We start from the raw sequence: 57,671 nt of genomic DNA, 5'->3' as shown, positions 1-57,671 counted from the left end.
AAGCCCGAAAGTAAAAACCTACGATGAGCAGCCGCAGATGAGCGCGCCCGCGGTGTGCGATGCGGTGATCCGCGGCATCGAAGCGGGGATCGATTTCATCGTCGTAAATTTCGCAAACGGCGATATGGTCGGCCACACGGGCAATTACGATGCCGCGGTAAAGGCGGTCGAAGCGGTGGATGAGTGCATCGGTAAAATTTTAAGCGCGGCGAGGGCGCACGATTACGCCTATGTGCAGATTAGCGACCACGGCAACTGCGAGGCGATGCGAGACGCTGACGGCGAAATTTTAACCAACCACACGACCTTTGACGTATTTTGCTTCGTGCTGGGGCGCGGCGCGCGCGAGCTAAAAAGCGGACTTGGGCTTAGTAACGTCGCAGCTACCGTGCTAAAGCTAATGGGGCTACCGAAGCCCGCGGAGATGGACGAGGCGCTGTTTTGAAATTTAAACGGCACGGGTTGCAGCTAAATTTAAACGGCTAAAATTTAGGTAAATTTGGATAAATTTATGCTAGGCATTAAAATTTTAATAAAAGGACAAGTATGAAATTTAGTGGAAAAAACGTTTTAATCACGGGCGCGAGCCGCGGTATCGGCGCGCAGATCGCAAGGACTTTAGCCGGCTACGGGCTTAAGGTGTGGATCAATTATCGCTCTGCACCAGAGCCTGCTGACGCGCTGCTAGAGGAGATCCGCGCAAACGGCGGAGAGGGCGCCGTGATAAAATTTGATGCGACGAACGAAGCGGAATTTAGCGAGGCGATTGCCCTGATCGCGCAAAGCGACGGCGAGCTAAGCTATCTCGTAAATAACGCGGGCGTTACGAACGACAAGCTCGCGCTTAGGATGAAGCTGGAAGACTTCATGGGCGTGATCGAAGCAAATTTAAGCAGCGCCTTCATCGGCTGCCGCGAAGCTTTAAAGCTAATGAGCAAAAAGCGCTTCGGTGCGGTCGTAAACATCGCCTCGATCGTCGGCGAAATGGGAAACGCCGGGCAGGTCAATTACAGCGCGAGCAAGGGCGGAATGATCGCGATGAGTAAGAGCTTTGCAAAAGAGGGCGCAGCGCGTGGAATTCGCTTCAATTGCATAACTCCAGGCTTCATCGCTACGGATATGACGGACGCGCTAAGTGACGACGTAAAAGCAAGCTACGAAGCGAGCATCCCGCTTAAGCGTCTTGGAAGCACGAGCGACGTCGCCGAAGGAGTTGCGTTTTTGCTCAGCGACGGTGCGGGCTACATTACCGGAGAGTCGCTTAAAATCAACGGCGGGCTCTATATGTAGCGTTAAATAGCGGAATTTAAGGTTAAATATTATAGAATTACGCGGTATTTTTTTAAAGGAGTGCTAAAATGGCAGTATTTGAAGATGTAAGAGACGTAGTTGTAGAACAACTAAGCGTTAGCCCGGATCAGGTTAAACTTGACTCTAAAATTATCGAAGATTTGGGCGCGGACTCTCTTGACGTAGTTGAGCTAGTAATGGCTTTAGAGGAGAAATTCGGTATCGAGATCCCAGATAGCGAGTCCGAAAAATTAGTAAGCATTAAAGACGTAGTAGATTATATAGAAAATTTGCCTAAGAAATAAAATTTTAAGGAAGCGGTTTTGAAACGAGTCGTAGTAACGGGCATCGGGATGATAACCTCTCTCGGGCTTGACAAACAGAGCAGTTTTGAAAATATCTGTAACGGAAAAACCGGGGTTGATAAAATTTCGCTCTTTGACGCTAGCGAATTTCCGGTTCAAATTGCAGCTGAAGTAAAAGGTTTCGATCCTTCGAGCATAATCGAGGATGGAAAAGAGATAAAAAAGATGGATAGATTTATCCAACTCGGGCTTAAAGCTGTGGGCGAAGCCATAGATGACGCTAAATTTAGCGGTTTCGATAGCGACGAATTCGGCGTTAGCTCGGCTAGCGGTATCGGCGGTTTGCCGAATATCGAGATAAATGCCAATACCTGCTTGCAGCGCGGTCCTAGGCGGATTTCGCCGTTTTTTATCCCTTCTGCGTTAGTAAATATGCTCGGCGGCTTTGTTTCTATATATTATAAATTAAAAGGTCCGAATTTATCCAGCGTTACGGCTTGTGCGGCTTCTGCGCATGCGATTATGGACGCTGCGAGAGTTATCATGATTGGCGAAGCGAAAAAGATGCTCGCAGTGGGTGCCGAGGCTGCGGTTTGTCCCGTAGGTATCGGCGGATTTGCCGCGATGAAGGCGCTTTGCGCTAGAAACGACGATCCTGCGCACGCTTCACGTCCGTTTGATGCGGAGCGAAATGGCTTTGTTATGGGCGAAGGCGCGGCGGCTTTGGTTTTAGAAGAGCTAGAAGACGCAAAAGCGCGCGGTGCTAAAATTTACGGCGAGCTCGTAGGATTCGGCGCTAGCGGCGATGCCTATCATATCACTTCGCCTAGCCTAGACGGACCGATCCGCGCTATGAAAAAGGCCTACGAGATGGCGGGACGCCCGAAGATTGATTATATCAACGCCCACGGAACGTCCACCGTAATAAACGATAAAAACGAAACCGCGGCGTTAAAAGAGCTTTTCGGCGAGGGCAAGGTGCCTGCGGTCAGCTCCACCAAGGGTCAGCTAGGACATTGCCTAGGCGCTGCCGGAGCGGTAGAGGCTGCGATCAGCCTTTTAGCGATGCAAAACGGCATCATACCGCCTACGATAAATCAAATTTCAAAAGATCCAGATTGCGATTTGGACTATGTGCCAAACGTCGCTAGAAAAGCCAAACTCGATTGTGTTATGAGCAATAATTTCGGCTTTGGCGGCACGAACGCGTCGCTTATTTTCAAAAGAGTAGATTAATGGCGAGCTATCTGGACTTCGAAAAGTCTATAAAGCAGATCGACGAGGACATTACCGCTGCAAAAATTCGCGGCGATGAGGATGCAGTCGAAATTTTAAATAAGAACCTCGAAAAAGAAATTTCTAAAGTTTATAAGAATTTAAACGAATACCAAAGGCTTCAGCTTGCGCGCCATCCGGATCGCCCTTACGCGATCGATTATATTCGCGCGCTTTTGCAGGACGCCAGGGAGCTTCACGGCGACCGCGCCTTTAGGGACGATCCTTCGATCGTGTGCTATTTGGGCATTATGGGTAACCGCAAAATCGCCGTGATCGCCGAGCAGAAGGGTCGCGGCACCAAAAACAAGCTGAAGCGAAATTTCGGTATGCCGCATCCGGAGGGCTATCGCAAGGCGCTGCGCGTAGCAAAACTTGCCGAGAAATTTAACCTTCCTATTTTGTTTTTAATCGACACTCCGGGCGCATATCCGGGACTTGGTGCCGAGGAGCGCGGTCAAAGCGAAGCAATCGCGCGAAATCTATATGAGCTTAGCGATCTTAAGACCCCTACGATCGCCGTTGTTATAGGCGAGGGCGGTAGTGGTGGAGCTTTGGCTATTGGCGTGGCTGATCGGCTGGCGATGCTTCAAAACTCAATTTTCTCGGTCATCTCTCCCGAGGGCTGTGCTGCGATTTTGTGGAACGATCCAAGTAAGAGCGAGGCCGCTACGAAAGCGTTAAAGATCACCGCCGAGGAGCTAAAAGAGCTGGGCTTGATCGACGACGTCATCAAAGAGCCTAAAACGGGCGCCCACAGAGATAAAGACGGCGCGATAAAAGCGCTTGGAAACTACGTCTTAACCGAGCTGCACAAGCTAGACGATCTTAGCATAGACGAGCTCATCAGCAGAAGACAACAAAAAATTTTAAGGTTCGGTGCTTATAAAGAAAACTAAATTTTAAATTTCGCGACTTTTTTAAAACCAAATTTAATAACTTCACACTCTAAGAGGACAAATGGAAAATACAAATCAAAATTCCGCTCAGACCGCCGTTTCAAATTCTAATCAAAACGGTAGAAAAACTTACGCCAAAACGCACGTTCCCGTCGAGGGCTACCAGATCGAGGAGCTTCGCTCGATGGATCTTGAAAATCTCATCGCTATAGCAGACGAGCTAGGCGTAGAGAACCCGCGCGAATTCCGTCGCCAAGCGCTCGTTTTTGAAATTTTACGCATGCAGACGAAGCAGGGCGGCTTCATACTTTTTACGGGGATTTTGGAGGTTACCGCCGAGGGTTACGGCTTTTTGCGCGGCATAGATTCAAATTTAAGCGACAGCGCCAACGACGCATACGTGAGTCTAAGTCAGATCCGCAAATTCGCCCTTCGCGTCGGCGACATCGTCACGGGCCAGGTGCGCGAGCCGAAGGATCAGGAGAAGTACTACGCGCTCTTAAAGATCGAGGCGATCAATTACAAATCGATCCAAGAGGCTAGAGAGCGCCCGCTATTTGACAATCTCACGCCGCTTTTCCCGACCGAAAAGTTAAAGCTCGAATATGACCCGATGCGCCTTACCGGTCGCGTGCTCGATCTTTTCACGCCGATCGGCAAGGGTCAGCGCGGGCTCATCACGGCGCCTCCGCGTAGCGGTAAAACGGAGCTGATGAAAGAGCTTGCCAACGGCATTACGCGCAACCACCCCGAGGTCGAGCTTTTGGTGCTGCTAGTCGACGAGCGTCCCGAGGAGGTGACCGACATGGAGCGTAGCGTGCGCGGCGAGGTGTTTAGCTCGACCTTTGATCAGCCTGCATTCAACCACGTCCGCGTCGCCGAGCTCGTCATCGAAAAGGCAAAACGCGCCGTCGAAAACGGCAAGGACGTCGTCATCCTGCTTGATAGCATCACCCGCCTTGCGCGCGCTTACAACACCGTTACGCCTAGCAGCGGCAAAGTCTTAAGCGGCGGCGTGGACGCGAACGCTCTGCACAAGCCGAAGCGCTTCTTTGGTGCGGCGCGAAATATTGAAAACGGCGGCTCGCTCACCATCGTCGCTACCGCGCTCATCGAGACCGGCTCTCGTATGGATGACGTGATCTTCGAGGAGTTCAAAGGCACGGGCAACAGCGAGATCATCCTAGATCGCAATATCTCGGATCGCAGAATTTACCCGGCGATCAATATCACCAAGTCCGGCACGCGCAAAGAGGAGCTTTTGCAAGGCAGCGAAAATCTGCAAAAGATCTGGGCGCTGCGCTCGGCGATCTCGACGATGGACGACGTCGAGGCGCTGAAATTTTTATACGCCAAGATGCTAAAAACCAAAGACAACACCGAGCTGCTATCGATAATGAACGGCTAAATTTCTTAAATTTAGCCTTATTTAAAAATTTAGCGGCATGACTTGCACCGCTTGCCGCAAATATCGCCACGTAGCTTCGTTCGCGCTTTCAAAGTGGTGCGTCTTTTTTCAAACTTCACTATTATAAGTTTAAATTTATCGCGATATTTGCTAAATGTTTTGCGCTCGCATCACAAGATGCGATACCGCCAGACAGAATTTTGCTTTTGTAAAAATCCATTCGCAAGATGTAAAGCATAAAATTTTATGAGGAATTTTACGCCTTGCTATGCACGGAGCTAGGATGTTTTATTATTTCTAAATTCTCGGTTAAGATAAAAACATCGTTTTTATTAAACTATATATCAGATAAAAATTCCCGTAATACCTGTTTCCGTGGTTATCTATATAAAATTCGCACGAGTGTATAAAGTTTGTATTACTATACGGCACACATTCTTTAACGCCTTGCAAATATTGGTTTATGCGGTTATGAACCATATCAAATTCGTAATCTGGATTTTTTGTCTTTTCAGATGGTTGAAACTTATAGCTCATATACTTAATCCCCTCATAATATATGCAATATCTATTCTTTCCTAGCGCTCTTTCAAAAAAGGTAATATTTTTGCATTCTTTTATGCTAAAGCTATCGGAACCATACATACCACCTTTGCAAGTAAATATAAGGGTTTGATTGAGATCATAGTTTATCTTTTTATTACCTTCAAATGGCGTATATGAGTAGTTGCCATTTATATCAACATTTCTATCTGTATGATGATGGACAAAATCGACAAAATTCCAAGGAGCGGTTTTATTTGATATTATTTTATTCGTAATTTTATTTAAACCAATAGTTGAGTTTAAATCATCAAATAGGCTAAAAGTCTTAGTATCCATATGCTTTTTAAATATTTTGTCTAATGTATAAATAAGTTCATTGAAGCTTAAATTTTTATCAGGAGCATAAAATGTATCATAATGGTAATATACGCAATCATTAAATTCTTCCTGTACGAAATTTTGTACCATCTCATCTTTACTAAGCCATTTTAGATCGCTGAAGATAAACCCGCTGTAATTAAGCGCGCCGACGATTACACAAACGCCGAGCGCGGCGATTAGGGCTTTGGATAGAAATTTAAGCGCTTTCAAAATTTACTCCTTTAGCAAAACGCTAGTTAAAATACGAGCCTAACGGGCTGCGATGTTAACGTTTAAATTTAGCTCGCCCAAAGAGGGTTAAATTTAAACCCATGCCGCTTTAAATTTAACCGAATCGCTTCCTACTTCCCGCCGAAAAACAGTAGATTTGCCATTATGATCACGATCGCGACGGGCGCCACGAAGCGCAGCGAAAAGTGCCAAATTTTAAATCCAAGCTCGCCCATATCGGCGCCAAAAAGCCCGCGCAGGCGCTGCGCATCCATCACAAAGCCCACGAATATCGCCGAGGTTAGCGCGCCGAGGGGCAGCATGACGTTTGAGCTTACGAAGTCCAAGCAGTCAAAAAAGCTCGCGCCGAAAAGCTTAAACCTGCTCGCATAATCCGCGTGCATCGATAGCAGCGAGCATGCGCCTAGCGCCGCTATGACAAGCCCAGAGATGCAGACTGCGCGCAGGCGAGAAATTTTAAACCTGCCGATGAGATAGAAGACGAAGGGCTCGATCATCGAAACCGCGCTCGTGATTCCCGCGAAAAAAAGCGAGACGAAAAACGCGACTTCAAGCACCTGTCCCGCTAGCCCCATTTTTGCAAACATCGTAGTGAGCGAGACGAACACGAGCCCCGCACCCTGCGCGGGATCGGCGCGGAATTCGAATATGAAGGTAAAGACGATGAGCCCCATCATCAGTCCGATCGCGATGTTGATAAATACGATGTTTACCGAGCTGCGCACCAGCCGCACACCCTCGCTAAGCGACGCCGCGTATGCCGCGATACAGCCGACGCCCACGCACAGGGTAAAGAGCGCGAGCCCGAGCGCGGATAGGACGGAGCTAACGGTGATTTTGCCGAAATCGGGGTAGAAAAGAAATTTCACCGCCGCGCCGAAGCCCTGCATCGTGCACGCATACGCGAGCATCGCAAGCAGCAGCACGAAGAGAAGCGGCATCATCACGACGTTTAGCCGCTCGATACCGCTTTTGATGCCGCGCGCGACGACGGATAGCGTCAGCACGAGCGCAAGTGCGTAAAAGCCTAGGCTCGTGGCTAGCGAATGCGAGATGAGATCATCAAATACGGCGCCCGCTTCCTCGGCGGTTGCGGGCAGCGGAGAAAAGCCCAAAAAGATATAGCGGATCACCCAGCCGAGGATGACGAGGTAAAAGGACAGCACCAGCATGCCGCCCGCGATGAAAATGCCTCCTGCGCGCCATTTTCGTCCGCCGCGCGGCGCCAGCGTCTCGTATGCGCTCGGCAGATCCCTCCCGCTCAGCCTGCCTAGCGCCATCTCGGCTAAAAATATGCTAAAGCCCACGCCTAGCGTGAGCGCGAGGTATAAAAGCACGAAGGCGCTGCCGCCGTTTTGACCCACGAGGGTGGGGAATTTCCACGCGTTGCCAAGCCCCACTGCGCCGCCTGCGACGGCAAGTATGAAGCCGATTTTGCTAAATTTATCGTTCATTTTCGCTCCGATGATTTTTAAATTTTAAAGCTACGGAATTTTAAAATTCCGCAGCGTGATCAGACGCGACTGCGCTACGGCGTCTTTGCCGCGCGCACCTATCGCCATGCGGGTTGCCGCGGTCGCGCCGAAAGCTGATTACCGTCGCATACTTTGATCTTCCTCTATCTAAACATAAAATTTTAAACTATCGCTGCAAAGATAACGGATCGCCGCGAGGCTCGCTATGAAATTTGGCGCGTCGTTTTTAGGCTGCTTCAGCGCAAAATTTTAACTTCCATGCTATCCATCCGCTTTGCAAATTTTAAAAATTTAAAATTTTTAGCTGATTGAGCGCGATCACCACGATCGCGACTGGCGCCACGAAGCGCAATAGCACGAAATACCACAGCTTAAAGCCCATTCGTCCCATATATGGGCGCAGTAGAATTTCGACGGCTCGTTTTTTGATCACGAATCCTACGAAAATCGCCACGATTATGCCGCTAAGAGGCATTAAGATATTCGAGGTCAGGTAATCAAGCACGTCAAAAAAGCTCTTGCCACCTAGGCTAAAATACTCGCTCGTGCCCCCGTAATAACCCAAAATGCAGCATATCCCTAAAACATACGTCACGGCAAAAACTAAAAGCGAAGCGCGCTTGCGGCTTAGCTTGCGGGAGTTTACGAGATAATAAATCGCAGGCTCCAGCATCGAAATTGCAGAAGTAATCGCCGCAAATAATAGCGAGGTGAAAAATAAAAAGGCTAGGATGTTTCCGATCGCACCGAGCTTTGAAAAAAGTACCACCAGCGAGACAAACACTAGCCCTGGGCCTTGCGCTTTGGGATCGCCGCCGAATTCAAAGATGAAAGTAAAGACGATAAGTCCCATCATCACGCCGATTAGGACATTAATGCAGACGATATTTATGCTTGAGGTTAGGATGTTGGTGCGCGCAGGCAGGCTCGCGGCATAGGTCATAATCGTAGTAACGCCAAGCGAAAGCGTAAAAAACGCAAGTCCTAGCGCCGAAAGAACACTATCCTTATTAAGCTTGGAAAAATCTGGCACCAGTAGGAATTTCGCGCTACGTCCGAATCCATCGAAACTCGCGGCGTAAATTAGCATTAAAACCAGCAAAATAAATAGTGCGGGCATCATCCAGACATTAAGCCGCTCGATGCCGCTTTTGACACCTTTAGATACGATGAAAAAGCAAAACGCCGACGCTATCGTAAAGCATATCGCCGCGCTTAAAAAATCGCTGCCTAGAAGTGCGTTAAACGCTGCGCCGCTTTCATCTATACTTTTTGGCAGATAAAAAGCGCTTGAGACCACGTATTTTAGGATCCAGCCCATTACGACGCTGTAAAAAGCATAGATCAAAAGCGCACTAATCATAAAAAATCCCGCGTATTTCCATGCGCCTTTGTATGAGGGTGCGAGCTTTTCAAATGCGCGCACCGGATCACTTTCGCTTAGCCTGCCGATGACGATCTCGGCTAAAAAGATCACGAAGCTAACCAAAAGCGTCAGCAAAAGATATAGCAAGATAAAGGCGCTGCCGCCGTTGGTGCCTACTAAAGTGGGGAATTTCCACGCATTACCGAGCCCCACGGCGCTGCCTGCGACTGCGAGGATGAAGCCGATTTTGCTAAATTTATCATTCATATTATGCCTTGTAGCGGAATTTAAAAGGGCAATATTAGCAAAATCTAGCTTAACTCGCCAAGCTGGCCGGGTGGAATTTAGGCAAACCCGCTATAATGCCGCGAATTTTAAAGGAGATAAAATGAAATCGATAAAAGAAGTGATGCTCTCTCGCCACAGCTGCCGTAAATTTTGCAGCTATAAACTAAATAGCGAGCTCGTGCGCGAGATACTTGATCTTGCGCGCTTAAGTCCCAGCTCATGCGGATTGGAACCGTGGAAGATGATGATAGTCTCGGATCCTTGCGAGCTAAAAGAGCTTTCTGCAGCCTGCAACAGCCAGCCGCAAGTCGCTGAGTGCTCGCACGCCGTGATTTTAATCGCGCGTAACGATCTGCGCGTGGGCGAGGAGTATTCAGAACGAACCGTTCGCCGTCGTGCAAACGCTCCGCAAAAATATGAAGCTGCGATGAATTATTTCCGCGCGAAATTTGCGGGCTTAGATGACGAAGCGCTGATGAACTACGCGACCAAGCAGCTTTATATCTTAGCGGCAAATATCGCTAATATCGCCGAGGGCTTTGACGTGCGCTCGTGTATAATGACCGGCTTTGACGCCGAGGCTTTGGAAAAATTCTGCGCTTTAGAGGCGAAATTTCGTCCTGCAATCGTCGTGGCTTTGGGGCGTGGTGAGCCTAGCAAATACCCGCACACGCGCTACGAGCTGGATGAAATTTTAATCTCTCGCGGCGGCAGCAAAAAAAGATAAAATGAAGCATTTCTTCTCGCAAAGCTTAGGCGCGAGCTTTGTTTATTAAAAGCGTCGTTTTGCGAAATTTTATCGGTTTAAAAGTGCGATAGCGTTAAAATGCGCTTAAAATTTCAAAGGATAATCATGCAAGTCAAACTTCTAAATTTCACTCCGCTTTGGGTCTGCTCAAATGCGATCCGCACCTGCTGGCAGAGCTTTGAGCGCGGCGATTGCGGCGGCGCCAAAGACCTAGCGCTCATTGACCGCGTCGGCAACCAGCTCAAGCACTCAAGCACGCTCGAACACCTCTACTACAACTTCTACATCAGCGGTATTTCTCGCGCGCTGCTTCAGGAGCTGGCGCGCCACCGCCTAGCAAGCCTTAGCGTAAAATCCACGCGCTACACTCTCAAAGAATTGCGCGGCGAGGGCAGCTTTGCGCAAGGGGATTTCGAAAACGCCGCGCGATACATCGTGCTTACGGGCAACGAAGCGGTCGATAACGCAAGTATCGCGGCTCTTGAAAACCTGCGCGTAATCTTACAAACTCCGATCAGCCTTGATATCGCCAAATACTGCCTGCCCGAGTGCTACAAGAGCGAGCTTAGCTGGAGTATAAACGCACGCAGCTTGCAAAACTTCCTCGCTCTGCGCTCTAGCAAGGCGGCACTTTGGGAGATCCGCGAGCTTGCGGGTAAAATTTATGGCGCGCTGCCGCAGGAGCATAAATTTATATTCCAAAGCTGCATGGCGAGCGGAGAGAAGACGCAAGGCGAGGAGTAGCGAGCGAAGTAAAATTTTGATATAAGAGAGCTGTGATGATAAAACTTACGCAGATGAGAGCGGCTTTTGAAAAAGAGGAGCCGAACGCGCTTTATCTGAGCTACTTGGGATGGGTAAAAACCCTGATCCCGTTTTGGAAGCAGGGCGTTGCGAGGATCGCGGAGCTAAGCGGCACGGCGGATGAAAAAAGAGATAAGCATCTGCGCTCAATCGACAATTCTTTGCAGCTGATGCAAGCTTGGCGATTTAAAAAGATAAAATACGTGCAAGCAAGAAGAAAAGAAATCGATAGAGCCATAAGTTTTATTCGAAACGGCGCCTTAACGCAGCAGGTATGCAGATACGCCTTTGCGCCGGTCTGTAGAAATTTAGCAAGCATCTTGCGCAGTTTTTTATATGTTTCTACCTTCGGCTATTCGGACGAGCAGCTTCCGACAGTATTCGCTCAAAAAATTTACGGCATTGCGCTGTGCCACACCCTCTTCCCCTTCGATACGGGCGATTTTGTGTATTATCTGCCGCGCGAAAAATCCATCCACACCGAAAACCCCGCCGATTTGGATAACTGGCATTTGATGATGGAGATAGCGGGCGGCGATTTAGGGATTTCTGCGTTGATTGAGCGGCTAAACGAACGCGCGTATGAAATTTGGACGAATTACAAAACGCCGTTTGAATGGAAATACGACGAGGGAATTTGGAATTTGGAATTTGAGAATGTTTCAAAAAGGCTACATTATGCGGGCGTGCGGGCTTTTTCTAATCTAAATAAAGCGGAATAAAAAACGCGCAAAATTTTGCCGCTTTTAAAATTTCGCCCGTAGGCGGTAAAATTCTGCAAGTTTTTAACGCGAGTAAAATTTAAAATTTATTTGAGCGGGTTTTTGGCAGCCTGCGGTATCGAATTTAGCCGCCGCGCATTTTACGACTTGCGGCGCCGAGAATTGCAGCGGCGGCAAACCGAAAGCTCATAGGCGAGCGATAAATTTAAAGGACGGATTATGAAAAATATAGCGCTTGTGATGTTTAGCGGACAGACGCACCTCGATTTTGTGGGATTTTACGATTGTATGCTAAGGCTTAAAGCCGTCCACCCGCAGCTTGAGATGAGGTTTTGCTCGCGAGAGCGGCAGGTTTCGGATAGCGGCGGCCTTACGATTGACGTGGGCGAGATCACGACGGATCTAGGCGGCTTTGATGCGGTTTTTGTGCCGGGCGGTATGGCGACGCGACGCCTTAAAGACGATGCGGGCTTCATCTCGTGGCTCGCAACCGCGCGCGATGCGAAGTATAAGTTTAGCGTTTGCACCGGTTCGCTGCTTTTGGGCGCGGCGGGGTTTTTGCGAGGTAGGCGTGCGACTACACATCCGTTTTGCTACGATCTGCTGGCACTTTACTGCGCGGACGTGGTGCATGAACGGCTCGTGCGCGATAGCCTGCCAGAAGGAGGCGAGATCATCACTGCTGGCGGTGTGAGTAGCTCCATCGAACTTGGACTTTGCGTGACCGAGAAATTCGCGGGCGCCTCTGCGCGAGAGGCTGCCGCTGCGGCGATGGATTATCCGTATTACGGCCTTAGAAGCAAGCCTGTGCGATGAAATTTTAAAGCCGCTAAGATCGGTGGCGCAGTTTATAAATACCGCAGTAAATTTTAAAATAGAGTGGAAGGTAAATCGTAATGCAAACAATAAAAATATTAAAAATATTGTGGAAAGTCATCAAGATCGCCATACTCGCATCATTGATATTATCGTTTGCAGCATTGATATTGTTTGTTTTATTTATAGCCTTTCTATTTTCACCCCTTAATACGGATTTTTCATATATAGAAAATAAAAATTTGGCTAAATTTGAAGCCTTAACAAATACGAAGGGAGAAACTTTGCTCATTTATCGCAAAAAAAGTCCTCCTTTATTGTGTAGTGAAAAAATACAGACTTGTATCTGTTACGCGCATTTTATAAAGGCGGATAAGCCCTTTACTTTGACGCAACAAAAAATGTTGCAAGAGGGCTACGAGTTTGTTTCCGAGTCTGACTGTATAGCTGAAACTACAAATTTGCATGAATTTAAACTATCGTGGGCGATGCCGTCTTATTATTATGCCGGCAGTCGGGAGTATTTGATATATGGTTCAATCAAAAATTTAAATATAACGGCAATAGTGAACGATAAAAGGCGAATATGGCACAAAAAAGAGCACGAATCGGGACAACCGAGCGATTATGATCACGAGGTTATTTTTTATCCGGAACTTAATATAATTCAAATAAATAAAATGGGGTATTAATAGTGTGCGCTAAATTTACTTATGGTCGATTTAATATAACGTTGCGAACTAAATTTAAAAGCTTTTGGGATAAAATTTAAAAATTTAGACTTTGGTTTTGCGGACATTTATCAAAGTAGATAAAATAACGATATAGTGGGTTTTCATAAAATAGGAGATCACAAAGACAGCATGAAGCCGGCTCAAATTTTATCGCTGCTTTCGCACATATCTTTCGTAGCGATGATCATTTATAGGTTAAAATTCAGAGAAAACAACCCGTGGGAGTTCGCAATCGCGCTTTTTGCCTACGCGATTTTGTTTGCTTTTTATCCGCAGAGCTTGCTTAACGATAATAAAAAGACGATCGTCATGCTGCTATTTATGGCGCTTTTGATCGTGATCGTGTAGCGGCGCCTATAAATCGGCGAGAGCGGTTGCGGCGCGAGAGCGCGGGCGATCCGCCTTTGGTTGCAGCGGCGCGTGCGAGCGATACTATTTTTAAAATTTATTGTAAAATTAGAGCGTTAATTTATTAAAATTTAAAGGGTCGGTATGCAGATAAATTTAGACGACGTGAGGATCGAGAGCGGCTGGAAAGAGGCACTTAGGGAGGAATTTTTAAGCGAGTATTTTGCGAAGATCAAAGAAAATCTGCTCGCCGCAAAGGCGCGCGAGATCATCTATCCGCCGGGAAATTTGATCTTTAACGCCTTTAATCTCACTCCGTTTGAGCGGGTGCGCGCGGTGATTTTGGGGCAGGATCCCTACCACGGCGCGCATCAGGCGATGGGGCTTAGCTTTTCGGTACCGCGCGGCGTGCGAATTCCGCCCAGCCTCGTAAACATCTACAAAGAGATTAAGAGCGATCTGGGTATCAGCGAGCCTGCTAGCGGCGATCTGAGCTACTGGGCGAAGCAGGGCGTGCTGCTGCTTAATGCGAGCCTTAGCGTGGGCGCAAACCGCGCGAACTCGCACAGCGGCTTCGGCTGGCAAATTTTCACCGACGCCGTGATTAAAATTTTAAGCGCGAGGCGGCAAAGCTTGGTCTTTATGCTGTGGGGAAATTTTGCCAAAGCAAAATCGGCGCTGATCGATGCGCAGAGGCATCTCATTTTAACCGCCGCGCATCCTAGCCCGCTTGCAGGAGGGGCGTTTTTCGGCTGCAAGCATTTTAGCAGATGCAACGAATATCTGCGCGCGCACGGTCTAGGAGAGATCGATTGGGATCTAAATCACGGCGCAGATTAAATGTATTTTAAATGAAATTTGCGTAAAATGCGCCGCAAAATTTCAAAGTAAAGAAATTTTAAAAAATATCGAAAGGAGAAGTGAGCGAATAATATACGACCGGCTTAAGACGGCTTGCCGAAGCGACGCGAATGCGCGGCTAGGCTAATCATTGTAACTAAAGGAACGATATGAAAAAGATAATTTTGGGAATTTTCTTGCTATTTACAAGTAGTGTAGTGGCAAATACCCTATCTGAGATTAGGCAGTCGGGCACGATTAGAGTGGGCGTTTTCGAGGCGCAACCGCCTTTTAGTAAATTTGAAGACGGCAAATTTCAAGGATTTGAGGTGACCCTAGCCGAGGCGTTATCAAAAGATATATTTGGTGGCAAGGCGGGCAAGGTAGAATTCGTACCCGTAAAGGCTAGTGAGCGTTTAAAAGTGTTGGAAGAAAATAAAGTAGATATGGTGCTTGCGACCTTTACGATCACAAATGAGCGTAAGCAGGTGGTCGATTTTACGACGCCGTATTTCGCAGTAAATATCGGCGTGCTAACCCGCAAGGGAGATAAGATCAAAACGATGTCTGATTTACACGGTAAGCCGATCATTGCAGAAAGCGGTACGACTAGCGAGGCATATTTTAAAAAAGAGGGTTTTGAAATCATAAATTGTGCTACTGCAAATGAATGCTATAAAATTCTAAAAGAGGGCAAGGGTGCGGGCTTTGCACACGATAATTTGTTAGTTCTTGCTTATGCGGTCGTAGATAGCGATACTGAAGTAAATATTAAGAATTTAGGCGTTTCGGATTTCTTGGGCATCGCGGTTTCTAAGGGCAATAAGGATCTGCTCGAGTTCTTAAACGGCGAGTTAATCAAGCTTAGCAAAGACGGCTTTATGAAAAAGACCTATGATGAGGCGATCGAGCCGTATTACAAAGGCACTGCGGAGAAAAAATATTTCTTGCTGGATGATCTTTATAGCTTATTTTAGGTGGGCATAGCGGTACGGCTCGCCTGTGTTTGTTTTCGTAAGCATAGCTGTGTGCTCTCGCTAGGTAAAATTTAAAAGGCTCGCATAGTCTTGCTATTTTGCCCGACTTTGCGAGCTTGGGTTTGGATTGTAAATTTTACTAACGCGCCGTTATGAAATTTATAAAATTCCATAGAATTTCGCAGCGGCGTGCTATTTTTTTTTACGCGGCGCTAATAGACGCACAGAATTTTATAGCGAAGCGCTAAAATTTAATGAAAGCAGGCGGAGCTTGGCGCAAGGCAGCAAAATTTAAAAAGCCTCTATCATTATGCTTAGAAATTTTAGTTGCGAAATTTTATTGCTAAGCCCGTAATTTAGGGAATAATTTCGGTTCAGGTAAAATGAAATTTTAAGAAAATTTACATTACAATTACGAAAAATTTAAAATTCAAGGAGGAAATTATGAAAAAGTCATTTTTTCTTATTCTATTGTCGGCGATCTTTGTTTTTGCGAATTCCTTAAGCGAAATAAAGCAAAGCAAGGTTATCAGAGTGGGCGTTTATGAAAATGAGCCGCCTTTTAGTAAGTCGAGCGAGAAGGGCTTTGAAGGTTTCGAAGTCGAGCTTGCCAATGCGCTAGCCGGTAAAATTTTCGGCAACAGCGGCGGTCGTATCGAGCTTATCCCGGTAACGAACGAAGTGCGCTTTCCGATGCTTCAAAACAATCAGGCAGATATGATAATCGCGGCTGCAAGTATCACTGAAGAGCGTAAAGGCAGCGTGGATTTTTCGATGCCGTATTTTACGGTAAATTTGGGAATTTTAACGAAAAAAGACTCAAATATTCACAAAATAGGCGATCTGATGGGCAAAAAGATCGGTATCATCCGCAAGACTACCGGCGAGGCGTATATCAAAAAGGACGGCGGTTATAATGTTTCCTACTGCAACGATTCGGTCGATTGCTATAGGAGATTAAAAAGTGGCGAGATCGACGGGTATTGCAACAACAACCTTTTTGTAATGGTCTATCCGATCGTAGATCCCGCAGTCGAGGTCAATATAAAAAATTTAGGCGATAATGTATTCTTGGGCGTCGCGGTGCAAAAGGGTAACGCGGAGCTGCTAGAAGCGATCAATAAAGGCTTGATTGCGCTCAGCAAAGAGGGCTTTTTCAAAAAGGCTTACGAGGATACTTTCGAATCCTTCTATAAAGGCACCGTCGATAAAAAATATTTCTTACTCGACGATCTTTACAGCTTTTTTTAATAAAAAAGGAGTTTAAAATGAAAAAATCGCTGTTTTTAATTCTTCTATTTTGCATCTTTGCGCTTGCGAATTCTTTAAGCCAAATAAAGCAGAGTAAAGTCATTCGTATCGCCGTTTATGAAAATGAGCCTCCATTTAGTAGAGTTACGGATAACGGCTTTGAGGGCTTTGACGTAGAGCTTGCTAATGCAATCGGAGGCAAAATTTTAGGCGATACCGGCGGCAGGATCGAGCTCATACCGGTATCGGCGCAAGCGCGCTTTCCGTCCATTCAAAATAATCAGGCAGATATGCTTATTGCGGCTGCAAGCGTTACTGAGGAGAGAAAGAAAAATTATGAGTTTTCGATGCCATATCTTTCCGTAAATTCCGGAGTTTTAACCAGAAAAAGTGACAATATCCAAAAAATGAGCGATCTGCGAGGTAAGAAAGTAGGCGTTATTCGCGGCTCGACGGGCGAAGCGTTTATGCAAAAGGACGGCGGCTACAATCTAGTGTATTGCAAGAATTCCTCCGATTGCTACAAGCGGTTAAAGAGCGGCGAGATCGACGGCGCATGCGACGATAATCTATTTGTGATGGTCTATCCGGTCGCAGATCCTAGCGTCGAGGTTAATATCAAAAGTCTTGGCGAGAACGTATTTTTAGGCATCGCGATGCAAAAAGGCAACGCAGATCTCGCAGAAGCCGTTAATCAAGCGCTCATTTCGCTTAGCAAAGAGGGCTTTTTCAAAAAGGCGTATAACGATACTTTCGAGCCTTTCTACAAAGGCACTGTCGATAAAAAATACTTCCTTTTAGACGACATATACAGCTTCTTTTAGAATTTTAAATTTGATGCGGGTCGGGATTTGAAGCTTTGTGGTTTTAAATCCTAACCCGCGCATAAGCGGTGCGTCATTAAAATTACATCTCAAAATTTTGTCCTAAAATTTCGTTTCAAATTTTATTAGTCCCACTGCCGCGCCGAAGCCCAGCGTGCATATAGCGGTCGCAATCTTTGGTATTTGCGAGTATTTACGGCGCGCAAAATCAGATTGAGCTAAGCTTTAAAATTTTACTCCGAGCTCTTGGGATTTTTTAAATCCTCCATGCGCTCCTGCTGAGCCTGCACGAACGCGTCGTATCTGATAAAAAGATAATCCTTGATCTCAAAAATCATCAACGTAAAAATCGAAGGCAGCGTGAAAAATCTAATCGTCATAAACACCAGATCAAGCGCGTTTAGCTCGTCGCTGCCCGCGCGATACCCTCCCGCGCCCGCGGTTAAAATCCCGTGAAGCGTCTCGTAGTTGTAAAGGATGAAAATCGTCACGAAAAGCGTCGAGAGCTTCGATACGATTTTATTCATGATCTGCGCCACGTCCTCGTCGGCGATCACCGACATCGCAAACCACACGATGGTGAAAAACAGCGGAAAGACGATGTTGAAATTTAGCGAGTTATCAAGCTTCTGTGCGCCCGTAACCGCGATGATCGCAAACACCGCCGCAAATGGGATCACAAATAGCGCGAAGGTCATCGCTGATTTTATCGCCTTAAAAAAGCCATACGCAAGCAGAGGCGAGCCCAAAGCAAGCAAAAAGATCGTCAGTGCGTAGTTGGCTTTGGCAAAATCGTATAGGTTAAACAGCGCAAATACCGATGCTGCGGCAAGTAGCGGCACGCTGAGCTTAAACACCGCCCCATATTTGGCGTAAGCGCGCGATACGACGGCATCGAGCCTGCTAAATTTAACGTTTAAGCTTTGCGCTCTGATGAAAAACAAAATGACGAATTTGACGATTACGTTTGGGCTCAAAATAGTTCCTGAAATTTAGTATATTTCATTTTTTATCCTCTAAATATTTTTTAATTTCAAACGCCATCAATGATATTCCTGATGGGATAGTCATAAATTTAATTATATCGGATACTTGATTTTGATGTAGAATTATAAATAATAGGCTTATTATAGTCGATAGTCTAAATATTGTTTTGTTTACAATATCCGCAGCTGCTCTGTCTTTAAAATTGCAAGATGTTATAGTCCAAATAAAGCTAATACTTAATACGAAATATAGATCTGGAAATTCCTTAATTAATTTTTCTAGCAGTTCAAAATTTTTTGTAGTTACTTTTATATTTTGTGTTCCAAAATAAAGAGTTATTAGGGCAAGCTCAATGCCCATAATAAACATAGATACTCCAAGCGCCAAGTTACATTTTCTATATTCTTTTCCAAATAATATTTTTTTTAACTCATCGAAAGATTCTATTGCAAAGAAGAAAATCACAGGAAGAACAAATCCCATAATTCCTATAGTAATCCAATTTAATAAATTTTTGGTAGATGCAAACGGTAATGCTATAAGGAATATAGCTATAGCTATAGATATAACACCTTTCAGATATTTACTCAATGAGCATAGTATAATTGCGGGTATACAAGTAGATGCCATAACTATGCTTGCAAAGATAGGATGATCTGAAAGAGCCCTTATGGCATCTTGAGTCATAAATGCGAATACTGTAGAATAAATTATTATAAAAATTCCAAACGTTATCGCAGGATATTTTTTATCACGCTGTTGATATGCTATCCACCTGATACTTAATAGAAGAAATGAGATAAAAAGTATATGCAAAGAATATTCTTCCCAAAGCCAATTAAGTATATTATTCATATTCTTCCTTTACATCCAATCTAAAATTTGCGTGATCTCCGTGGCGTGAAAAATTTTAAGCCCCTGCGCGTTTTGTGGCTTCATCGGGACAATCGCGTTTTTAAATTTCTGCATCGCGGCTTCTTTCAGGCGCGCATCAAGGTTGAAGATCTCTCTGATCTCGCCGTTTAGGCTCACCTCGCCGATGAAGACGCTCTCTTTACTGATCGGACGGTTTTTGAAGCTACTTACGATCGCCGCGACGACGGCGAGATCGCACGCCGTTTCGGTGATTTTTACGCCGCCGCTTACGTTTACGAAGACATCGTATCCGCCAAGCCCGATCTCAAGCTTGCGATCAAGTAGCGCCAGAAGCATATCGAGGCGATTTTTATCAAAGCCCGTGGCGCTGCGCTTCGGGTAGCCGCTCTCGCACACGAGCGCTTGGATCTCCACGACGAGCGCGCGCGTGCCCTCCATCGTGATCGTGATCGCTGAGCCGCTTACCGCCTTGCCGCGCGTGAAAAATTTACTCGCGACGTCCTTTGCGCTTACGAGCCCGTGCGGCCCCATCTCGAAAATCCCCACCTCGCTCGTAGCCCCGAAGCGGTTTTTAAAACCGCGCAAAATTCTAAGCTGCTTGCTTGCATCGCCCTCGAAATACAGCACCACGTCCACCATATGCTCTAATATGCGCGGGCCTGCGATCGAACCCTCCTTGGTGATGTGGCCGATGATGAAGATCGAAATCCCGCGCGCTTTGGCAAGTCGCATCAGCTCAAATGTGATCTCGCGCACCTGCGTGATTGAGCCAGGCGCAGAGGAGGCTTTGTCGCTAAAAAGCGTCTGGATGCTGTCGATGACGATAAACTTATAATCCCTGCGCTCCACCTCTTCAAGCACGGCGCTTAGATCTATCTCGGTGAGCAAAAACAGCTGCTCGCTTATCGCGCCCAGCCGCTGCGCACGCATTTTGATCTGGCTGGCGCTCTCTTCGCCGCTTACGTAAAGCACGGCGCGGCCGCCGCTTGCTAAATTTGCCGCGATCTTAAGCAGTAGCGTGGATTTTCCGATGCCTGGGCTGCCGCCGATTAGCACGAGCGAGCCCTCCACGACGCCGCCTCCGAGGACTAAATTTAGCTCGCTATCTTTGGTGTCGATGCGCGAAATTTGCTCGATCTGTATTTCGCTGATCGCTTTGGCACTTGCGGACGAGGCGCGGGCAAGCTCGCCCTCGATCTCTTTTAGCGCTTTGATCTGAGCGGGCTTGAGCTCGACGAAGCTATCAAATGCGCCGCAGTCTGGGCATCTGCCGAGCCATCTGCTTTGCTGATTGCCGCAGTGTTGGCACTCAAAAATCGTAGTTTTAATCTTCGCCATCTTTATCCCTCGTTCATTTTGTCTAAATTTAGCCTTGAATTTCGCGAAATTATACTTAAAATTTTTAAAATTTTAGCCTCCTCGTGCGATGCTTGCGAGATCAAAAATCATGAGACGGAGGACTTGCGGCTAAATTTGAGCTAAATTTAAATATGTTTTAAACATTTATAACTATAATACAAATTTCACTTTATTTAAAGAAGGTTTAAGATGAAGGGCAAGCTTAGTAGAAGCCAGTTTTTAACGATATCGCTTACGCTGTTTGCGATGTTTTTCGGTGCGGGAAATTTTATTTTTCCGCCGGGCTTAGGCAAGGATTCCGGACAGAATTTTTATATTGCGATAATGTTTTTTTGCGCTACGGCGGTGCTTCTGCCGGTGCTCGGCGTTGCGGGTATCGCACGCGCAAAGGGGCTTCAGAGCCTAGTGCGCCGCATAGATCCGGTGTTTGCGATCGTTTTTACCGCGCTTTTGTATCTTACGATAGGACCGCTTTTTGCGATACCGCGCGCGGCAAACATGCCTTTTGACATCGCTATTAAGCCTTTTATCGGGCAAGATAGCCTTCAAATTTGGCTATTTGTTTATTCTGCGGCGTATTTTGCGCTGAACTATTACATCTGCATGAACCCCTCAAAGCTTGTCGATCTGCTCGGAAAATACCTCACGCCGATACTTTTGGCGCTTATTTTGCTACTTTTCGGCGCGGGATTTTTGTTTCCTATCGGAAGTTTCGTAGCTCCTAGCGGAGAGTATGTTGATCATGCCGCAGCAAAGGGCTTCGTAGAGGGCTATCAGACGATGGACGCGCTTGCGTCGCTGGCATTCGGAATCATCGTAATTAACGCTATTAAAGCAACCGGCGTAAGCGACGAGAAGCACCTTGTAACCTCCACGATAAAAGCAGGAATGATGTCGGGCGTCATACTGATGACGATATATTTTATGCTGGGCTATCTGGGCGCGACCTCCGCGGAGCTTTTCAAAGATACGCCGAATATCAACGGAGCGGAGCTTCTGTCGCGAGTAAGCGATCATTATTTCGGAAGAATTGGCGTCGTGATCCTAGGCAGTGCGTTTTTCCTAGCCTGCATCACCACGACGCTGGGTCTTATAAGCTCGGCTAGCGAATACTTCGAGGAGCTTACGAAAGGCAAGATCAAATATAAAACCTGGGCGATCGCTTGGTGCGTGATCGGCTTTGGAGTTGCAAATTTCGGTCTTACGACCATCATCAAGGGCTCCATCCCCGTGCTCGTCGCCATCTATCCGATCTCGATCATGCTGATAATCCTCTCGCTGATTAATCCATGGATCGATTCGAGCAAGTTGATTTACCGCGCCTGCGTCTATGTTTGCGTCGTCGAGGGCGTCATAAACGGACTTGATATTTTGGGGATTTCGGTGCCGCTTGTGACGTCGTTTGTGAAGATGATGCCGTTTTACGACTCGATGCTCGGCTGGATCGTGCCTAGCACCTTGACCTTTGCCGTGACCTACGTGCTGCATCTGATATTTGAAAAAAGAGACGATAGCTTTTAACTTTAAGAGCTATTTTAAAATTTAGCCGGGCTCTACGGGGCTCGGCACACTTTTAAATTTTAATTCGTCGCCGAATTTAATCTCACATATTTTTTACTGGAATTTTGACATATAAAATAAGTCGCCTTCAAAATTTTAACCTAAATTTACGCTAAAATTATCAAAATAAAATCGCAAAAGGAAATAAGATGGATAAACGAGACGAGGCGCTAAATCTGGCGCGAGATTTCGAACGCGACGGCTTTAGTATGCCTGATTTATACGAGCGGTTTTGGCGGCTACAAGGTGATGCGGCGGCGTATTTTACGCTAGCGGACAGCCTGCTGCGCGGGCGGATGGACGGCCGCACGCTGCTAAAGGACGCTCTGGGCTATGTAGGCAAGGAGGATTTTAAAGCTCTGATCGCCACGGCGGTTGAAATTTTGCGCGAGGAGGCAGCAGAGGAGCGCAAAACCCAACAGGACGAAAGCGCGGCACAGATGGGAGAGAATGCGCGCTCGGCGCGGGCTGACGAAAGCGCAAGCAAAAATGCACGGCAACGCGGCAGAGATGAAAAGAGCTCGCGCTGGAAAAACGCCGAAGAGGTCATCATCATGGCAAGTCTCGAGTTCGCGCCGTTTTTGCACCAGTATCTGGGTGAGCTTTTTAAATTGCAGCCGAATGAGAGCGCGTATTACGCGGAGTACCCGTGGCGCGGGCTTAGTTACGAGAGCTCACAAATCTGGCGCGAGAGGCTTGCGGATCCGCAGACGAGCAGGGATGAGCGGCAAAAAATTTTTAGCTGCCTGCTTCAGACCCGCGAGCCGCGAAACGTGAAATTTGCCTGCGAGTCCGCGCTTGCAGAGGACTTCTTCGACCGTCCGTGCGACCTGCTTGAATATATTGGCTATTGGCTGGAGGCTGTCGGATTTACCTTTGAGCGGGTTAAATTTGACGCAGACGAGCCTTGCGCCGATAAATCACAAAAAGCACCGAACGATGAAATAAACTTTGGCGGCGAGAAATTTATGCTCAAAAGATACTGCGGTCAGTGCGTGTATCACATAATCTTTCCGCGCGGCTACTTCGGCGCACCCTACGCGCCGCATCTGGCGAAGCACCATCCGACCTGGCGGTTTGAGGGCGGCGAGGCGGGATATAAGCTAGGCGGGGTTTTGGATGAGGCGAACGGCGATGCGCAAAATCCGCTATTTCATCTCATCACGCTTGATCCGCTACCTTGTGACTTGCCCGTGCGATCGCTGCCGCGCCTAATCCTCGCCGCGCACGTCAGAGAGATAAACGAAGGCGAGATAGTCTTTTACGAGCACGACGCGCAGGGTATGCCACGACGTATCGGCGAAAGGACGCAGGTCGAATACGCCTTTGACGAACCGATAAAAGAGTGCGAAGTAGTACTTGCGCCCACGCCGGCGCGCTGGGCGGCTCAGGACTGGGGGATGTCAAATAGCAGGCAAAACCTCGCGCGCATCGGCGGCGAGCCTTCGTGGATACAGGGCGCTTTGGTGCCGCGCTGTCCGATATGCGGCGAAAAGATGGAGTTTTTGATGCAGCTTGACAGCGAGCTTCCAAGCTGCGAGCAAGGAGGCGAGGTGATGTTCGGCAGCGGCGGGATTTTATATGTGTTTTGGTGCGAGCGGACGCGGGTGAGCGGGTTTTTTATGCAGTGTACGTGAGTAAAATTTAAGAAAAACGCGCAAATGGACGGACGGATGATCACGGCGAAAATAAAAAGAAGGGGCAATGTTTGGTATTTTGACGATTATTTTAAGTCGCTTCGCAAGAATGAAAACGAAATAGCAAAGCCTATCAGGCAGTTCGTCTCGGATCCGAAAAGGTATCTGTTTAATACAAAAGAGACCCTTCACGACGCCGTTTTGACTGAATTTAAATTTGGCATTTTAAAAAACGAAGATAGACTGACGATGAAATTTTTATCGCCCTACCATGATAGAAATTTTAAATTTGTTTTCAAAAACGTCCTAGCCGTCCGCTTCAAAACGGACGATAAGAGCTTTAAAAACAACGATCTGATAGTTCATCAATTTTCGCTAAAGCGGGAAGGCGTTTGCGAGTATGATTTTATCTTTGCGAGCGGACAGAGGATAACCGTGAAATTTAAACAGCTTGAAATCATTGAGGAATTCTTATAAGCGCGCTGCTTTGTTGATGGCGGAGGGATTTTACGTATTTTGGTGCGAGCGGACGCGGGTGAGCGCGTTTTTTATGCGGTGCGTGAGCGAGAATTTTGTAAAATTATAAAACGAAAATCGTAAAATTCTAAGATAATCGAGCGGCAAAATTTGCCGAGCATTTCGGCGCGTAAAATTTGAACTTGTTCGGCGAGAATATGTAAATTTACGCAGAGCCTAGGCGTAAATTCCCTCCACAAGCGTTTCTACGAACTCATCCGAGTTAAATTCCGCCAAATCCTCCATCCGCTCGCCCACGCCGACGAAAAGTATCGGCAGCCGCAGCTCGCGCGCTATGGCGAAAAGTGCGCCGCCTTTGGGCGTGCCGTCGAGCTTCGTGATGATGATGCCGTCGAGCCTTACGATCTCGTTGAACGCTCTGGCTTGCGCGACGCTGTGATTGCCCTGAGTGGCGTCTAGAACGATGATCTTTCGGTGCGGTGCGCCGCTTTTTGCGCGGTCGCAGATGCGCACGATCTTCTCTAACTCCGCGGCTAAATTTTTCTGATTTTGCAGGCGTCCGGCGGTGTCGATCAGGACGCGATCGATGTTTTTGGCACTAGCTGAGCTAACGGTGTCAAACGCCACAGCAGCGGGATCGTGCCCCTGCGCGGTCGCTACGATCGGTAGATTTAGAATTTGCGCCCATTTGCGCAGCTGCTCGACTGCGCCCGCGCGAAAGGTGTCGCATGCGCCTAAAATCACGCTCTGACCGCTATTTTTATATAAATTTGCAAGCTTTGCGGTCGTCGTGGTCTTGCCCGCGCCGTTTACGCCGATGATGAGCTCTACGAACGGCTTCTCATCTGCGGCTTTAGCGATCTCGTAATCGAAATAGTTCTTCAAAACGCCCTTGAGATCATCTTTTGCGACTAGCTTTTTTGCGGGCAGTTTTTCTAAAATTTCCTCCACAAGCTCGTAGCCTACGTCGGCTTCAAGCAGCATCTCTTCTAGGATTTCTTTTGAAATTTTATCCTCGCCCTTTGCACCTCGCATCGCGCCTATGGTCTTGCTAAGCCCTTTTTTAAAAAATTCGAACATCAAAAAATTTTCTCCAATTCGGTTATTAAAATTTCTTCCGGCATCAGCCCGAAATACTGCGCGCTAAACTTGCCCTTTTCGTCGTATATCGCCATATACGGCACTTCGTTTATGCCGCCTAGCGCCTTTGTAAAAAAGTCCGTTCCTTCGCCGTAAGCGATCGCGTAATTTACCTCGTGCGCGCTTGCATAGGTTTTTGCATCGTCTAAATTTGCGTCACCGATCATTACGCCGATGATATCAAGCTTGCCGGAGTAGGCTTGTTTGGCGGCATTTAGCGCGCTTACCTGCACGGCGCAGGCGTCGCACCACGGCGTAAAAAATGCAAATAGCGTCACGGTGGAGTTATTATCGATACGAAAGCCTTGCTTCGTCTTTTGCATATTTAAAATTTTTCCGTTATTAAGCTGAAGTGTAAAAGGAGCGGTATAATCGACTTGGATTACGGCTTCGGTTTCGGACTGCGGCTGCGTGGTGTTGGCCTCGGTCGGGGTATTGCTTGATTTTTTATCCTCATCATTGCCGCAACCTGCAAGAAAGAAAAAAGCCGTAAAAAGCGCTAGAAAAAAACGAAATTTCATAATAAACCTTAAAATTTAATCGCAAGATTATACAAAAACTAGCTAAAATAAGCGTTAATATTTTATTCGAAAGATCAAACGATGCAAAAGAATGAATTCAGAAAAATTTGCAAATCTCGCTTAAAATCTCACACCGCGCGAGCGGCTAGATGCGAGCATTACGCACTTTTATGGCGGCTTGAGCGGCTGATAAAATTTTTAAAAGCGCGTAAAATTTTGATATTTTTGCCGATGAACTACGAGCCGAACGTTTTGATTTTAAGAAAAAAGCTATCAAAAAGCTGCGAATTTTACGTTCCGTTTATGGTGGATATTAGTTTAAAAATGGTAAGATTGCGCCAGCCTTTTAAAATTTCGCGCTTTGGGCTGCGACAGACGCTTCCGCAAAACGGGTATTTTAAAAAGGTCGATCTAGCCGTGGTTCCAGCTATCGGAGTGGATGGCGCAATGGCTAGAATAGGACATGGGAAAGGATTTTACGATATGTTTTTTTCAGGTCTGAAGCTTAAGCCCGCAATCGCGTTCGTGAGTATAAAAGACTGCTTTTGCAGCGAAATTTTATCGCTTGATCACGACGTAAAGGGCGATTTTTACATAACTCCGAGCCAAAATTACCTAAAAAGAGGAAAGTATGATAGAGATTTTAATCGCCTTGTGCGCTCTTGCGGTGGGCGCTGGCATAGGATACTTAGTAGCTAGAAAGATCAATAACGCCAATTACGATTTCTTCGTAGAACAAGCCAAAGCTAAAGCTAAAGCGATAGAATTTGAAGCCGAGGGCATCTTGCGAAATTCTAAAATTTCGGTGCAGGAAGCGGAGTTTGAAGCTAAGAAAAAATACGACGACAAATCAAGCAAACTACAGAAGGAATTTAACGTTAAATTTGACGAGCTCGGCAAAAAGGAGCGCGCGCTTCTAACCGAGCAAGAAATTTTAAAAGACAGCAAAAAAGAGCTCGAAAGCGCCAAAAAAGAGGCGAAATTCCTCTACGAAGAGGGCTCAAATTTAAAGAAAAGCTATGAAGAGAAGCTAGCCGAAGCGCTTAAAGTTTTGGAGCGCGTGGCGGGCTTTACGCAGGATGAAGCGCGCGCGCAGGTGCTTAAAAAGGTCGAGGAGCAAAGCCGCACCGACATCGCTCACATAGTACGAAAGTATGAAGAGGAAGCCAAAAAAGAGGCGCGAAAAAAGGCGAATTATATTTTGGCGCAGGCTACGTCGCGCTTTGCGGGCGAGTTTGCCGCCGAGCGGCTTATCAACGTCGTAAATATCAAAAATGACGAGCTTAAAGGCCGCATCATCGGTAAGGAGGGGCGCAACATAAAGGCGCTTGAGATGACTCTTGGCGTGGACGTCATCATCGACGATACCCCGAATGCGATCATCGTAAGCTCGCACAATCTCTACCGTCGCGCTATCGCCGTTCGCGTCATCGAAACGCTTATCGAAGACGGCAGAATTCAGCCTGCGCGCATCGAGGACATCTACAAAAAAGTAAGTGATGAATTTGAAGCTAGCATCGCCGAAGAGGGCGAAAATATCGTAATGGATCTAGGCCTTAGCAAAATTCACCCTGAAATTTTAAAACTCATCGGCAAGCTTAAATTTCGCGCCAGCTACGGACAGAACGCCCTTGCGCACAGCCTTGAGGTCGCGCATCTTGCAGGCATCATCGCCGCAGAAACGGGCGGGGATCAAAAGCTAGCCAAGCGGGCGGGCCTGCTTCACGATATCGGTAAGGCGCTAACTCACGAGTACGAGGGTTCGCACGTAGATCTTGGCGCCGAGGTTTGCCGCCGCTACAAAGAGCATCCGGTGGTGATAAACGCTATCTACGCCCACCACGGCCACGAGGAGGCTACCAGCGTGGAAAGCGCCGCAGTCTGTGCCGCAGACGCGCTAAGTGCTGCGCGCCCGGGCGCTAGACGAGAGGTGCTAGAGAGCTATCTAAAGCGCGTTAGTGATATCGAAGCGATCGCGATGAGTAAAACGGGCGTCAAACAAGCCTATGCGATCAACGCAGGTCGCGAGATCCGCGTCATCGCAAACGCCAAGCTTATGAACGACGACGAGGCGGTTTTGGTCGCTAAAGAGATCGCCTCTGATATCCAAGACAAGGTTCAATTCCCAGGTGAGATCAAGGTTAACGTCATACGCGAGCTTCGCGCGGTAGAGATAGCCAAATAAGGAGTGTGAAATGAAAAAATTTATAATAGCTTTATTTTTGCTTTTTAGCGGGGCGTTTGCCGAGGATGAGCTCATCATTGATAGCGCGAGTGCCTATTCGTCGGTGATGCGCACAAACGCGCAATACAAATACCTAGCGCAGCAAGCCCGCGCGATAGTGATCTTTCCGAGCGTTAAGAAGCTAGGCTTCATCATAGGCGGCATGTATGGCGAGGGGATCATCATCTACAATAACGACGGCGCGCATAGCGTAAGCGGCGCTGAGATCAGCAGCGCCAGCGTAGGACTTCAGATCGGCTATGAGGATAATTATCTAGTCATTTTCGTAATGCATGACGATGTAATCCAAAAAATGCGAAATTCCCAAATCACGCTCTCAGGCGATGCGACGGCAGTTGCAGGTAATTACAGCGCCGATTCTGGCTCGTTAGACGTGCTAAATCAAGATATGTACGTCTTTACGAATAAAGGCGGGCTGTTTGCGGGAGTGAGCCTGGGTGGTTCGGTGCTGGAGACCAAAAATGACCGCGCTTTTGATCCAAATACTGAGGGCTATGCACTTTTGATGCGAGTAATCGGCGCAGATGAGTAAAATTTAGCTAAAGGTGCTAAGGCGCATAGCTTAGCGAAAAATTTTGCTTTATGGGCGTTTTATTAGCGGCTTGGAATTTTGCTCGCGTAATTTCTGCAGAATAATAGACTTAGGTGCGTAATTTTATTGCGATTCGCGGGGTGGGAGGCATTTGAGGATATCGCGTAAATCCTGCGTAATTCGCGAGTTACTTTGAATTCTAAAGAAGTCGAAATTTTGTCATTAAATTTAGAATTGCAAAATTTTAACGCTAAATTTTGCGGAGATTTTACTTGATGCTAGAAATTTTATTTTAGAATTTCGCTTGATATTTTGCGGCGAAATTTTATATTTCGCGACAGCTGCTCGGAATTTTAATTTAATGTCGCAGCAAAATCAAGTGGCGTCGTGGGACGTTATAGTGAAATTTTCGCGCCGAATTTTAAAGCTGCTTTAGTCAAATTTATAGAATTTTATACGATCTAATGAAAGGATTCGATGGAATCGATGTTTGCAAACCTTCATACGTGGGGGTATCTGATACTGTTTTTGTATTCGCTGGGCGGAGGATTTTTGGCGCTTGCGGCAGCGGGCGTGCTAAGCTCGGCCGGCGAGCTCAATATCGTCTTATGCATCGTAATCGCCTGCATATCGAACTTCATAGGCGATTCGGGGCTGTTTTTAGTAAGCCGCTACAATAAAAAAGAGATCATGCCCTATCTGCGCAAACAGCGCCGCAACCTCGCTCTGGCGCAAATTTTGTTTCGCAAATACGGCGACCGCATAATTTTAATCAAAAAATTTATCTACGGCCTCAAAACCCTCGTACCGATCGCGATCGGCATCACAAAATATTCATTTTTAAAATTTAGCGTCATCAATGCCGTAAGCTCGCTCATTTGGGCGCTTGTGGTGGGGCTACTGAGCTATTACGCGGGTGATTTCGTGCGCGAGCTCTATGTGCATATCAAGGGCGCGCCGTGGATCGCGCCGCTGGCTCTAGGCGCGATAGTAGCGGCGATCGTGCTCTATTTTCGCTTCGCCACGCGCAAAAGAGGCTAGCGGTGGCAAAAAAGCTGATCCCGCTCGCAATTTTCGCAGCACTTCTTTTGGCGCTAAATTTCATCTCCAATTCGCACAGTCCTACGACTAAAGATGAGCGGATTTTTACCTCCAAAACCCTGGATGCTGCGTCGCGTAAAAGCGGCGTGCAAGATCTTAAGCGCGGTTCCGATCGCGAAATTTCAAGCTTCGAAAATCCCGCAAGCGGCGTCGGCGCAAAAGATAAGAGCGGCGTAAGAAGCGCAGATGGCGGGGCGGGGCGCGGAGCAGACATAGGAGATTTAAAATCTCCTCCGCGAGCAAACGAGCGCGGCGCGGCAGATTCTAAAGACGAGGCGGATGTCCACACGCGGCACAGCGCAGATTATGAAGCTTCGAACTCGCAAAATCCAGACGTAAATTCTAAAAATCAGCTCGCGGACGAGCCCTGCATAAGCAGGGAGTGCGTGAGCGCTCATATCCGCCGTACGGGCTCTTTGCCGCAAAATTTTATCACGAAAAAGCAGGCGGGCGATCTTGGCTGGCAGGGCGGCGATCTGTGGCGATATGCGCGCGGCAAGAGTATCGGCGGCGATCGTTTTGGTAATTTTGAGCGCAGACTACCTGATAAAAAGGGGCGGATCTGGCGCGAATGCGACATCGAGTATCGCGGCGGTCCGCGCGGCGCAAAGCGGCTGATATTTTCAAACGACGGGCTGATCTTTTACACCGCCGATCATTACGAAAGCTTCGAGCGTGTGCAATGAGTTTAAATTTTAAAACGTGCCGCGCTGCAAAGATCATCATCGACGGCGCAAAGATCAGACGCAAAGATCAAATTTTCGCGCTGTTTGCCGCAGCGCTAAATTTCAAGCCCGAATACGTCGCAAATTTAGACGCGCTCTACGACGCGCTGGGCGAGCGAGGCGGGCAGGTCTTAGTCGTCATCAAAAGGGGCGGAATTTTAAAGCTAAGGCTGGGTAAATTTTATGATATTTTGCTCGAGGTTTTGCGAAGCGGCAAAGCGAAAATTTTAATCTTATGAACTTGCGCGGCAGCCATTCCGCTTTAAAGCTAAATTTTGCCGAGGCAAAGATAGGTTTGTTTCGGCGCAGTTTCGAGCGTGCTCTTAAAATTTACTGAATTTTAGAGCTTATTAAAAGAGGCGATTTTAGAAATTTCACCCACAAAGCTCACGCGGTCAAATTTAAACTCAAGCCCATACTGCCAATCTTTGCGGCGCAGGTTTGTAAAGTCGTAAAGCTTAACCGTCTCTGTTTCAAATTTAATCTTAAGCGCGAGATACCAGCAGCTCCAGATCCCGCACGGACAGCCCAACAGCACGACATCCCGCTCATCTTGCGCCAAATCAGCCTCAAGCGCCGCGCGTAAAAATAGCTCCTCAAAATCGATCAAGCTTAAGTAGGCGTAGCCTCCTGCGATGCAGCCTTGCCCATTTTTTACCGCAAAGCTTCGCTCGCGCTGCCTAATCAGCTCAAGCAGGGGCTCGCCGTTTATCGCAGCGACGACTTCGGTAAAGCTTTCACCCTCAATTTCGTAATCGTTTAGGTAAAATTTAATGCTATCCATGCGGCAATCTCGCTAAATGATCTGTTTTGCGCCGTATTTGCACCGGCCTGCTAAAATTTCGTCGCAGTTTAGCGAATTTGAAGTGAAATTCGGTTGAAGATCAAGAAATTCGCTGGTAAAGCGCAGATCAAATGGGTATTTTGTAAAATTTAGGGATTTTGGGCTTGCGGAGCTTGCTTTTGGTGAGCGCAAGCTCAAATTTACAAAAAAGCTAAATTTGCATAGATGAAAGAAGCGAAAATAAAAGGTTAAATTTCATCGCAGATCAAAGAGATCGAAACAAGGGTTAAATTTTGCTATGGATAAAGAAGTCGAAATTTAGAAATGAGGGGTTAAATTTAATTCGTTTTTCAGGGCGCTTAAATTTAACCCCGCCGCGGCTACATCATTTCGCCGCTTTTGTGCTCGTGCTCGGTGTAGGTTACCGGAATATCCTTCTTGCCTTTTCCCGGTGTATACACTCCCTCTCCACGTTTGAAAAGAAGCTCGATGCCTTCGTCGTTCGTAAGCATTATGCCGCTTGCGGAAGCCGCGCGTTTGAGATTATGCTTTTTGCCTTTTTCGTCGGTTAACACGCCTGTTGCGAACATATCGTTCGAGCTAAGGCTGATGCGCTTATCTCCGGTCTCTCCTAGCAGAAATACGATCGTGTGCGTTACGGACTCTTGCGTTTGCTGTGGAGCCGTATCGGCCTTAGGTTGGCTGCATCCGCTTAAAATCGCGATTGCCGCTAATGACGAGAATACAATTCGTCTCATTTTTTCTCCTTTAAAAAAAGTTCGCGAATTATATAGCCAAAAAGTAAATCCTAGATTTCGCGACTTTTTATTTAATCAAAGATTAACCCAAATTTAGTAAAATTCCAGCTGAAAACATCCCAAATAAGGAGAACATTATGGCAGTAAAAATCGCAATTAACGGCTTTGGAAGGATCGGTAGGTGCGCGGCTAGAATTGCGCTAAGCAGGGACGATGTAGAGCTTGTGGCGATCAACGATACCGCTAAACGCGAGCTTACGAGATACCTGCTTCAATACGATACCGTTCACGGCGAGTTTCGTAAAAAAGTAGAAATTCTAAGCGACGAATGCATAGCCGTAGACGGCAAAAAAATCCGCGTCTATTCCACCAGAGAGCCTGCGGAGCTTGATTTTGCCGGCGATGGTGCAGAAGCTGTGCTTGAATGTACTGGTGCGTTTTTAACGAGCGAAAAATGCAAGCCGTTCATAGATAACGGTATCGGCGTAGTCGTAATGAGCGCGCCTGCCAAGGATGATACGCCTACTTTCGTAATCGGCGTTAATGAGGGCACTTATGCAGGACAGCGCGTCATCTCAAACGCTAGCTGCACCACTAACGGCCTGGCTCCGATTGCAAAAATTCTAGACGATGAGCTTGGTATCGAAAAGGGTCTGATGACGACCATTCACGCCTATACACATGGACAGAGTCTAGTCGATGTAAAAGCCAAGGATTTTCGCCGTTCACGCGCCGCAGCTCTTAATATCGCTCCGACTACGACGGGCGCGGCAAAAGCGATTAGTAAGGTACTTCCGCAGCTAAGCGGTAAGATGCACGGAAAATCTGTGCGCGTGCCGGTAGCTAACGTTTCGATGGTTGATCTAACGGTGCTAACGCGCAAGCAGACGAGCGCCGAGGAGCTAAACGAAATTTTCCGCCGCTATGCTGCTAAAGAGATGAAAGGAATTTTGCTCGTAGACGACGATAGCCGCGTCAGCAGCGATTTTTGTACTTCAGAATACTCCAGCATCGTAGCTAGCGACTGCACGCAGGTAATTGACAGCAATCTGATAAAAGTGATGAGCTGGTATGACAACGAGTGGGGATATAGTGAGCGCCTCATCGATTTAGCCTTATATGCGGCAAAAAGAAGGAAATAAGATGGGCGAAATTCTTTCGATTAAAGATTTAAAATTTAAAGACGGCGCGCGCGTTTTTATCAGGTGCGATTTTAACGTGCCGATGGATGAGTTTTGCAATATTACGGACGATCGTCGCATCCGTTCGTCTATCCCTACGATTAAATATTGCTTAGACGAGGGCTGCGCGGTAATTTTAGCCAGCCACTTAGGACGCCCGAAAAACGGATACGAAGAAAGACTTAGCCTAAAGCCTGTGGTAAAGAGGCTATCTAGGCTTTTGGAGCGCGAGATAAAATTTGTCTCCGACGTCGCGGGCGAGGAAGCTGGAGCTGCGGTAAATTCGCTTAAAAAGGGCGAAGTGCTTCTGCTGGATAATCTGCGCTTCGAAAAGGGCGAGAGCAAAAACGACGAGGCGCTAGCTAAGAGGCTTGCGAGCTACGCGGAATTTTATATCAACGATGCTTTTGGCGTATGCCACCGCGCGCATGCTTCGGTAGAGGCGATTACAAAATTCTACGATGAGGCACACAAAGCGGCGGGATTTTTGCTGCTAAAAGAGATAAAATTCGCCAAAGACCTTATTAAAGATCCTGCGCGTCCTTTTGTAGCCGTAACAGGCGGCAGCAAAGTAAGCGGCAAGCTTCAGGCGCTTAAAAATTTACTTCCTAAAGTCGATAAGCTCATCATCGGAGGCGGTATGGCGTTTACGTTTTTAAAAGCCGTCGGATATGACATCGGCAAATCTTTACTCGAAGAGGATCTAATCGAGGAAGCAAAAAATATTCTCCGCAATGCTCGCGAGCTTGGGGTCAAAATTTATATCCCCGTCGATGCTGTCGCAGCTCCGCAATGCTCGCAAGATGCCGTTACAAAAAAGGTTACCGTCCAAGAAATTCCAAGCGATTGGATGGGGCTAGATATCGGACCTGCGACCGTAGCGCTTTTTAAAGAAGCCCTAGACGATGCACAAACGATCTGGTGGAACGGACCGATGGGAGTTTTTGAGATCGATAAATTCGCTCGCGGCAGCCTGCATATATCGCATGCGATCGCAGATAGCGACGCCACGACCGTAGTGGGCGGTGGCGATACTGCAGATGTCGTCGAACGCGCGGGTAACGCTGATGATATGACTTTCATTTCTACCGGAGGCGGCGCGAGCTTAGAACTCATCGAGGGCAAGGAACTGCCGGGCGTGCGAGTGCTTACTGCTAAAACGGAGCTGCGATGATACTGGCGGCGAATCTTAAATGTAACCATACCCGCGCTAGCTTTAAGCGGTACGCTAAAGTTTTAGATGAAGGCTTAGCGGGCGGAATTTCGCGCGAGAATGAAATTTTGGTTTTTCCTCCTGCTAGCGCATTTTGCGCAGGGGTGAAAAATTTTACTCAAGGCGCGCAAAATTTCTATCCTGCCGCGCATGGCAGCTTTACGGGCGAGATCGGCGGCGATATGCTGGTGGAATTTGATATCAAAACCGTTCTTATCGGACATAGCGAGCGGCGCGCTATTTTGGGCGAGAGCGCGGAGCTGATAAAAGAAAAATTTAGTTTTGCCGCAGCGCAGGGCTGGCGCATCGTTTTTTGCGTCGGCGAGGATGAGGCGGCATTTGCGCAAAACCGCAGCGAGGAGTTTGTAGCGACACAGCTTGAGGGTATCGATCTGAAATATCCGAGCTTAGTACTAGCCTACGAGCCCGTCTGGGCGATCGGCACGGGCAGAAGCGCGCAGCGCGAGCAGATCGAAAGAATGCTAAATTTCTTGCGCGCTAAAAGCCCCGCGCCGCTACTTTACGGCGGCAGCGTAAATGCCGAAAATATCGCAAAAATTTGCGCGATAAGAGGTTGCGACGGGGTGTTAGTGGGCACAGCAAGCTGGGACGCCTCTGGCTTCTTGGAGCTTATTAGCGCGTCATCTCGCTGACGTCTTTAAATGATTTCGTAAATTTCGCCCTGCGACAGGCTACATGCCTAGTCTTGGGACGAAATTTGCTTCAAAACATTTAAATCCGCCTAGCGATATTTCCGCTTGTCGATTTATGTTTAGAATTTGACATTTTATTAAATTTGGATTGCAAAATTTTAGGTCGCCTAGTCTAGTTTCGCGATACTGCCGCTATCGAATTGCGTTTAAAATTAGGCGTTTCGCGAGATTTTGCGAATTTTAATTTGTAGAATTTTAAGTCAAATTGCGAAGGATTTTTCGCTTAGTCAAGGCAAAATTTAAAAAATAAGCGGAGCGAACATATGGTTCGTGAGCATTATTTTTTAAATTTTAACGCAGAATAAGTAGAAAAAGCCAAGCAAATTTTAAAGGAGAAATAATGATTTTAAAAGGCAAAAAAGGCCTCATCGTCGGCGTCGCTAACGCCAAATCCATCGCTTACGGCATCGCCGAAGCTTGTCACGAGCAGGGTGCGCAGATGGCGTTTACTTACCTAAACGACGCGCTAAAAAAACGCGTAGAGCCGATCGCGGAGGAGTTTGGCAGCAAATTCGTCTATGAGCTTGACGTAAACAACCAAGCTCACCTAGACGGCCTTGCGGATCGTATTAAAGCGGATCTTGGTGAGATAGATTTCGTCGTACATGCGGTAGCCTATGCACCAAAAGAAGCGCTAGAGGGCGAGTTTGTAAACACCACAAAAGAAGCCTTTGATATCGCGATGGACACAAGCGTGTATTCGCTACTAAGCCTCACGCGTGCGGTGCTACCGGTGCTAAAAGAGGGCGGCTCGGTCCTTACTCTCACATATCTTGGCGGACCTAAATTCGTGCCTCACTACAACGTCATGGGCGTCGCAAAAGCCGCGCTTGAAAGCTCTGTGCGCTACCTCGCTCACGATCTTGGCGCGCGCGGTATCCGCGTAAACGCTATCAGCGCAGGCCCGATCAAGACGCTTGCGGCAAGCGGAATCGGCGACTTTAGGATGATTTTACGCTACAACGAAGTAAACAGCCCACTAAAACGTAACGTCACGACGCAAGACGTCGGCAAAAGCGCGATGTATCTACTCAGCGACCTTGCTAGCGGCGTGACGGGCGAGGTGCACTACGTCGACTGCGGCTACAACGTCATGGGCATGGGCGACGTGGCTACCGACGCCGAGGGTAAGACGATCCTCGCATGGGACGCGGCCAAGACCGAGTAAAGCGGCGTGCAAAAAGGGCAAAATTTGACGCGCACGGTCTATTACGAGGCTAGGCACAAAGCCATAGCAGAGGGCGGCATAGAGGGCATCGCCGCCGTTTTGCGAGGTGATGATGAGGCCGAGAAAGCCTCGCTCTTGTTGTGTCTAGATTATTACCTTGATCCCTACTACGGCTGCACGCTGGCGCATGAGAGCGAAATTTTCGCCCTTTTGCAGGAGCTGCTTCTGAGCGAGCGCTCGCAAGCGATGAGAGACGATATTTTGCAACTTCTGGGCGATTACTGCGGCGATTTTAGCGTGCTGCGAAGCAGGATTTGCGAGGCGTCCGGCGAGCTTTTGCCCGATATCAGGCGCTTGATCGAAAGATAAATTTAACGGCCGACGCGCTTTCGTGCACGGTAATTACGCCACGGCGAGCGGTAGCGAAATTTGCCGCCCCTCCGCGCACGCCCCTTTTGCCGCGAAAATGCGGCAGCATAAAATTTTAAGGTTGGAAGCGGCGATGAAAACCTCGGATGAGCGAGGAGCTCTATTAGGCGCGTACCTAAAAACGGCATGAAGATAGAGGATTATTTCAGAGCCGTTTTTGAAAAAAGCGGTAAAAGCCGCTAGAAAGGAGCTTGATGAAAAAGGATTATATCTGCGTATTTGATTGCGAGACGATCCCAGACGTAGCGGCGCTGGTGCGGGTGCTGGATGAGGAAGCGATTGCGGACTGCTTCGAGCCTTTCGATAAAAAAAGCTTTGCAAAGCTTCTTGACGCGCAGCTCTCGCAAAAGATCGACAGCGAGAAGCAAAACGCGTCTTTAAATTTTGCTGTAAATTTGGCGGAGCAGAATTTTAAAATAGAAAATTCCGAGCAAAATTCTGCGCTTCAAAATTTTACGCAACAAGATGCTGCACTTCAAAGCTTCGCCAGTGAAAATTCCGCTGAAAATCTCGCGCAGGGAAATTTTACGAGTGAAAATTCCATGTCGCAAAATACGGCGCCCAAAAATTCCGCGTCGCTAAATTTAACCTACGACGATACCGCGCCTCAAGGCTCCGCGGCACAGGGCGCCGCGATAGAAAATTCCGCGCTCCGAAGCCCTGCGCTTCAGAGCTTTGCGGCGGAAAGCTCTACGCTACAAAGCTCTGCGTCCCAAAGCTCAAAGAGCGAAAATCTCGCTTCAAATTCCGCGCAAGATCCCGCGCTAAATTTTAAAATTTACGGTGAGCAGCCGATCTTTAATGCAGATAAAAGCAAAATTTTAAACCACAAATTGCTCTCGCTTAGGGCGATGGAGATTTTCAAAGAAAAAACCGGCAGCGAATTCCTGCCCGTCTGCTTCCACCGCGTCGTTAGCATTAGCGCCGTGATGGCGGACGGATTCGGCAGATTTTTGCGCGTCTCGACGCTTGATGGCGAGAATGAGCGCGATAAAATCGCAAAATTCCTAGCCTTCATCGAGGATTTTAATCCGCGCCTCGTGAGCTTCAACGGGCGCGGGTTCGATCTGCCGATGATTATGGCGCGCGCGATGTGCTATGATCTAAGCGCCGCGGCGTATTTTGAGACGAACGATCGCGATAACAACAAGAGCAAATGGGAGAACTACCGCAGCCGCTACGACGGGCGGTTTCATCTGGATTTGCTCGATCACATCAGTGATTTTGGCGCCATTCGCGGGCTCAAGCTCGATCATATCTGCGCCAGCGTGGGCTTGCCGGGCAAATACGACGTGCATGGCGATCAGGTTCTGCAACTATATTACGCAGGCGAGCAGGCCAAGATCGACGAGTACTGCAGATCCGACGTGCTCAACACCTACTGGCTGTTTTTGAAATACGAGCTTTTGCGCGGCAAGATCACCAAGGATGATTATTTGAATTACATCGCTGTAATGGGAGAATTCTTGCAAAAAGAGAGCGCGGGCATGAGCTATACGCCCGTTTTTTGTGACTTTATAGAAAGGGAGCTAGCGGCATATGCGAAGTGAAATTTTTAAAATTTTAAAAGGCGTGGTTTTGGGTGCGCTGTTTTTGCTCTGCGGCGCGGTTGCGGATGAGGCTAAATTTAAACCGATGCTGCTTAAAGAGTACGTCCCGGGCATGAATATCACGGGCTGGGTCATCAGCGAGAAGCTAGACGGCGTGCGCGCGATCTGGGACGGCAAAAATCTGCGCTCCAGGTGCGGCAAGATCATAAACGCTCCCGAGGGCTGGAGCGCGGGCTTTCCGCCGTTTTTCGTAGACGGCGAGCTATACACGGCGCGCGGGGAGTTTGAGCAGCTCGTATCGATCGTCTCTTCTAGCGTGCCCGATGAGCGCTGGAGCAGGGTGAAATTTTACGCGTTTGACCTGCCGAAGGAGCAGAAAAACCTAAGCGCAAAGATGGAAATTTTAAGAAATTTTATCGCCTCAAGCGGCGCGCAAAATTTGCTCATCGTGCAGCAAACTCCGGTAAGCACGCATGCCGACGTGCAGGCGTATTTTGATCGCGTCATCGCCGCAGGCGGCGAAGGCGTCGTGCTGCGCGATCCAAACGCGCTTTATGAAAGCGGGCGCAGCGATAAAATTTTAAAATACAAAAAGACGCACGATAGCGAGTGCAAGGTCGTAAAAATCAATCCGGGCTACGGCAAAAACGAGGGCAAGATGGGCTCGCTTAGCTGCGTGGATCTACGTAGCGGAGCGAAATTTAAAGTAGGCACGGGCTTTAGCGACGAGATGCGGGCAAATCCGCCTAAGGTGGGCACGATCATCACCTATCAATACCAAAACCTAACCCGCGAGAAAAAGCCGCGCTTCCCCGTATTTTTGCGCGTGCGACCGGCGATTTAATCTAAGGGGCTATAATCGCATATTTTGATAAATTTGATCCGAAGGAGAAGAGATGAAAATTTTAATCACAGGCGGCGCGGGATACATCGGCAGCCACGTCGCAAAGGCGCTTTTAGAAGCGAACCGCCACGACGTCGTCATACTGGATAATCTTTGCAAAGGCTCGATGCGAGCGATCGAGGCGCTTCGCAAAATAGGCGAGTTTGAGTTCGTGCAGGAAAGCCTAGAAAACACCCCTGCGATCGAGAAGCTTTTTGGGCGCGAGAAGTTTGATGCGATCATTCACTTTGCGGCGTTTATCGAGGTTTTTGAAAGCACGCAAAATCCGCTAAAATACTATCTAAACAACACCGCCAACGCGATGAATTTGATCGCGCTTGCGAACAAATACGGCGTGAAAGATTTTATCTTTAGCTCCACGGCAGCGACCTATGGCGAGCCCGACATCCCGCAAGTAAGCGAGGAAACTCCGCAAAATCCAATCAATCCGTACGGCAGAAGCAAGTTGATGGTCGAGTGGGTGCTAAAAGATACGGCGGCGGCAAATCCAAATTTTAAATACGGAATTTTGCGCTACTTCAACGTTGCAGGTGCGGCTAGCGACGGCACGATCGGGCAAAACTACCCGAACGCGACGCATCTAATTAAGGTTGCGACCCAAACGATCGTCGGCAAGCGCGATAAGATGAGCATTTTCGGCGATGATTACGATACCAAAGACGGCACCTGCATACGCGACTACATCCACGTAGAGGACCTCGCAAGCGCGCATCTGGCGGTGCTTGATTATCTGCAAAGTAACGACAGCGCGGTCTTTAACGTAGGCTACGGCACGGGCTTTAGCGTAAAAGAGGTCGTCAATGAAGCTAAAAAAGTAAGCGGCGTAAATTTTAAAGTAGAGATCGCTCCGCGCAGAGCGGGGGATCCTGCCTGCCTCATCTCAAACGCCGATAAAATTCGCACCAAAACCTCTTGGCAGCCTGAGCACGAGAGCCTAGATGAGATCATCCTAAGCGCGCTTAATTGGGAAAAAAAGCTCTAGGTTCTAGCGTGAAAGTGCGATTTGAAATTTTAAAATTTTACTCCGCCGCGTTTAATAGCGGCGAGCAAAAGGAAGCCTTGTTTGCTTAAAATTCTAAACGCCCCCGAAGCCGCGCAGCGCAAGCTCGGCGTCGTGCTATCGTATGTGAATATCTTTGTTTCTACGATACTTACTTTGGTTTATACGCCGTTTTTTCTGCGGGCGCTGGGGCAGAGCGAGTTTGGGCTGTATTCTTTAGCTAGCAGTGTTATTGGCTATTTGGCGATTTTGGATTTAGGCTTTGGTAACGCCGTGACGGTCTATACCGCCAAATACGTCTCAAGCGGCGAAGTGGAGCGCATGCATAAGCTGCACGGCACGATTTTTAGCGTGTATTTGGTAATGAGCGCGGTGATCGTGATTGCAGGAGCTGCGCTGCTAGCTAATCTGCACGCGATTTTTGGCGCTAAGCTAAGCGCTAGTGAGATGGGCGAAATTCGCATTATGCTAATGCTACTAACTGTAAATTTAGCGATTAGCTTTCCTTTTAGCATCTATTCGTCGATCCTTACGGCGCATGAGAATTTCGTATTTATCAAGCTAATTGGGATCTTTCGTACGATCGCTCTGCCACTAGCTGCGGTGCCTGCGCTACTTTTGGGATATAAGGCTATCGCGATCGTAATCATCGCTACGGCGGTAAATTTAATCTGCGTCGCGGCAGATTTCATCTACTGCAAGCGTAAAGTCTCGCCCGTGATAAGCGTGCGAAATTTCGACGCCTCCACGCTTAAGCAAATTTTTGGCTACTCGTTTTTTATATTTTTAGGCATCGTAGTCGATCAAGTAAACTGGAATGTCGATAATTTTATCTTAGGCGCGGTCGCAGGCGCTACAGCGGTCTCCACGTATGCCGTAGCAAGCACAATAAATGCCACTTTCGTCACGCTTTCGCTCACCATTAGCGGCGTAATGCTTCCTAAAATTGCCAAAATGGTTTCTGCCAACTCCACCGATTCCGAGCTTAGCGCAGAATTTATCAAAATAGGCAGGCTGCAATTTTACGTGATATTTTTTATCGCGTCGCTTTTGGTGATTTTTGGGCGAGAGTTTATCGTGCTATGGGCTGGCGCAAATTATGAAATTTCATACGCAATCGCGCTTATTTTGGTGCTTCCAGTAAGCGTACCGTTGATTCAAAATTTAGGCCTAGCCGTGCTTCAGGCAAAAAACAAAGTCAAATTTCGCTCAATCGCCGCGTTTTGTGTCACGCTCGCAAATATCGCTATTTCTATTCCGCTAGCTAAGGCTTACGGTGGCGTGGGCGCTGCGTGCGGCACGGCTTTTGCGATCACCTTGCTAAATATCTGCGTGATGAATATCTACTATGCTCGTGTAATCGGACTTGACATCGCTAAATTTTGGCGAAATATCGGCGCGATGGTAGTAAAATTTGCTCCCGCAATCGCAGTAAGCCTAGCGATAAATTATGCACTAGGCTTGCATGGAGTGAGCTTTTTGCTAATTTGCGGCGGGCTTTATTCGGCTATGTTTGTGCTAAGCGCATATTTTTGGGCGATGAACGATTACGAGCGCGCGATTTTTGGCGGCATTGCAGCAAAGATAAGGAGGCGGGCTTGAGCTTCAATGTAATTAGCGAAGTAGTTACGAAAGACCGCTGTATCGGCTGCGGCGTCTGCGCGAGCAGCTGCCCTTTTAGCGTGCTAAAAATGCGGCTTGGAGGCAATGGATTTTACGCGCCCGAGGAAGGCGAAGGGTGTCGCGACAAATGTGATATTTGTCTAAAAGTCTGCCCGTTTTACGAAAAAGACATGCTCGAAAACGAGCTAAATTCTAAATCATACTCAGAGCTGGAAAGCTTTAGTCCTGATTTTGGCAGATTTTTAGCCACTTACAAATTCTACAAAAAGGATGAAGCGCAGCGCTTAAGCAGTGCAAGCGGCGGCGCGGGAGATTATATTTTTCGCGAGCTTTTTGCGCGCGGGCTCATTGATTACGCGATTTGCGCTGTGCCTGCGGACGAGGGGGATTTTATAGCCCAAAATTCCAAGCGTGATTTTTCTGCCTGCAATAATTTAGCGCAGTCACAGAATTTGCAAAATTCCGCAACCGAAAATTCCGAACAGAATTCCACAATTCCGAATTTAACGCAGAATTTGGCGGATGATGATTCTATAAATTTTACGAGTGCGCAAAATTCTTTTTGCGAAAATTTTACGCAGAATTCCGTGCAGAATTTTACAAATGAAAATTTCGCACAGAATTATAAAGCTTCTTGTGAAAATTCCGTATCAACGCAGAATTTTGCTTGCGAGAATTCTAAAAACACGCGAAATTCTATGGGCGAAAATTCCGTGCCGCTATTTAAATTTAGCGTGATAAAAAATGCTGATGAGCTTACTCGCGCGCGCTCGTCCGCTTACTATCCGCTCACGCTTGAAGCAGTGCTAAAGGAGATGTCGCGCCGCGAGGGCAGATACGCGATCAGCGCGCTGCCGTGCTTTGCTAAGGCCTTAAGGCTTGCTGCGAGCAAAAATCCGCGCCTTAAATCCCGCATAAGTTTTATTATCGGGCTGGTTTGCGGACAGGGCAAGGGTGCTGCTTTTACGTATAAGCTGGCAGATCTTGCGTTTAAAGAGCGTAAGCAGCTCACGACGGTTAATTACAGATATAAAATCGCGGGCAAAAGTGCGATGAGCTTTGGCTTTAAATTCCGCGCTGCAGACGGCAGCGAGGCGATAGATGATCGCAGTAGTAGCGCCTTTGCATACTGGAGCTCGCGCGCTTTTACGCCGCTTGCGTGCAACGCCTGCACCGACGTTTTTGCTAAATGCACCGACGTCGTGCTGATGGATGCGTGGCTGCAAAGCGAAATAAGCGAGTGGCGCGGCACATCGCTCGTAATTACGCGCGCAGCTCAGATCGACGCGCTGTTTTCGCAGCCTACGAAGCAGGCACGCGAGGAGATTTTTTGCGAGCGGATATCCGCAGCAGAGGTGCAGCGCTCGCAGCAAAGCCAAGTGGAGTGTAAAAACGAAATTTTCTATGGCGCGAAAAACCCGCTTAGGCGTTACATCTTGCGCCAGAAGCTTCAGATCCAGCGATATAGTGCTACGCATTTTGATTGTGATGATTTCATCGCTGCTAGGCTTAAAAAAATTGCCGCTGCGAATAAAGTGCTAGCGCTTTTGGCGCTACCAAAGATCGCGGCATATAAAATTTATAGGAAGTTTGCATGAAGATCGGGATTTTTACCCTGCCGCTAGTAAATAATTACGGCGGAATTTTACAAGCTTACGCGCTAAGCCGCGTACTAGTGGGGCTAGGGCATGAGCCACGTCTCATAAATTTGCGCCTGCAAAGAAGTAAACTATCGATTGCGTATATTAAATTTTTAGTGGTATGCGCGCTTAAAAAGGAGCTTTGCGGCGCGAAATTTAATCCCTCTTACGAGCGCGATACTAGCGAGTTTGTATCGGAAAATATTCCTTCAACCGCGCCTGTTTGCACGCCTGCGGATTTAAAAGCACTGTGCGAGAAAGAGCGCTTTGAAGCGGTGATTTTAGGAAGCGATCAGGTTTTTCGCCCTAGCTATTTTGCGGATTTTGCAGATTGCTTTAGCCTTGGATTTTTGCCGCCTAACTGCACGCGGATCGCCTATGCTGCAAGCTTCGGCGGAGATAGGCTCTGTGGGCTTAAAAATCCCGCAGATTTAAAAGCTCACGCTGCAAATTTGGCTAAATTTAAAGCTATTTCGGTGCGCGAGTGCGACGGCGTAAGGCTTGCGCGCGAATGCTTTGGCGTAGATGCGCGCTGGGTGCTAGATCCTACGCTTTTGGCTAACAAAGAGATTTACGATAAATTTTTAAGCCATGCGCCAAAGCGTAAGGGCTTTGCCTATATCCTAGATCCATCGCCTCGCTCAGAAGCGGCGATAGAGCTATTAAAGAAGCAAAGCGACCTAGAGATAGATGAGGTGAACGACCGCGGCAACCGCATCGGCATAAAAGCATGGCTAAGCGCTATTGCAGGCGCGGAGTTTGTGCTAACTGACTCATTTCACGGCTGTGTATTTTCCATAATCTTTAATAAGCCGTTTTTTGTGCTCGTTAACGCTAGTCGCGGCGGGTCGCGCTTTAGCTCGCTTTTGGGCTCCTTTGGGCTTGAAGATAGAGCTTTGCAAGATCCCAAAGACGCGCGGTTGGACGCGACTATCGATTGGGATGGCGTAAATGAGGCGTTGCGCCGTAAAAGAGAGGATTCGATGAAATTTTTAAAAATAAGTTTAGGCTCATAAAATGAAAATAGCTATGGTGATTTCTGCTTTAGGCAAGGGCGGTGCCGAGCGCGTGCTAAGCGTGCTGGCAAATTTTTTCTGCCGCGAGAATGAAGTCTGCGTGATAAAATTTGACGCAGACGAGCCGTTTTACGCGCTGGATCCTAAGATTGAGCTTATTAGCCTGGATTTAGGAGTGGGCGATTTAGGAGTTTTTGGCAATATAAAAAAGCGCTACGATAAAATTTTAGCCTTGCACAGGCTTCTAAAAAGTCGTAAATTTGACGTCGTAATCTCGTTTTTAGATAATACCAATGTCCTTACGCTTATCGCAAATCTTGGAGTCGGGCAGAAAATCATCGTCTCCGAACACACCAATCATCGCTTTTTAAAAAGTCCGATCTGGCGCGCGCTAAAGCGGATCTTTTATCCGAGGGCTGCAGGTCTTAGCGTGCTTAGTAAATTTGATCTGGATCATTACACATATGTGCAAAATCGCGTGATTATGCCTAATCCGATGTTTGAGATCAGCCATGCTAAAGAGGCTCGCCCGCCTAAAGAAAATATCATCCTAGCAGCCGGCCGACTCAATGTCTATAAGGGCTTTGATGTCCTTCTTAAGGCACTTGCGCTTATAGATTTCAATCTTTTAAAAGAGTGGAAGATGGTGATTGCAGGCGACGGAGAGGAGCGAAAGAGCCTTGAGAGCCTAGCTGCGAAGCTGCGCTTAAATGTGCAATTCATCGGCTTTGTGCGCGATATCGAAAGCTTATATGAACGCGCTAAAATCGTAGTCGTAACCTCCAAGATGGAGGGCTTTTGCAATATTTTGATGGAGAGTATATTTTTCGGCACCGCTAGAATTTCCACAGATTGCATCGCAGGTCCTAGTGAGCTTATAAGTGACGGCGTGGATGGGTTTTTATGCCCTGTAGGTGATAGCGCAAGTATCGCTAAAAAGCTTGAAATTCTAATGAGCGACGAGAAGCTACGCGAGCGACTCGTGCAAAACGCCTCCAAACGCGAGGAGAGCTTTAAAATTGAAACGATCGGGCGACGCTGGCTGGATTTCATAGCCGCTACGATACACAGGGAGGAATAATGAGCGAAAATCCCCTAATCTCGGTCATCATTCCCGTTTATAATGTCAAAGAATTCCTGCGCGCTTGCGTGGAGCGCATCACGGCTCAGACCTATACGAACTTAGAAATTTTGCTCGTAGATGATGGCTCAAATGATGGCAGCGAGGCGATTTGCGACGAATACGCCGCGCGCGATCCCCGTGTGTGTGTGCTGCATAAACCAAACGGCGGGCAAGCTAGCGCACGAAACGCTGCTTTAGATATCGCTCGCGGAGAGTTTATCAGTTTCGTAGATAGCGACGATTTGATAAGCTTTGATTTGATTGAGACTCTTTTTCGCCTGACGCAGAAATTTTGCACCAAAATTGCTATGTGCGGCTACGCGGCATTTAGCGACGAGAGCGAAATAAATAATTTCAAGGCGGCTTTGAATTCTAAAGAAAATCAAAATTCTAAAGAGATTAATAATCCGGAAAAGATCGAAAATTCGAATGCCAACGCAGGCGAATATAAAATATCGCCGCAAGAGCTTTTTAGACGCAGCTGCACGCAGGATCCGTATTTTAGCACCGCGGTTTGGCGCGCGCTGTTTGCTCGTGAAATTTTCGCTGCTTTGCGCTTTCCTACGGGGCAGATCTATGAGGACGTAGCGATATTTTTTGATATTTTTAACGCTTCTATTGCGGCGTGCACGGATGAAATTTTATATTTTTATCGCGTAAGGGCGGGCTCGACCGTAAACTCATTTGCGCGCAGGCATCTGGCGGTCATCGCTGCGGTGCGCCGCTATACTGAGGCGATCGCTGCGAATTATCCAAGCTTGGCGCGTGAGGCTAATTTTACTCGCTGTGAGTCCGCGCTGAATACGGCGTTTTTAATTATCAAATCGAGTTTTGATCCTGCAAGTTCGGATGGGGATGCGACTTCTCCTTCCAAGGCTAATACGCGCAGCTTGGCAAACGAGGCAGATTTGCATGGCGCTGATAGTTTATCTTGCGCATGCAGTAAAAATTCTGCATTTAAAAATTCCTCCGAGCAAAATTATATGCGAAATTCTAAGCAAAATTCTGCGTCGCAAAGAAAGATCGCAGATCCCCGCTCTCCTTTAAGCGCTGCAGAAGCTGTGGATCAGATCCACTCACTGCACGCTTTGGTGCGCGAGCGGCTGGATTTTGGATTTTTCGCGGCGCATGCAAGCCGCACGCAGACGCTGATGATGGTCTTGTTTTACGCTAGCCCCGCGCTTTTGCGGCTATTTTATAAAATTTATCGGAAGCTAAAATGAAAATTTTATTCGTCATCGCGGCTCTTAGAAACGGCGGCGCCGAGCGCGTGCTTCAGGTTTTGGCGAATCATTTTGCGCGTGCAAACAACGTTACGATCGCGATTTTGGAAAACGACGAGGGCAGGTATAAATTTAGCGAAAAGATAAAATTTTTGCATCTGGATGTTTATGAAAATGGCGGCAGGTTCGATAAATACAGAATTTTACGCGAGTGTTTCAAGCGAGAGCGACCAAGCGTCATCATCAGCTTTATGGACTGGACGAACGTAGCGTGCGTGATCGCAAGCTTCGGGCTAGGCATCCCGCTCATCGCGACAGAGCACAACGCGCACGATTATCTGCCAAGCGGGCTTTTTAGCCGCGTGCGCGATCTGTGCTATAAAAAAGCGGACGCGCTTACGGTGCTTACGCGCTCGGACTTTGAGTACTATTCGCGATTTGTTAAAAACTGCTTTATCGTGCACAACCCCTTTTTCGGCGAGGTTGATGGCGCTAAAAGCGTCAAGCGAAACGTGATCTTAAGCGTCGGCAGGCTCGAGCCTGTCAAGGGGTATGAAATTTACTTTGACGCGCTAAGCGGGATCGATAAAAGCCTGCTTGCTAAGTGGGAAATTTTAATTGCAGGCGACGGATCGCTGCGCGAAAGCTTGCGCGAGCTAGCGGCGCGGCTTGGGCTTGAAGTGCGATTTTTGGGGCACAAGCAGGACGTGAGCGAGTTGTATAAAGAAGCTAAAATTTTTGTGCTAAGCTCGCTTAACGAGGGGCTTCCGAACGTGCTGATCGAGTCCGCGTTTTACGGCTGCGTACGGCTTAGCAGCGACACTGCGGGTGCAAAAGAGCTCATAAAGGACGGCTTTAGCGGCGTTTTGTTTAAATGCGGCGATGCGAATGAGCTTGCGAGCAAGCTTGAAAATTTGATGCGCGATGAGGCGCTGCGAGACACTCTCGTGCAAAATGCAAATGAAAATTTAGACGATTTTTCGCAGGAGCGCATAGTCGAGCTCTGGCAGGGCTTGATCGATCGGTTTGCGCGCAAATAGTGCGGCGCTTATCGATGCCCTAACGGCGCGCAGGGATTAAATTTAAACTTCGGTGTGCTAAGATAGCGCCTTGCGCCTGAGCGTAGCAGCGCGTTTAAATTTACAAAGCCGCATCGCGCGATGAAATTTTGGCTGCTTGGAGGTAGCGCAAAATACGCTAAATTTAAACGGGGTGCGCGGCGTATGCTCGCATAAAAAGGCGTGAGTAAAGCTTAAATTTATGGCGTGTCAGCGATATTTAAAAGGTAAAGGGATGAAGAGATTAAGCGTTTTTATATATTCGATGGGCGGCGGCGGCGCCGAGCGCGTCGTAAGCAACCTCTTAGGCGAGCTTACGGCGCGCTACGAGGTGCATCTGGTGCTGATGAACGAGAGGATTTTTTATGAAATTCCAAGCGGCGTGCGGATCCATTTCATCGAAAAATCAGCCCCTTTTGAAAACGGGCTGCTGAAGCTTGCAAAGCTGCCGTTTTTGGCGTTGCGCTACAAAAAGCTATGCGAGAGGCTGGGTATCGACATCCACTTCGTTTGGATGAACCGCCCTTGTTACGTGGCGGCGCTGGCGCGAGTTTACGGATTGGGCGGAGCGATGATTTTTAACGAATGCTCGACGCCGTCGGTGCTGTATAAAGATGCGAGCTTTAAATCCAAAATTTCAAAGCTTCTGCTGCGCAAGCTCTATCCGAAGGCCGATTTTATCTTTCCAAACTCGCTCGGAAATTTGCGCGATCTGGCGGATAATTTTGGAATCGACGAGCGCAAGATGAGCGTGCTGTATAACGCGATTGATTTGGATGAGATCGGTCGTAAAGCGAGCGAGCCTATCGCGCAGGAGCGGCCCTTTTTCCTAAGCGTCGGCAGGCTCGATGCGGGTAAAAACCACGCGCTTTTGATCCGCGCGTATGCGAATTTAAAAAATAATGACAAAGACCTGCTGATCTTGGGCGACGGCGTGCTGCGAGCCGAGCTTGAGGCCCTGATAGAGGAGCTCGGCTTAAGCGGCCGCGTTAAGCTTTTGGGCTTTGACGCAAACCCGTATAAATATATGGCCAGATGCTACGCGTTTGTCTTCGTAAGCCTTTTTGAGGGGTTTTCAAACGCGCTTATCGAAGCGCTTGCGTGCGGCAAGCTCGTGATTTCAAGCGATCATCAAAGCGGTGCGCGCGAGCTTATGGGGCAAAGCGAATGGGGCGTACTGGTGGGCGTAAACGATCTAGAAAGCACTCAAGCGGCGATGCAAAAAGCGCTGGATGATGAAAATTATGTAAAATTTTATGAGAAAAAGGCTAAAATTAGAGCCTCGTTTTTCGATAAAAAACGGATAGCAAGCGAGCTAATCGCAAAAATAGAACAAATCGACGAAGGAAAATAGGCGTGGCGGAGAGAATGAGGGCTTTTGACATTAAGGCGCTAGAGCAGAAAGCGGAAAAATTTAATAAAAATATCGCGGATGCGGGCAAATTTAAGAGCTTTGACGGCGCGAGCGAAATTCGCGGCCAGGGTAAATTAAAAGGCGCTGGCGGGTACGCAAGCGTGGATAAATTTAACGGCGCAGGTAAAGCTGACAGCGCAGACAAAGACGGTGCAGCTAAATTTAATGTCGCAGGTAAAATTTGCGGAGGCGCGGCCGAGTTTGAGGACACAGCCGAGCTTAAAGGCACGAATAGGTCTAAGAGCCGATACGGCGCCGGCTCGGATGGATTTGGCTTGGCATACGGTGCTTGCCGCGGCGAAGATAAATTTAAAAGTGCGGATGGGTCTAGCCCGGCGGCTCGCACTACTCGCGACGGCACGGCTAAATTTAACGGCGCAGGTAGGCGCGGCGGCAAAAATAAATTTAATAATGCGAACGGCAAGAGCAAATTTAATAGCACAAGCAGCGAGAGCGGCGCACAGAGCGCTCGTAATAACGCAGCTTCGAGTAGTACTTCGAGCGCAAACGGCGCGGGTAGGGCGAAGCGCAAAATTTTCGGCTTTATAAAAAATTATGAGTTCTCCAAGCATATTTTGCTGATGATTTTGCTTGCATTTGCCTTTAGCGTGGCGTTTCGTATGTGGTGGGTGTATTGGGCGAGCGGCTTTCCGAACTACTTTTTTTGGGACGGCGAGCTGATGATAAACACCAACGACGGCTACGCCTTTGCAGAGGGCGCGCGCGACCGTCTCGCGGGCTTTCATCAGCCCAACGATCTTAGCTATTTTAGCGCGTCTCTTTCGATTTTGACTGCGTTTTTGGCTAAAATTTTACCGTTTTCGCTGGAGAGCATTTTCGTTTATCTTTCGGTGGTTTGCAGCTCGCTCATCGTAGTGCCTATTTTGCTGATCTCAAGCGAGTTTCGCTGCATGCGCGCGGGTTTCATCGGCGCGCTTGTCGCGAGCGTGGCAAATAGCTACTACAACCGCACGATGGCCGGGTATTACGACACCGATATGCTAAATATCGTGCTTGCGATGTGTATTTTGTGGGCGCTCATCCGCATTTGCACGCGCGGCTCGCGCAGCACGCTGTTTTGGCTGGGCGCGTTTACGATATTTTATATGTGGTGGTATCCGTCCAGCTTCTCGCTAAATTCCATGATGCTCGCCATGTTTTTCGCCTATACGCTGATTTTTAAGCGAAAAAGTAGGGTAAATTACGAAGCGATGATCATCTTTTTGATCGCGCTTTGCTCCACGCCTTTGGTAGCTAAAATTTTAATCTCGCTTGTGCTATTTTGGCTCTTTGCGTTTAGAGGAAGGCTGTTAAATTTTAAATCTCTAGCCCTTTTGGGCGGCTTTGCCGTGGCGTTTTTCATTGCAAACGGAGGCCTTAGCCCGATCATCTTTCAGGCAAAATTTTATATCTTCCGCTCCTTTGCGGACAACGCCGATACGGCATTTCATTTTTTCAACGTCAATCAAACGATCCAAGAATCGGGCATCGTGCCGGCTAAAGTATTTATGGAGCGCATCAGCTCGCACGTCGCGGTCTTTGTGATCGCGGTGATCGGATACGCGGTGCTTTGCTTTAGGCATAAGGAATTTTTGCTCTCGATCCCGCTTCTGCTTTTGGGCTTTGCGGCGAATAAGGCAGGTCTTAGATTTACGATCTACGCCGTGGGCGTGATGGGCTTAAGTTTCGGATATATTTTGTATTTTTGCGTAAAGCGCTTGGATCTGCCAAAGATCGCGGGGCGCGCGATACTGCTTATTTTGACGGCGTTTGCGATCTATCCCGCGTGGCAGCACATCGTCTCGTACAAGGTCGATACGGTCTTTTATAAAAGCGAGGTGCAGGTGTTTGACGAGCTCAAAGATAAGGCGCAGCGCGAGGATTACGCGCTTTCGTGGTGGGACTACGGATATGGCATACGCTATTACAGCGACGTAAAGACCCTCATCGACGGCGGCAAACACCTCGGCAACGACAATTTCCCCGTTAGCTTCGCGCTTGTTAGGGATCAGATGAGCTCTGCAAATATGGCGCGCCTGGATGTCGAATACACCGAGCGCGGATATAGCGAAAAAATTCCAAACAAGCTAAAGCAAATTTTAAAAGACTACAATGCGACCGATGTAAATGATTTTATCTTAAGCTTGGGGCTAGCCGATTTTAAGCCGCCGAAGCCTACGCGCGACATCTACTACATCCTGCCCGATCGCATGATGAATATCTTCCCCGTCGTCACGCAGTTTTCGAACATCGACATCACCGACGGCAAGCAGCTAGGCGAGCTGTTTTTCATAACGAGCGACAGGTTCGTTCAGGATCAAAGCGGCGTGCATATGGACAACGGCTTTTCGATCTCGCCGAGCCTTTTAAATTTAGAGTATAGCGGCAGAAAATTCGCGATCAATACCTTTTACGAAACGAGCTACGACGCGAGCGGCAAGCTGGCGGTCAAGGAGCTTAACATGGACAGTAGCGCGCAATTTTACGTGGTTTTCATGCGCGATTACGGGCGATTTTTGCTGATGGATCGAGCCATGCTAAACTCTAGCTACGTGCAACTTTTCGTATTTGAGCGCTACAAAAGCGATCTGTTTGAGCCGGTGATCTTAAATCCTGCGGTGAAGGTGTATAAATTAAAGCGTTAAATTTTGCTACTGTGCGTGAGTTTGGGATTAAATTTAGGCTAAATTTTAAGGAGAGCGAATGAAATTTTTTCAAGCGTCGCGAGCGCTTTTTTCGGCGGTAAATTTTAAAAAAGAGCGGGGGTTTTTTGCGGCGCCGAATTTCATCGCGCAAAATTTCAAAGCACGAAATTTAGCGCGAAATTCTAGAGTGCAAAATTTCGCGCGAAATTTTAATCCAGACGGCGAGAATTCCGCGTGCCGCGCACAAAATCATATAAATCTTAAGTCGCAAAATTTCAAAACGGAGCGTGAGCCGTGGCGCGCATAGGGTTTCTTTCGCACGAAAGCATGAGCCTGTATTTCTTTCGCGCGCCGATAATGCGGGCTCTTAAAGAGCGCGGTCATGAAATTTACGCAATCGCGCCCGCGGGCGATTACACGCAAAGGCTTGCGAGCGAATTTCACGCCGCGACCTACGAGCTTGACAAGGCCTCGATCAACCCTTTCAAAGTGCTTAAAAACAGCGAGGATTTGGCCGCCGTTTTGCGCGATCTAAACCTAGATATGCTTCAGACCTCTGCGCACAAATCAAACGTCTTCGGCACCTTCGCGGCGAAAAAGGCGGGCGTCAAAACCGTGTTAAATTTAGTAGAGGGGCTCGGCAGCTTCTATGTGGATAGCGACGTAAAATCGCTTCTAATTAGAGCTGTGATCGAGCGGCTTTATAAGCGATCTTTGGCGCTTAGCGACGGCTGCATCTTCGTAAATGACGCCGATCCCGATTATTTTTTGGCTAAGGGCCTTACTCGCGAGGATAAAATTTACCGCATCAAAAGCGTGGGCGTGGACGCGAGCTACTTCGATCCGGACGTATGCGAAGGGGCGGATCTGGGCGAGCGGAAGGTGGTTTTGATGATGGGGCGCGCGCTTTGGCACAAGGGGATTAAGGAATTTTACGAAGCGGCCGAGCTTTTAAAAGATCGCACGGACGCAAGTTTCGTCTTCGTAGGCAGCGGATATGCTGGAAATCGAAGTAGCGCGGACGAAGCCTTTTTAAAAAGCCCGTTCGTGCGCTGGATACCTTGGAGCGAGCAGGTTCGAGGGCTGTATAAAAGCGCGTATATGTTCGTGCTGCCTAGCTACAAGGAGGGCTTTCCGCGCACGGTTTTAGAGGCGATGAGCATGGCGCGAGCCTGCGTGGTAAGCGATTGCAGCGGCTGCGTAGAAGCCGTGCAAGAAGGCGTCAACGGCTTAATATGCCGCACTCGCGATGCGGGTGATCTTGCGCGAAAGATCGAAATTTTATTGGACGATACTGCGCTTTGCGAGAGGCTCGGGCAAAACGGGCGTGAGATGGTGCTCGCAAATTACGACGAAAAGATCGTCACGGAAAAATATTTAGAGGTTTATAGGAAATTTATCGATGTATAGGTGTTTTTTAAAGCGCGCGCTCGATTTTACGGCGGCTTTGGTTTTGATCATTTTGGTTTCGCCCGTGATGGCGCTTACATGGTTTTTGATCCGTAAGCACATTAGCAAAAGCGCGATTTTTACGCAATCTCGCCCTGGGCTTGATGAGCAAATTTTTAAAATTTATAAATTTAAAACGATGAGCGATGAGCGCGGCGCAGACGGCGAACTTCTACCCGACGAAGCGCGGCTGAACGATTACGGCAAAAAAATCCGCGCACTAAGCCTGGATGAGCTGCCGCAGCTTTTCAACGTGCTAAAGGGCGATATGAGCTTCATCGGGCCGCGCCCTTTACTGACCGAATACCTGCCGCTTTATTCGCCGCAGCAGCGCCTGCGACACAGCGTGCGCCCGGGCATCACGGGGCTTGCGCAGGTAAACGGACGCAACGCGATCAGCTGGGAGAAAAAATTTGAGTTCGATACGTATTACGCGCAAAATTTAAGCTTCGCGCTCGATCTTAAGATCGCGCTTTTAACGATAAAAAAGGTGCTTGCAAAAGAGGGAGTGAATAAAGAGGGCGTGGCGACGACGGAGAAATTTAATGGGCACAACTAAAATTTACGTTTACGGCGCGAGCGGACATGGGCTAGTGGTCGCGGACGTCGCGCTAGCCGCGCGTGGGGCTAAATTTAGCGAGGTCGTTTTTTTAGACGACGCGGCAGGGCTGAAATTTAGCGAGGATCTGCCGAAGCATCCCGTAATAATCGCAATCGGCGATAATAAAACTCGTGCAAAGATCCAAGAGAGGGTGGCGCGAGCGGGTTTTGAGATAGCGACGCTGATTCATCAAAGCGCCATCGTTAGCCCAAGCGCCGCTATCGGCGAGGGCGCGGTCGTAATGCCGGGCGCCGTGATAAATGCGCGAGCTAAAATCGGCCGAGGCGCGATAATCAACTCAGGCGTCGTAATCGAGCATGAGTGCGAGATCGGCGAGTTTGCGCACATTAGCCCTAACGCGGCGCTTGCGGGCGGCGTGAAAGTGGGGGCGTTTTCGCACGTGGGCATCGGCGCTAGCGTTATTCAGAGGCTAAGTATCGGGCAGCGCTGCATCATCGGCGCGGGCGCTGCGGTCGTGCGCGACATACCTAGCGGTTGCACGGCGGTAGGCGTACCCGCTCGGATAGTTAAAAAAAGCGATCAAATTTAAAATTTATAACATTAAAAGTGATAAAATCCGAGCATTTAAATTTAATGCCGAAAGCTAAATTTAGCCTTGCGTCAGGCGAGGCTAAATTTTAAAATCAAGAAAGGATAGAGATGGCAAGAGTATTTTTAAGCCCGCCGAATATGGGCGGCGATGAGCTTGAGTATATAAAAAAAGTATTTGAGAGCAACTATATAGCGCCTTTGGGCGAATATGTCGATAGATTTGAAAACAGCGTCAAAGCTTATACCAAAACGCGAGGCGCGTTGGCGCTAAACGCAGGCACGGCGGCGCTTCATCTGGCGCTTCGCTGCAGCGGCGCAAAGGACGGCGACGTGGTGCTAGGGTCCACGTTTACCTTCATGGCGTCGCTAAATCCGATATTTTACGAGCGCTGCGTGCCTGTGCTGATAGACAGCGACGAGAGCTGGAATTTAAGCCCGAAGCTACTTAAAGAAGCGATCAAAAAATCGCCGAAAAAGCCAAAGGCGCTAATCGTCACGCACCTTTACGGACAGGCTGCGAAGATGGATGAGATATGCGAAATTTGCGCTAATGAAAATATCGATCTCATCGAGGATGCTGCGGAGGCGCTGGGCGGATTTTATAAAGGCAAAGCGCTGGGCGGCATCGGAAAATGCGGCGCGCTAAGCTTCAACGGCAATAAAATCATCACTACCTCTGGTGGCGGAATGCTGATCTCAAACGACGAGGAGCTAATCGCTAAGGCTAGATTTTACAGTACCCAGGCGCGCGAGCCGCTGCTTCACTACGAGCACAAGGACTACGGCTATAACTACCGCTTAAGCAATGTCTTGGGCGCTATCGGCGTAGGCCAGATGGAGGTCTTGCCGCAGCGCGTTAAAAGAAAGCGCGAAATTTTTAAAATTTACGAGGATCTGTTTAGGGGCACCGACGTGGAGTTTATGCCGGAAGTTGGTGGCGGCGAGGGCAACAGATGGCTTACTACTCTGCTATTTAAGCAAAAAGGCGCTCATCTAAAGGTTATCGACGCTCTGAATAAAGCCGATATCGAATCTCGCCCGCTTTGGAAGCCGATGCATCTGCAAAGCATCTTCGCAGGCGCGCTTAGCGTAGTTGACGGCACGAGCGAGGATATGTTTGAACGCGGCATCTGCCTGCCTAGCGGCACAGATATGAGCGACGAGACGATCGAGCGCGTCGTAAAAATCGTAAAAGAAAACATTTGATGTTACTAAAACCCACTAAATTTAGCCGCTTTGCGTTTTTTTTACTAGGAGATATTTTTATCTCGATCCTCTCCGTTTATATCGCGTTTTTGCTGCGATTTAGCGGAGATATACCGAATGAATTCTACAAAGGCGCGCTGCTTAGCGCCTCGAGCCTCACGGCGATTAAAATTTGCTACTTTTGGTTTTTGCGGATCTATTTAGTTCCGTGGAGATTTTTCGGACTATACGAAGCTAGAAAGCTCTTTTACGCGCACGTGATGGCGGCGCTTACCTTTTTGATCCTGTTTTTTCTAGCGAGTAAAATTTTTAACCCGTTCCCGCGCTCGGTCATCATCATCGATGCGGCGATCTCGTTTATTTTAATCAGCGGGGTTAGAATTTCAAAGCGGATGTTTCTAAGCGAGAAGAAAAACATCACGAATAACGAGCCCTGCATCGTCGTGGGCGCTACGAGCAAGACCTTTCACGTCCTAAAAGGTATGCGGCAAAAATATATCAATTACTATCCCGTGGGCGTCGTGGACGGGCGGCCTGAGTTAGTAGGGACGTATTGCGAAAACTACGTCGTCAGAGCCAAGGGCGAAATTCCGCAGATGATCAAAGATAGCGGCGCCAAAACCGCAATCATCGCGCTGGCGCTATATCCGGACGAGTTAAAGGAGCTCTACGACGAGCTGTTTGCATACGGGCTAAAGGATATCAAGCTCTTTTCGCTTTTGGAGGATGAGAGCAAAAAGATCCGCGACGTATCGATTGAGGATCTGCTCGCGCGCAAGCCCAAAGACCTCGACACCAAGGCGATCGAAAATTTTATCAAAGACAAAATCGTGCTGGTAACGGGCGCGGGCGGCACGATAGGAAGCGAAATTTGTAAGCAATGCTTAAAATTCGGCGCAAAGCGTCTTATCATGGTCGAACACAGCGAGTTTAACCTCTACTCGATCAACGAAGCGACCGGCGCGGACGCGCGCAACGAGCTAAAGATGATAAATATCGTCTATCATCGCGAGCTGGAAGAGGTTTTTGCAGAATTTCATCCAGAGGTGGTCGTGCACGCAGCGGCGTATAAACACGTGCCGCTATGCGAGTTTAATCCGCACCTGGCGGTCAAAAACAACATCATCGGCACAAAAAACGTAATCGATCTGTCCAAAAAACATGGCGCGAAAAAGGTCGTTTTGATCTCGACCGACAAGGCGGTGCGACCGACGAACATTATGGGCACGACGAAGCGCATTTGCGAGCTTTACGCGCTAAATTCCAACGACGCGGCAAGCGACACGCAGATCGTCGCCGTCCGTTTCGGAAACGTGCTCGGCTCAAGCGGCAGCGTCATCCCTAAATTTAAACGCCAGATCGAAGCGAACGAGCCGCTTACCGTTACGCACCCCGAGATTACGAGATATTTTATGCTCGTTAGCGAGGCGTGTCAGCTCGTGCTTCAGGCGGCCTCCATCGCGCAGGGCGGCGAGCTTTTCGTGCTGGATATGGGCGAGCCCGTAAAGATCGCCGATCTTGCCAAGCGAATGCTGCAGCTTGCCGGCAAGGAGGAGCTGGGCATTAAATTTGTAGGTCTGCGTCCCGGCGAGAAGCTTTACGAGGAGCTTTTGATCGACGAAAACGACAAGAGCACGAAGTACCAATCCATATTCGTAACCCACTCCGCAAAATACGACCTAGAGGAGCTAAGCTCGCAGATCGAGGAGCTCTCGGAGTGCGAGGACGCGCAG

At 48.1% G+C, this 57,671-nt stretch carries 57 protein-coding genes (2 of these 57 running past the window's edge); 47 read left to right on the top strand and 10 right to left on the bottom strand.

Features of this window, described 5'->3' with window-relative positions:
* The 6 genes from gpmI to rho form a co-directional block, all read left to right on the top strand.
* Positions 1-445, top strand: partial view of a 2,3-bisphosphoglycerate-independent phosphoglycerate mutase gene (gpmI, locus tag Q0380_RS08585; RefSeq protein WP_298962685.1) — the 3' end only. 1,022 nt of this gene lie to the left of the window's left edge; the window shows 445 of its 1,467 coding nt (coding positions 1,023-1,467); the start codon falls outside the window, past its left edge; it ends in the stop codon at positions 443-445.
* Between the two features lie 101 nt (positions 446-546).
* On the top strand, positions 547-1,290 hold the full coding sequence (gene fabG / locus Q0380_RS08580) for a 3-oxoacyl-ACP reductase FabG (RefSeq protein WP_298962682.1): 744 nt from the start codon (positions 547-549) through the stop codon (positions 1,288-1,290).
* A gap of 68 nt (positions 1,291-1,358) precedes the next feature.
* A complete protein-coding gene (acpP, locus tag Q0380_RS08575; RefSeq protein ID WP_005873350.1) occupies positions 1,359-1,595 on the top strand; it encodes an acyl carrier protein in 237 nt (78 codons plus the stop codon).
* Positions 1,596-1,613: 18 nt separating this feature from the next.
* Positions 1,614-2,831, top strand: coding sequence for a beta-ketoacyl-ACP synthase II (locus tag Q0380_RS08570; protein ID WP_298962679.1), 1,218 nt, complete (start codon positions 1,614-1,616; stop codon positions 2,829-2,831).
* Complete coding sequence (gene accA / locus Q0380_RS08565) at positions 2,831-3,769, top strand: acetyl-CoA carboxylase carboxyl transferase subunit alpha (RefSeq protein WP_291938084.1); 939 nt, start codon at positions 2,831-2,833, stop codon at positions 3,767-3,769. Before Q0380_RS08570 ends, accA begins: the two co-directional genes overlap by 1 nt.
* A gap of 61 nt (positions 3,770-3,830) precedes the next feature.
* Positions 3,831-5,177 carry a transcription termination factor Rho gene (gene rho / locus Q0380_RS08560; RefSeq protein WP_005873347.1) on the top strand — a complete coding sequence of 449 codons (1,347 nt, stop codon included), beginning with the start codon at positions 3,831-3,833 and terminating at the stop codon, positions 5,175-5,177.
* Positions 5,178-5,486: 309 nt separating this feature from the next.
* Here the strand turns inward: rho and Q0380_RS08555 are convergent, their stop codons facing one another.
* From Q0380_RS08555 to Q0380_RS08545, 3 genes are all read right to left on the bottom strand, one after another.
* Positions 5,487-6,314, bottom strand: coding sequence for a hypothetical protein (locus Q0380_RS08555; protein ID WP_298962675.1), 828 nt, complete (start codon positions 6,312-6,314; stop codon positions 5,487-5,489).
* Between the two features lie 131 nt (positions 6,315-6,445).
* Entirely contained in the window at positions 6,446-7,789 is a 1,344-nt protein-coding gene (locus tag Q0380_RS08550) for a sodium-dependent transporter (RefSeq protein WP_298962672.1), read from the bottom strand.
* Positions 7,790-8,093: 304 nt separating this feature from the next.
* Entirely contained in the window at positions 8,094-9,443 is a 1,350-nt protein-coding gene (locus Q0380_RS08545) for a sodium-dependent transporter (protein WP_298962669.1), read from the bottom strand.
* 121 nt (positions 9,444-9,564) lie between these two features.
* On the opposite strand from Q0380_RS08545, the gene Q0380_RS08540 reads away from it, so the two are divergent.
* The 10 genes from Q0380_RS08540 to Q0380_RS08495 all read left to right on the top strand — a co-directional run bounded on the left by Q0380_RS08540 (position 9,565) and on the right by Q0380_RS08495 (position 17,528).
* Positions 9,565-10,191 (top strand): nitroreductase family protein, encoded by a 627-nt coding sequence (locus Q0380_RS08540; RefSeq protein WP_298704187.1) that lies wholly within the window; start codon positions 9,565-9,567, stop codon positions 10,189-10,191.
* Positions 10,192-10,317: 126 nt separating this feature from the next.
* The gene (gene thyX, locus Q0380_RS08535; protein WP_298962665.1) at positions 10,318-10,956 is read left to right on the top strand and encodes an FAD-dependent thymidylate synthase; all 639 of its coding nucleotides are present in this window, start codon (positions 10,318-10,320) and stop codon (positions 10,954-10,956) included.
* A gap of 35 nt (positions 10,957-10,991) precedes the next feature.
* A complete protein-coding gene (locus tag Q0380_RS08530; protein ID WP_298962662.1) occupies positions 10,992-11,738 on the top strand; it encodes a hypothetical protein in 747 nt (248 codons plus the stop codon).
* Between the two features lie 219 nt (positions 11,739-11,957).
* A complete protein-coding gene (locus tag Q0380_RS08525; protein WP_298962659.1) occupies positions 11,958-12,554 on the top strand; it encodes a DJ-1/PfpI family protein in 597 nt (198 codons plus the stop codon).
* An 80-nt stretch (positions 12,555-12,634) separates the two neighbouring features.
* Complete coding sequence (locus Q0380_RS08520) at positions 12,635-13,246, top strand: hypothetical protein (protein ID WP_298962656.1); 612 nt, start codon at positions 12,635-12,637, stop codon at positions 13,244-13,246.
* A 135-nt stretch (positions 13,247-13,381) separates the two neighbouring features.
* Positions 13,382-13,636 (top strand): hypothetical protein, encoded by a 255-nt coding sequence (locus Q0380_RS08515; RefSeq protein WP_298962653.1) that lies wholly within the window; start codon positions 13,382-13,384, stop codon positions 13,634-13,636.
* A 144-nt stretch (positions 13,637-13,780) separates the two neighbouring features.
* A complete protein-coding gene (gene ung, locus Q0380_RS08510; RefSeq protein WP_298962651.1) occupies positions 13,781-14,476 on the top strand; it encodes a uracil-DNA glycosylase in 696 nt (231 codons plus the stop codon).
* A gap of 170 nt (positions 14,477-14,646) precedes the next feature.
* Positions 14,647-15,453 (top strand): transporter substrate-binding domain-containing protein, encoded by an 807-nt coding sequence (locus Q0380_RS08505; protein ID WP_298962649.1) that lies wholly within the window; start codon positions 14,647-14,649, stop codon positions 15,451-15,453.
* Between the two features lie 444 nt (positions 15,454-15,897).
* A complete protein-coding gene (locus Q0380_RS08500; RefSeq protein ID WP_005873331.1) occupies positions 15,898-16,704 on the top strand; it encodes a transporter substrate-binding domain-containing protein in 807 nt (268 codons plus the stop codon).
* A 17-nt stretch (positions 16,705-16,721) separates the two neighbouring features.
* The gene (locus Q0380_RS08495; protein WP_298962645.1) at positions 16,722-17,528 is read left to right on the top strand and encodes a transporter substrate-binding domain-containing protein; all 807 of its coding nucleotides are present in this window, start codon (positions 16,722-16,724) and stop codon (positions 17,526-17,528) included.
* 233 nt (positions 17,529-17,761) lie between these two features.
* Here the strand turns inward: Q0380_RS08495 and Q0380_RS08490 are convergent, their stop codons facing one another.
* From Q0380_RS08490 to radA, 3 genes are read right to left on the bottom strand one after another with little or no spacing between them, the layout of a single operon-like run.
* On the bottom strand, positions 17,762-18,505 hold the full coding sequence (locus Q0380_RS08490; RefSeq protein ID WP_298962642.1) for a hypothetical protein: 744 nt from the start codon (positions 18,503-18,505) through the stop codon (positions 17,762-17,764).
* Positions 18,506-18,530: 25 nt separating this feature from the next.
* On the bottom strand, positions 18,531-19,370 hold the full coding sequence (locus tag Q0380_RS08485) for a hypothetical protein (protein WP_298962639.1): 840 nt from the start codon (positions 19,368-19,370) through the stop codon (positions 18,531-18,533).
* Between the two features lie 9 nt (positions 19,371-19,379).
* Positions 19,380-20,729: a DNA repair protein RadA gene (gene radA, locus Q0380_RS08480; protein WP_298962637.1), complete on the bottom strand. Its 1,350-nt coding sequence runs from the start codon at positions 20,727-20,729 to the stop codon at positions 19,380-19,382.
* Between the two features lie 210 nt (positions 20,730-20,939).
* Here radA and brnQ point away from each other — a divergent pair, with 210 nt between their 5' ends.
* The 3 genes from brnQ to Q0380_RS08465 all read left to right on the top strand — a co-directional run bounded on the left by brnQ (position 20,940) and on the right by Q0380_RS08465 (position 24,424).
* Positions 20,940-22,271 carry a branched-chain amino acid transport system II carrier protein gene (gene brnQ / locus Q0380_RS08475; protein ID WP_298962634.1) on the top strand — a complete coding sequence of 444 codons (1,332 nt, stop codon included), beginning with the start codon at positions 20,940-20,942 and terminating at the stop codon, positions 22,269-22,271.
* 188 nt (positions 22,272-22,459) lie between these two features.
* Positions 22,460-23,947, top strand: a complete 1,488-nt coding sequence (locus tag Q0380_RS08470) for a hypothetical protein (protein WP_298962631.1) — start codon at positions 22,460-22,462, stop codon at positions 23,945-23,947.
* Between the two features lie 36 nt (positions 23,948-23,983).
* Positions 23,984-24,424: a hypothetical protein gene (locus Q0380_RS08465; protein WP_298962628.1), complete on the top strand. Its 441-nt coding sequence runs from the start codon at positions 23,984-23,986 to the stop codon at positions 24,422-24,424.
* A gap of 216 nt (positions 24,425-24,640) precedes the next feature.
* Here Q0380_RS08465 and ftsY read toward each other — a convergent pair whose 3' ends face one another.
* A complete protein-coding gene (gene ftsY, locus Q0380_RS08460) occupies positions 24,641-25,504 on the bottom strand; it encodes a signal recognition particle-docking protein FtsY (RefSeq protein ID WP_298962626.1) in 864 nt (287 codons plus the stop codon).
* The gene (locus tag Q0380_RS08455) at positions 25,504-26,085 is read right to left on the bottom strand and encodes a TlpA disulfide reductase family protein (protein ID WP_298962623.1); all 582 of its coding nucleotides are present in this window, start codon (positions 26,083-26,085) and stop codon (positions 25,504-25,506) included. Before Q0380_RS08455 ends, ftsY begins: the two co-directional genes overlap by 1 nt.
* Positions 26,086-26,166: 81 nt before the next feature.
* Here Q0380_RS08455 and Q0380_RS08450 point away from each other — a divergent pair, with 81 nt between their 5' ends.
* From Q0380_RS08450 to Q0380_RS08425, 6 genes are all read left to right on the top strand, one after another.
* Positions 26,167-26,784, top strand: a complete 618-nt coding sequence (locus Q0380_RS08450; RefSeq protein ID WP_298962620.1) for a 5-formyltetrahydrofolate cyclo-ligase — start codon at positions 26,167-26,169, stop codon at positions 26,782-26,784.
* A complete protein-coding gene (rny, locus tag Q0380_RS08445; protein ID WP_298962618.1) occupies positions 26,717-28,270 on the top strand; it encodes a ribonuclease Y in 1,554 nt (517 codons plus the stop codon). Before Q0380_RS08450 ends, rny begins: the two co-directional genes overlap by 68 nt.
* Positions 28,271-28,280: 10 nt before the next feature.
* Entirely contained in the window at positions 28,281-28,862 is a 582-nt protein-coding gene (locus tag Q0380_RS08440) for a lipid-binding SYLF domain-containing protein (protein WP_298962615.1), read from the top strand.
* 477 nt (positions 28,863-29,339) lie between these two features.
* Entirely contained in the window at positions 29,340-29,903 is a 564-nt protein-coding gene (locus Q0380_RS08435) for a DedA family protein (RefSeq protein ID WP_298962612.1), read from the top strand.
* Positions 29,904-29,905: 2 nt separating this feature from the next.
* The gene (locus tag Q0380_RS08430) at positions 29,906-30,649 is read left to right on the top strand and encodes a ribonuclease domain-containing protein (RefSeq protein WP_298962609.1); all 744 of its coding nucleotides are present in this window, start codon (positions 29,906-29,908) and stop codon (positions 30,647-30,649) included.
* Positions 30,646-30,927 (top strand): barstar family protein, encoded by a 282-nt coding sequence (locus Q0380_RS08425; RefSeq protein WP_298962606.1) that lies wholly within the window; start codon positions 30,646-30,648, stop codon positions 30,925-30,927. Before Q0380_RS08430 ends, Q0380_RS08425 begins: the two co-directional genes overlap by 4 nt.
* A gap of 101 nt (positions 30,928-31,028) precedes the next feature.
* Here the strand turns inward: Q0380_RS08425 and Q0380_RS08420 are convergent, their stop codons facing one another.
* Together Q0380_RS08420 and Q0380_RS08415 are read right to left on the bottom strand one after the other, a co-directional pair.
* Positions 31,029-31,472, bottom strand: coding sequence for a hypothetical protein (locus Q0380_RS08420; RefSeq protein ID WP_298962603.1), 444 nt, complete (start codon positions 31,470-31,472; stop codon positions 31,029-31,031).
* A gap of 380 nt (positions 31,473-31,852) precedes the next feature.
* Positions 31,853-32,230: a hypothetical protein gene (locus Q0380_RS08415; protein ID WP_298962600.1), complete on the bottom strand. Its 378-nt coding sequence runs from the start codon at positions 32,228-32,230 to the stop codon at positions 31,853-31,855.
* Positions 32,231-32,367: 137 nt separating this feature from the next.
* Between Q0380_RS08415 and gap the strand changes: the two genes are divergently transcribed.
* The 22 genes from gap to Q0380_RS08305 all read left to right on the top strand — a co-directional run.
* Positions 32,368-33,372, top strand: a complete 1,005-nt coding sequence (gene gap / locus Q0380_RS08410) for a type I glyceraldehyde-3-phosphate dehydrogenase (protein WP_298962598.1) — start codon at positions 32,368-32,370, stop codon at positions 33,370-33,372.
* A 1-nt stretch (position 33,373) separates the two neighbouring features.
* Positions 33,374-34,585 carry a phosphoglycerate kinase gene (locus tag Q0380_RS08405; RefSeq protein WP_177386771.1) on the top strand — a complete coding sequence of 404 codons (1,212 nt, stop codon included), beginning with the start codon at positions 33,374-33,376 and terminating at the stop codon, positions 34,583-34,585.
* Positions 34,582-35,277, top strand: coding sequence for a triose-phosphate isomerase (locus tag Q0380_RS08400; protein ID WP_298962595.1), 696 nt, complete (start codon positions 34,582-34,584; stop codon positions 35,275-35,277). Before Q0380_RS08405 ends, Q0380_RS08400 begins: the two co-directional genes overlap by 4 nt.
* Before the next feature lie 400 nt (positions 35,278-35,677).
* Entirely contained in the window at positions 35,678-36,505 is an 828-nt protein-coding gene (fabI, locus tag Q0380_RS08395; protein ID WP_298962591.1) for an enoyl-ACP reductase FabI, read from the top strand.
* Between the two features lie 24 nt (positions 36,506-36,529).
* Positions 36,530-36,874 carry a hypothetical protein gene (locus Q0380_RS08390; protein ID WP_298962589.1) on the top strand — a complete coding sequence of 115 codons (345 nt, stop codon included), beginning with the start codon at positions 36,530-36,532 and terminating at the stop codon, positions 36,872-36,874.
* Positions 36,875-37,128: 254 nt separating this feature from the next.
* A complete protein-coding gene (locus tag Q0380_RS08385; protein ID WP_298962587.1) occupies positions 37,129-38,484 on the top strand; it encodes a 3'-5' exonuclease in 1,356 nt (451 codons plus the stop codon).
* The gene (locus Q0380_RS08380) at positions 38,474-39,328 is read left to right on the top strand and encodes a DNA ligase (protein ID WP_298962584.1); all 855 of its coding nucleotides are present in this window, start codon (positions 38,474-38,476) and stop codon (positions 39,326-39,328) included. Before Q0380_RS08385 ends, Q0380_RS08380 begins: the two co-directional genes overlap by 11 nt.
* 52 nt (positions 39,329-39,380) lie before the next feature.
* Positions 39,381-40,370, top strand: coding sequence for a UDP-glucose 4-epimerase GalE (gene galE / locus Q0380_RS08375; protein WP_298962579.1), 990 nt, complete (start codon positions 39,381-39,383; stop codon positions 40,368-40,370).
* An 81-nt stretch (positions 40,371-40,451) separates the two neighbouring features.
* Complete coding sequence (locus tag Q0380_RS08370) at positions 40,452-41,990, top strand: oligosaccharide flippase family protein (RefSeq protein ID WP_298962577.1); 1,539 nt, start codon at positions 40,452-40,454, stop codon at positions 41,988-41,990.
* Positions 41,987-43,609 carry a Coenzyme F420 hydrogenase/dehydrogenase, beta subunit C-terminal domain gene (locus Q0380_RS08365; RefSeq protein ID WP_298962574.1) on the top strand — a complete coding sequence of 541 codons (1,623 nt, stop codon included), beginning with the start codon at positions 41,987-41,989 and terminating at the stop codon, positions 43,607-43,609. Before Q0380_RS08370 ends, Q0380_RS08365 begins: the two co-directional genes overlap by 4 nt.
* Positions 43,606-44,667 (top strand): polysaccharide pyruvyl transferase family protein, encoded by a 1,062-nt coding sequence (locus Q0380_RS08360; RefSeq protein WP_298962571.1) that lies wholly within the window; start codon positions 43,606-43,608, stop codon positions 44,665-44,667. Before Q0380_RS08365 ends, Q0380_RS08360 begins: the two co-directional genes overlap by 4 nt.
* Position 44,668: 1 nt before the next feature.
* Positions 44,669-45,748, top strand: coding sequence for a glycosyltransferase family 4 protein (locus Q0380_RS08355; protein ID WP_298962568.1), 1,080 nt, complete (start codon positions 44,669-44,671; stop codon positions 45,746-45,748).
* Positions 45,748-47,013 carry a glycosyltransferase family 2 protein gene (locus Q0380_RS08350; RefSeq protein ID WP_298962566.1) on the top strand — a complete coding sequence of 422 codons (1,266 nt, stop codon included), beginning with the start codon at positions 45,748-45,750 and terminating at the stop codon, positions 47,011-47,013. Before Q0380_RS08355 ends, Q0380_RS08350 begins: the two co-directional genes overlap by 1 nt.
* Entirely contained in the window at positions 47,010-48,053 is a 1,044-nt protein-coding gene (locus Q0380_RS08345) for a glycosyltransferase (protein WP_298962563.1), read from the top strand. The genes Q0380_RS08350 and Q0380_RS08345 overlap by 4 nt, the downstream gene beginning before the upstream one ends.
* A gap of 253 nt (positions 48,054-48,306) precedes the next feature.
* Positions 48,307-49,425, top strand: coding sequence for a glycosyltransferase (locus Q0380_RS08340; protein WP_298962560.1), 1,119 nt, complete (start codon positions 48,307-48,309; stop codon positions 49,423-49,425).
* A 2-nt stretch (positions 49,426-49,427) separates the two neighbouring features.
* The gene (locus Q0380_RS08335; RefSeq protein ID WP_366806672.1) at positions 49,428-52,130 is read left to right on the top strand and encodes an STT3 domain-containing protein; all 2,703 of its coding nucleotides are present in this window, start codon (positions 49,428-49,430) and stop codon (positions 52,128-52,130) included.
* A 58-nt stretch (positions 52,131-52,188) separates the two neighbouring features.
* Positions 52,189-52,437, top strand: a complete 249-nt coding sequence (locus Q0380_RS08330) for a hypothetical protein (protein WP_298962558.1) — start codon at positions 52,189-52,191, stop codon at positions 52,435-52,437.
* On the top strand, positions 52,425-53,540 hold the full coding sequence (locus Q0380_RS08325) for a glycosyltransferase family 4 protein (RefSeq protein ID WP_298962556.1): 1,116 nt from the start codon (positions 52,425-52,427) through the stop codon (positions 53,538-53,540). The genes Q0380_RS08330 and Q0380_RS08325 overlap by 13 nt, the downstream gene beginning before the upstream one ends.
* Complete coding sequence (pglC, locus tag Q0380_RS08320; RefSeq protein ID WP_298962553.1) at positions 53,533-54,138, top strand: undecaprenyl phosphate N,N'-diacetylbacillosamine 1-phosphate transferase; 606 nt, start codon at positions 53,533-53,535, stop codon at positions 54,136-54,138. The genes Q0380_RS08325 and pglC overlap by 8 nt, the downstream gene beginning before the upstream one ends.
* Positions 54,125-54,730 carry a UDP-N-acetylbacillosamine N-acetyltransferase gene (pglD, locus tag Q0380_RS08315; RefSeq protein WP_298962550.1) on the top strand — a complete coding sequence of 202 codons (606 nt, stop codon included), beginning with the start codon at positions 54,125-54,127 and terminating at the stop codon, positions 54,728-54,730. Before pglC ends, pglD begins: the two co-directional genes overlap by 14 nt.
* 110 nt (positions 54,731-54,840) lie before the next feature.
* The gene (gene pglE, locus Q0380_RS08310) at positions 54,841-55,938 is read left to right on the top strand and encodes a UDP-N-acetylbacillosamine transaminase (RefSeq protein ID WP_298962547.1); all 1,098 of its coding nucleotides are present in this window, start codon (positions 54,841-54,843) and stop codon (positions 55,936-55,938) included.
* Positions 55,938-57,671, top strand: partial view of a nucleoside-diphosphate sugar epimerase/dehydratase gene (locus tag Q0380_RS08305; protein ID WP_298962711.1) — the 5' portion only. The gene runs 72 nt beyond the window's last position; only the first 1,734 of its 1,806 coding nucleotides appear in the window; it begins with the start codon at positions 55,938-55,940; the stop codon falls past the right edge of the window. The genes pglE and Q0380_RS08305 overlap by 1 nt, the downstream gene beginning before the upstream one ends.

The sequence above is a fragment of the uncultured Campylobacter sp. genome (genome assembly GCF_937959485.1).
In the GTDB taxonomy this organism is placed as follows: domain Bacteria; phylum Campylobacterota; class Campylobacteria; order Campylobacterales; family Campylobacteraceae; genus Campylobacter_B.
The sequence above is the reverse complement of the archived record's forward strand: the minus strand, read 5'-3'. Positions and strand labels throughout refer to the sequence as shown.

Bases quoted from the DNA above. Each gene is read 5' to 3' on its own strand.
- Q0380_RS08465 (WP_298962628.1), top strand. From the start codon at position 23,984: ATGATCACGGCGAAAATAAAAAGAAGGGGCAATGTTTGGTATTTTGAC.
- Q0380_RS08455 (WP_298962623.1), bottom strand. From the start codon at position 26,085: ATGAAATTTCGTTTTTTTCTAGCGCTTTTTACGGCTTTTTTCTTTCTT.
- Q0380_RS08330 (WP_298962558.1), top strand. From the start codon at position 52,189: ATGAAATTTTTTCAAGCGTCGCGAGCGCTTTTTTCGGCGGTAAATTTT.
- Q0380_RS08545 (WP_298962669.1), bottom strand. From the start codon at position 9,443: ATGAATGATAAATTTAGCAAAATCGGCTTCATCCTCGCAGTCGCAGGC.
- rny (WP_298962618.1), top strand. From the start codon at position 26,717: ATGATAGAGATTTTAATCGCCTTGTGCGCTCTTGCGGTGGGCGCTGGC.
- Q0380_RS08345 (WP_298962563.1), top strand. From the start codon at position 47,010: ATGAAAATTTTATTCGTCATCGCGGCTCTTAGAAACGGCGGCGCCGAG.
- accA (WP_291938084.1), top strand. From the start codon at position 2,831: ATGGCGAGCTATCTGGACTTCGAAAAGTCTATAAAGCAGATCGACGAG.
- Q0380_RS08505 (WP_298962649.1), top strand. From the start codon at position 14,647: ATGAAAAAGATAATTTTGGGAATTTTCTTGCTATTTACAAGTAGTGTA.
- Q0380_RS08350 (WP_298962566.1), top strand. From the start codon at position 45,748: ATGAGCGAAAATCCCCTAATCTCGGTCATCATTCCCGTTTATAATGTC.
- rho (WP_005873347.1), top strand. From the start codon at position 3,831: ATGGAAAATACAAATCAAAATTCCGCTCAGACCGCCGTTTCAAATTCT.
- Q0380_RS08385 (WP_298962587.1), top strand. From the start codon at position 37,129: ATGAAAAAGGATTATATCTGCGTATTTGATTGCGAGACGATCCCAGAC.
- Q0380_RS08525 (WP_298962659.1), top strand. From the start codon at position 11,958: ATGAAAAATATAGCGCTTGTGATGTTTAGCGGACAGACGCACCTCGAT.
- Q0380_RS08500 (WP_005873331.1), top strand. From the start codon at position 15,898: ATGAAAAAGTCATTTTTTCTTATTCTATTGTCGGCGATCTTTGTTTTT.
- Q0380_RS08470 (WP_298962631.1), top strand. From the start codon at position 22,460: ATGGATAAACGAGACGAGGCGCTAAATCTGGCGCGAGATTTCGAACGC.
- galE (WP_298962579.1), top strand. From the start codon at position 39,381: ATGAAAATTTTAATCACAGGCGGCGCGGGATACATCGGCAGCCACGTC.
- Q0380_RS08450 (WP_298962620.1), top strand. From the start codon at position 26,167: ATGCAAAAGAATGAATTCAGAAAAATTTGCAAATCTCGCTTAAAATCT.
- Q0380_RS08355 (WP_298962568.1), top strand. From the start codon at position 44,669: ATGAAAATAGCTATGGTGATTTCTGCTTTAGGCAAGGGCGGTGCCGAG.
- pglE (WP_298962547.1), top strand. From the start codon at position 54,841: ATGGCAAGAGTATTTTTAAGCCCGCCGAATATGGGCGGCGATGAGCTT.
- fabG (WP_298962682.1), top strand. From the start codon at position 547: ATGAAATTTAGTGGAAAAAACGTTTTAATCACGGGCGCGAGCCGCGGT.
- Q0380_RS08380 (WP_298962584.1), top strand. From the start codon at position 38,474: ATGCGAAGTGAAATTTTTAAAATTTTAAAAGGCGTGGTTTTGGGTGCG.
- brnQ (WP_298962634.1), top strand. From the start codon at position 20,940: ATGAAGGGCAAGCTTAGTAGAAGCCAGTTTTTAACGATATCGCTTACG.
- ung (WP_298962651.1), top strand. From the start codon at position 13,781: ATGCAGATAAATTTAGACGACGTGAGGATCGAGAGCGGCTGGAAAGAG.
- thyX (WP_298962665.1), top strand. From the start codon at position 10,318: ATGCAAGTCAAACTTCTAAATTTCACTCCGCTTTGGGTCTGCTCAAAT.
- pglD (WP_298962550.1), top strand. From the start codon at position 54,125: ATGGGCACAACTAAAATTTACGTTTACGGCGCGAGCGGACATGGGCTA.
- Q0380_RS08415 (WP_298962600.1), bottom strand. From the start codon at position 32,230: ATGAGACGAATTGTATTCTCGTCATTAGCGGCAATCGCGATTTTAAGC.
- pglC (WP_298962553.1), top strand. From the start codon at position 53,533: ATGTATAGGTGTTTTTTAAAGCGCGCGCTCGATTTTACGGCGGCTTTG.
- gap (WP_298962598.1), top strand. From the start codon at position 32,368: ATGGCAGTAAAAATCGCAATTAACGGCTTTGGAAGGATCGGTAGGTGC.
- ftsY (WP_298962626.1), bottom strand. From the start codon at position 25,504: ATGTTCGAATTTTTTAAAAAAGGGCTTAGCAAGACCATAGGCGCGATG.
- Q0380_RS08400 (WP_298962595.1), top strand. From the start codon at position 34,582: ATGATACTGGCGGCGAATCTTAAATGTAACCATACCCGCGCTAGCTTT.
- Q0380_RS08520 (WP_298962656.1), top strand. From the start codon at position 12,635: ATGCAAACAATAAAAATATTAAAAATATTGTGGAAAGTCATCAAGATC.
- fabI (WP_298962591.1), top strand. From the start codon at position 35,678: ATGATTTTAAAAGGCAAAAAAGGCCTCATCGTCGGCGTCGCTAACGCC.
- Q0380_RS08485 (WP_298962639.1), bottom strand. From the start codon at position 19,370: ATGAATAATATACTTAATTGGCTTTGGGAAGAATATTCTTTGCATATA.
- Q0380_RS08530 (WP_298962662.1), top strand. From the start codon at position 10,992: ATGATAAAACTTACGCAGATGAGAGCGGCTTTTGAAAAAGAGGAGCCG.
- Q0380_RS08340 (WP_298962560.1), top strand. From the start codon at position 48,307: ATGAAGAGATTAAGCGTTTTTATATATTCGATGGGCGGCGGCGGCGCC.
- Q0380_RS08360 (WP_298962571.1), top strand. From the start codon at position 43,606: ATGAAGATCGGGATTTTTACCCTGCCGCTAGTAAATAATTACGGCGGA.
- acpP (WP_005873350.1), top strand. From the start codon at position 1,359: ATGGCAGTATTTGAAGATGTAAGAGACGTAGTTGTAGAACAACTAAGC.
- Q0380_RS08425 (WP_298962606.1), top strand. From the start codon at position 30,646: ATGAGTTTAAATTTTAAAACGTGCCGCGCTGCAAAGATCATCATCGAC.
- Q0380_RS08420 (WP_298962603.1), bottom strand. From the start codon at position 31,472: ATGGATAGCATTAAATTTTACCTAAACGATTACGAAATTGAGGGTGAA.
- Q0380_RS08550 (WP_298962672.1), bottom strand. From the start codon at position 7,789: ATGAACGATAAATTTAGCAAAATCGGCTTCATACTTGCCGTCGCAGGC.
- Q0380_RS08435 (WP_298962612.1), top strand. From the start codon at position 29,340: ATGGAATCGATGTTTGCAAACCTTCATACGTGGGGGTATCTGATACTG.
- Q0380_RS08405 (WP_177386771.1), top strand. From the start codon at position 33,374: ATGGGCGAAATTCTTTCGATTAAAGATTTAAAATTTAAAGACGGCGCG.
- Q0380_RS08440 (WP_298962615.1), top strand. From the start codon at position 28,281: ATGAAAAAATTTATAATAGCTTTATTTTTGCTTTTTAGCGGGGCGTTT.
- radA (WP_298962637.1), bottom strand. From the start codon at position 20,729: ATGGCGAAGATTAAAACTACGATTTTTGAGTGCCAACACTGCGGCAAT.
- Q0380_RS08495 (WP_298962645.1), top strand. From the start codon at position 16,722: ATGAAAAAATCGCTGTTTTTAATTCTTCTATTTTGCATCTTTGCGCTT.
- Q0380_RS08540 (WP_298704187.1), top strand. From the start codon at position 9,565: ATGAAATCGATAAAAGAAGTGATGCTCTCTCGCCACAGCTGCCGTAAA.